47 protein-coding genes, 4 tRNA genes and 1 pseudogene (2 of these 52 running past the window's edge) are annotated in these 57671 nt (G+C 41.7%); 17 read left to right on the forward strand and 35 right to left on the reverse strand.

Annotated elements, in window-relative coordinates:
- Positions 1-546, forward strand: partial view of a hypothetical protein gene (locus NW213_RS00860; protein ID WP_007843149.1) — the 3' portion only. The gene continues 270 nt to the left of window position 1, outside the view; 546 of the gene's 816 nt are visible here — the last part of the coding sequence; its start codon lies beyond the left edge, outside the window; the stop codon is at positions 544-546.
- Here the strand turns inward: NW213_RS00860 and NW213_RS00865 are convergent.
- The 18 genes and pseudogenes from NW213_RS00865 to NW213_RS00950 all read right to left on the reverse strand — a co-directional run bounded on the left by NW213_RS00865 (position 490) and on the right by NW213_RS00950 (position 16500).
- Positions 490-1209, reverse strand: a complete 720-nt coding sequence (locus NW213_RS00865) for a TraX family protein (RefSeq protein ID WP_032948149.1) — start codon at positions 1207-1209, stop codon at positions 490-492. The genes NW213_RS00860 and NW213_RS00865 overlap by 57 nt on opposite strands.
- An 11-nt stretch (positions 1210-1220) precedes the next feature.
- The gene (locus NW213_RS00870; protein ID WP_007843144.1) at positions 1221-3530 is read right to left on the reverse strand and encodes a type IV secretory system conjugative DNA transfer family protein; all 2310 of its coding nucleotides are present in this window, start codon (positions 3528-3530) and stop codon (positions 1221-1223) included.
- Between the two features lie 20 nt (positions 3531-3550).
- The gene (locus tag NW213_RS00875; protein WP_258321525.1) at positions 3551-4024 is read right to left on the reverse strand and encodes a hypothetical protein; all 474 of its coding nucleotides are present in this window, start codon (positions 4022-4024) and stop codon (positions 3551-3553) included.
- 3 nt (positions 4025-4027) lie between these two features.
- Positions 4028-4915 carry a conjugative transposon protein TraN gene (traN, locus tag NW213_RS00880; RefSeq protein ID WP_007843140.1) on the reverse strand — a complete coding sequence of 296 codons (888 nt, stop codon included), beginning with the start codon at positions 4913-4915 and terminating at the stop codon, positions 4028-4030.
- 73 nt (positions 4916-4988) lie between these two features.
- On the reverse strand, positions 4989-6200 hold the full coding sequence (gene traM / locus NW213_RS00885; RefSeq protein ID WP_007843138.1) for a conjugative transposon protein TraM: 1212 nt from the start codon (positions 6198-6200) through the stop codon (positions 4989-4991).
- A complete protein-coding gene (locus tag NW213_RS00890) occupies positions 6197-6685 on the reverse strand; it encodes a hypothetical protein (protein ID WP_007843136.1) in 489 nt (162 codons plus the stop codon). The genes traM and NW213_RS00890 overlap by 4 nt, the downstream gene beginning before the upstream one ends.
- A gap of 12 nt (positions 6686-6697) precedes the next feature.
- Positions 6698-7294 carry a conjugative transposon protein TraK gene (gene traK, locus NW213_RS00895; protein ID WP_005649285.1) on the reverse strand — a complete coding sequence of 199 codons (597 nt, stop codon included), beginning with the start codon at positions 7292-7294 and terminating at the stop codon, positions 6698-6700.
- A gap of 19 nt (positions 7295-7313) precedes the next feature.
- Positions 7314-8441 carry a membrane protein gene (locus tag NW213_RS00900; protein ID WP_007843097.1) on the reverse strand — a complete coding sequence of 376 codons (1128 nt, stop codon included), beginning with the start codon at positions 8439-8441 and terminating at the stop codon, positions 7314-7316.
- A 60-nt stretch (positions 8442-8501) separates the two neighbouring features.
- Positions 8502-9152, reverse strand: a complete 651-nt coding sequence (locus NW213_RS00905; RefSeq protein WP_373920432.1) for a DUF5045 domain-containing protein — start codon at positions 9150-9152, stop codon at positions 8502-8504.
- Positions 9153-9177: 25 nt separating this feature from the next.
- A pseudogene (locus NW213_RS00910) lies at positions 9178-9831 on the reverse strand (hypothetical protein).
- Between the two features lie 65 nt (positions 9832-9896).
- On the reverse strand, positions 9897-10643 hold the full coding sequence (locus NW213_RS00915; protein WP_007843092.1) for a hypothetical protein: 747 nt from the start codon (positions 10641-10643) through the stop codon (positions 9897-9899).
- Positions 10637-13471 (reverse strand): TraG family conjugative transposon ATPase, encoded by a 2835-nt coding sequence (locus NW213_RS00920; RefSeq protein WP_007843090.1) that lies wholly within the window; start codon positions 13469-13471, stop codon positions 10637-10639. Before NW213_RS00920 ends, NW213_RS00915 begins: the two co-directional genes overlap by 7 nt.
- A 15-nt stretch (positions 13472-13486) precedes the next feature.
- Entirely contained in the window at positions 13487-13777 is a 291-nt protein-coding gene (locus NW213_RS00925; protein WP_005649295.1) for a hypothetical protein, read from the reverse strand.
- Positions 13778-13789: 12 nt separating this feature from the next.
- Positions 13790-14146 (reverse strand): DUF4134 domain-containing protein, encoded by a 357-nt coding sequence (locus NW213_RS00930; protein WP_007843088.1) that lies wholly within the window; start codon positions 14144-14146, stop codon positions 13790-13792.
- 66 nt (positions 14147-14212) lie between these two features.
- Complete coding sequence (locus NW213_RS00935; RefSeq protein WP_007843087.1) at positions 14213-14647, reverse strand: hypothetical protein; 435 nt, start codon at positions 14645-14647, stop codon at positions 14213-14215.
- Positions 14629-15246: a hypothetical protein gene (locus tag NW213_RS00940; RefSeq protein WP_007843086.1), complete on the reverse strand. Its 618-nt coding sequence runs from the start codon at positions 15244-15246 to the stop codon at positions 14629-14631. Before NW213_RS00940 ends, NW213_RS00935 begins: the two co-directional genes overlap by 19 nt.
- 3 nt (positions 15247-15249) lie before the next feature.
- A complete protein-coding gene (locus tag NW213_RS00945) occupies positions 15250-15648 on the reverse strand; it encodes a hypothetical protein (RefSeq protein ID WP_007843085.1) in 399 nt (132 codons plus the stop codon).
- Positions 15649-15675: 27 nt separating this feature from the next.
- Complete coding sequence (locus NW213_RS00950) at positions 15676-16500, reverse strand: ParA family protein (RefSeq protein ID WP_007843084.1); 825 nt, start codon at positions 16498-16500, stop codon at positions 15676-15678.
- A 282-nt stretch (positions 16501-16782) separates the two neighbouring features.
- Between NW213_RS00950 and NW213_RS00955 the strand changes: the two genes are divergently transcribed.
- Together NW213_RS00955 and NW213_RS00960 are read left to right on the forward strand one after the other, a co-directional pair.
- Positions 16783-19077, forward strand: coding sequence for a TIR domain-containing protein (locus NW213_RS00955; protein ID WP_007843082.1), 2295 nt, complete (start codon positions 16783-16785; stop codon positions 19075-19077).
- A 577-nt stretch (positions 19078-19654) separates the two neighbouring features.
- The gene (locus NW213_RS00960; RefSeq protein WP_007843080.1) at positions 19655-20818 is read left to right on the forward strand and encodes a hypothetical protein; all 1164 of its coding nucleotides are present in this window, start codon (positions 19655-19657) and stop codon (positions 20816-20818) included.
- A 544-nt stretch (positions 20819-21362) separates the two neighbouring features.
- Here NW213_RS00960 and NW213_RS00970 read toward each other — a convergent pair.
- From NW213_RS00970 to NW213_RS00980, 3 genes are all read right to left on the reverse strand, one after another.
- A complete protein-coding gene (locus tag NW213_RS00970; RefSeq protein WP_007843078.1) occupies positions 21363-22937 on the reverse strand; it encodes a relaxase/mobilization nuclease domain-containing protein in 1575 nt (524 codons plus the stop codon).
- 117 nt (positions 22938-23054) lie between these two features.
- Positions 23055-23441 (reverse strand): hypothetical protein, encoded by a 387-nt coding sequence (locus NW213_RS00975; RefSeq protein ID WP_007843076.1) that lies wholly within the window; start codon positions 23439-23441, stop codon positions 23055-23057.
- On the reverse strand, positions 23438-23695 hold the full coding sequence (locus NW213_RS00980; protein ID WP_258321526.1) for a hypothetical protein: 258 nt from the start codon (positions 23693-23695) through the stop codon (positions 23438-23440). The genes NW213_RS00975 and NW213_RS00980 overlap by 4 nt, the downstream gene beginning before the upstream one ends.
- A 620-nt stretch (positions 23696-24315) precedes the next feature.
- Here NW213_RS00980 and NW213_RS00985 point away from each other — a divergent pair.
- Positions 24316-24528 (forward strand): hypothetical protein, encoded by a 213-nt coding sequence (locus tag NW213_RS00985; protein WP_007843075.1) that lies wholly within the window; start codon positions 24316-24318, stop codon positions 24526-24528.
- Positions 24529-24620: 92 nt separating this feature from the next.
- Here NW213_RS00985 and NW213_RS00990 read toward each other — a convergent pair whose 3' ends face one another.
- Together NW213_RS00990 and ppdK are read right to left on the reverse strand one after the other, a co-directional pair.
- Positions 24621-26117, reverse strand: coding sequence for a site-specific integrase (locus NW213_RS00990; protein ID WP_258321527.1), 1497 nt, complete (start codon positions 26115-26117; stop codon positions 24621-24623).
- Positions 26118-26448: 331 nt separating this feature from the next.
- Positions 26449-29169, reverse strand: coding sequence for a pyruvate, phosphate dikinase (gene ppdK, locus NW213_RS00995; protein WP_258321528.1), 2721 nt, complete (start codon positions 29167-29169; stop codon positions 26449-26451).
- Between the two features lie 269 nt (positions 29170-29438).
- Here ppdK and rlmD point away from each other — a divergent pair, with 269 nt between their 5' ends.
- The 8 genes from rlmD (at position 29439) to NW213_RS01035 (ending at position 34780) form a co-directional block, all read left to right on the forward strand.
- Positions 29439-30863 (forward strand): 23S rRNA (uracil(1939)-C(5))-methyltransferase RlmD, encoded by a 1425-nt coding sequence (gene rlmD / locus NW213_RS01000; RefSeq protein ID WP_258321529.1) that lies wholly within the window; start codon positions 29439-29441, stop codon positions 30861-30863.
- Positions 30864-30886: 23 nt separating this feature from the next.
- Positions 30887-31810 (forward strand): RluA family pseudouridine synthase, encoded by a 924-nt coding sequence (locus NW213_RS01005; protein ID WP_258321530.1) that lies wholly within the window; start codon positions 30887-30889, stop codon positions 31808-31810.
- A 221-nt stretch (positions 31811-32031) separates the two neighbouring features.
- Positions 32032-32106, forward strand: a tRNA-Pro gene (locus NW213_RS01010).
- Positions 32107-32144: 38 nt separating this feature from the next.
- A tRNA-Pro gene (locus NW213_RS01015) sits at positions 32145-32219 on the forward strand.
- 43 nt (positions 32220-32262) lie between these two features.
- A tRNA-Pro gene (locus NW213_RS01020) sits at positions 32263-32337 on the forward strand.
- A 38-nt stretch (positions 32338-32375) separates the two neighbouring features.
- Positions 32376-32450: transfer RNA gene (locus NW213_RS01025), tRNA-Pro, on the forward strand.
- Between the two features lie 44 nt (positions 32451-32494).
- Positions 32495-34000, forward strand: coding sequence for a TrkH family potassium uptake protein (locus tag NW213_RS01030; RefSeq protein ID WP_154044223.1), 1506 nt, complete (start codon positions 32495-32497; stop codon positions 33998-34000).
- Between the two features lie 129 nt (positions 34001-34129).
- A complete protein-coding gene (locus tag NW213_RS01035; RefSeq protein WP_258321531.1) occupies positions 34130-34780 on the forward strand; it encodes a carbohydrate-binding family 9-like protein in 651 nt (216 codons plus the stop codon).
- 67 nt (positions 34781-34847) lie between these two features.
- Here the strand turns inward: NW213_RS01035 and NW213_RS01040 are convergent, their stop codons facing one another.
- The 4 genes from NW213_RS01040 to NW213_RS01055 all read right to left on the reverse strand — a co-directional run bounded on the left by NW213_RS01040 (position 34848) and on the right by NW213_RS01055 (position 40941).
- Positions 34848-35258, reverse strand: coding sequence for a secondary thiamine-phosphate synthase enzyme YjbQ (locus NW213_RS01040; protein WP_154044225.1), 411 nt, complete (start codon positions 35256-35258; stop codon positions 34848-34850).
- A 4-nt stretch (positions 35259-35262) separates the two neighbouring features.
- On the reverse strand, positions 35263-37368 hold the full coding sequence (locus tag NW213_RS01045) for a S9 family peptidase (protein WP_258321532.1): 2106 nt from the start codon (positions 37366-37368) through the stop codon (positions 35263-35265).
- A 96-nt stretch (positions 37369-37464) separates the two neighbouring features.
- Positions 37465-39321: a membrane protein insertase YidC gene (gene yidC, locus NW213_RS01050; protein WP_258321533.1), complete on the reverse strand. Its 1857-nt coding sequence runs from the start codon at positions 39319-39321 to the stop codon at positions 37465-37467.
- 21 nt (positions 39322-39342) lie between these two features.
- The gene (locus NW213_RS01055) at positions 39343-40941 is read right to left on the reverse strand and encodes a CTP synthase (protein ID WP_154044228.1); all 1599 of its coding nucleotides are present in this window, start codon (positions 40939-40941) and stop codon (positions 39343-39345) included.
- A gap of 307 nt (positions 40942-41248) precedes the next feature.
- On the opposite strand from NW213_RS01055, the gene NW213_RS01060 reads away from it, so the two are divergent.
- The 3 genes from NW213_RS01060 to NW213_RS01070 are packed head-to-tail and all read left to right on the forward strand — an operon-like array spanning position 41249 to position 44244.
- Positions 41249-42763, forward strand: a complete 1515-nt coding sequence (locus NW213_RS01060) for a DUF3078 domain-containing protein (RefSeq protein ID WP_258321534.1) — start codon at positions 41249-41251, stop codon at positions 42761-42763.
- Between the two features lie 22 nt (positions 42764-42785).
- Positions 42786-43418, forward strand: a complete 633-nt coding sequence (locus NW213_RS01065; RefSeq protein WP_375338092.1) for a trimeric intracellular cation channel family protein — start codon at positions 42786-42788, stop codon at positions 43416-43418.
- On the forward strand, positions 43408-44244 hold the full coding sequence (locus tag NW213_RS01070) for a DUF1460 domain-containing protein (protein WP_258321535.1): 837 nt from the start codon (positions 43408-43410) through the stop codon (positions 44242-44244). The genes NW213_RS01065 and NW213_RS01070 overlap by 11 nt, the downstream gene beginning before the upstream one ends.
- Positions 44245-44281: 37 nt before the next feature.
- On the opposite strand, the gene NW213_RS01075 is transcribed toward NW213_RS01070, so the two are convergent.
- The 6 genes from NW213_RS01075 to pyrB all read right to left on the reverse strand — a co-directional run bounded on the left by NW213_RS01075 (position 44282) and on the right by pyrB (position 49146).
- Positions 44282-44998 carry an OmpA family protein gene (locus NW213_RS01075; RefSeq protein ID WP_258321536.1) on the reverse strand — a complete coding sequence of 239 codons (717 nt, stop codon included), beginning with the start codon at positions 44996-44998 and terminating at the stop codon, positions 44282-44284.
- 93 nt (positions 44999-45091) lie between these two features.
- Positions 45092-46372, reverse strand: a complete 1281-nt coding sequence (glyA, locus tag NW213_RS01080) for a serine hydroxymethyltransferase (protein WP_204392242.1) — start codon at positions 46370-46372, stop codon at positions 45092-45094.
- A 42-nt stretch (positions 46373-46414) separates the two neighbouring features.
- Positions 46415-47143 carry a porin family protein gene (locus NW213_RS01085; RefSeq protein WP_235340824.1) on the reverse strand — a complete coding sequence of 243 codons (729 nt, stop codon included), beginning with the start codon at positions 47141-47143 and terminating at the stop codon, positions 46415-46417.
- Between the two features lie 7 nt (positions 47144-47150).
- A complete protein-coding gene (locus tag NW213_RS01090) occupies positions 47151-47717 on the reverse strand; it encodes a flavin reductase family protein (RefSeq protein ID WP_154044233.1) in 567 nt (188 codons plus the stop codon).
- A 2-nt stretch (positions 47718-47719) separates the two neighbouring features.
- Positions 47720-48178: an aspartate carbamoyltransferase regulatory subunit gene (gene pyrI, locus NW213_RS01095; protein WP_204400978.1), complete on the reverse strand. Its 459-nt coding sequence runs from the start codon at positions 48176-48178 to the stop codon at positions 47720-47722.
- Between the two features lie 26 nt (positions 48179-48204).
- Positions 48205-49146 (reverse strand): aspartate carbamoyltransferase, encoded by a 942-nt coding sequence (gene pyrB, locus NW213_RS01100; RefSeq protein ID WP_204392246.1) that lies wholly within the window; start codon positions 49144-49146, stop codon positions 48205-48207.
- Between the two features lie 169 nt (positions 49147-49315).
- On the opposite strand from pyrB, the gene NW213_RS01105 reads away from it, so the two are divergent.
- A complete protein-coding gene (locus NW213_RS01105; RefSeq protein ID WP_258321537.1) occupies positions 49316-51910 on the forward strand; it encodes a glycoside hydrolase family 78 protein in 2595 nt (864 codons plus the stop codon).
- Positions 51911-52288: 378 nt separating this feature from the next.
- Entirely contained in the window at positions 52289-54616 is a 2328-nt protein-coding gene (locus NW213_RS01110; RefSeq protein ID WP_258321538.1) for a transglycosylase domain-containing protein, read from the forward strand.
- A gap of 128 nt (positions 54617-54744) precedes the next feature.
- On the opposite strand, the gene NW213_RS01115 is transcribed toward NW213_RS01110, so the two are convergent.
- Positions 54745-56907 (reverse strand): S46 family peptidase, encoded by a 2163-nt coding sequence (locus NW213_RS01115; RefSeq protein ID WP_258321539.1) that lies wholly within the window; start codon positions 56905-56907, stop codon positions 54745-54747.
- Positions 56907-57671, reverse strand: partial view of a S46 family peptidase gene (locus tag NW213_RS01120; protein ID WP_258321540.1) — the 3' portion only. 1401 nt of this gene lie beyond the right edge of the window; the window shows 765 of its 2166 coding nt (coding positions 1402-2166); the start codon falls outside the window, past its right edge; it ends in the stop codon at positions 56907-56909. Before NW213_RS01120 ends, NW213_RS01115 begins: the two co-directional genes overlap by 1 nt.

The raw sequence follows: 57671 nt of genomic DNA on the forward strand, positions 1-57671 counted from the left end.
AACCAAGGAACTAATAAAAATAAAGATTCAAACTGGATTAATAGAATCGATTTTGGGGAAATAGAATCGTTTAAGAATGAAGGATTTTATGGATTTGTTTCGGTTAAAAGTTTATTGAATAATTATTCGCAAATACCCGCAATAAGAGGAGTATATATGGTGTTACGTATTATTACAAAAGAACCATTCTTTTTAGATAAAGGTAGCGGTGGATATTTTAAAGGAACAGATCCTAATGTAGCAATAAAAATCTTACAAGAAAAGTGGGTTTATAATACACCTGTACTTTATATCGGTAAAGCTGGAGGAGAAGGTAAAGAAGCTACATTAAGAAGTAGAATATTGCAATATCTAAAATTTGGACAAGGCAAACCTGTCGGACATAAAGGAGGACGTTATATTTGGCAGTTAAGTGATGCAGAAGAACTGTTATTTTGCTGGAAACCTTTACCAACAGATGAACCGGAAGATGTTGAATCAATGCTGATATCAGAGTTTAAACATCAATATGCCGGGAAAAGACCTTTCGCAAATCTGAATAAATAAAATGAAATGTACAGGGTAAAAAGCATAGAAACCGTATTTGGCTATGCTTCCCTGTACAAATCCTCTTGTTCCGTCATATAGATAAATAATCATGCAGGACATTACAGCACCTATCACCCCATAGTGCATCATGAAAACAAATGTGCAAAAAAATTGCATACCTCTACTATATGGGAAAGAGTGACCATATACATTAAAAAGATAAAATATAACGATAACAATAATCCCTCTCCATTCATAATCCACTCCAAGCCAGGAAGCGAATCCGGCCATACCAAGCGTCCAAAGGAATCCCAGTACCATACTACGTTGCAGAAGATTTTCAAGAACCATAAGCGTGGCCACACCCAATGCAAGCGTAAACATCACATTATGTGTCCCGTCAGCACCATTCAGTAGAAACCAGGGTATTTCACTGATTACGGCAAAGCCCAGCAGAGTAAAGAAATACCTGTACCTGCTTCTTGTATGGATAAATCCTTCCGCTATCAGGAAGGCAAACACAGGAAAAGCGATGCGCCCGATACAGCGCATCGTTTCGTATAATACGGTACCGTGCTCCATCAGATAGAGAGCAATATGGTCTATCACCATGGAAATCATGGCAATGACTTTCAGGGCACTGCCGCTAAGTCCGAATGCCGGTTTTAAGGTCATATTTATAAATTACATATTTAACTGATACCGAGAAGTTCCTTTACCATATCCTCCACTTCCTGGTTCACACGCTTGAAGTTACGGTTGAGCAGGATTTCCTTCTCTTTGTCGTTCTTGAACTCATAAATTTTGGGTAGAGCCACATAGTGTTTTTCCTCGTCCTTAATCTTTTTCATATCAAAGTGTGTCTTGCAGAAATACTTGGTGGTCTTGAACTCTTCCGACTGCTCGATGTCAAAATGGTCAAGCATACTGTCATCGGTAGCCGTAAAGTCACGTGCCGCCTGTCCGGCCAGCCAGCCTGTTGCCATATCCGCAATCTTGGCAGCAGGAACCAGAAAGTCCATCTTCTCAGAGATTGTGGTTGATACCTTGTGGTCGTTGATGGAAATGGAACGTGAAGTCTGCTTTGCCTTTCCGAACACATCATTCTGTGCCCACTCCAGCGTCTCCTTGTTACGTGCCGCACCCATGAAGATATTACCGCAGGTGGTGATAATCTTCTGCATACCGACCTTGCCATAGTCAGCTTCCAGCTGTGGAAGCTCCTGGAAACCTAAAGTTACGGCAACCTTGTTGGAACGGGCCGTACCGATAAGACGGTCTATCTTGTGAAAGTACAGTGTCGGAAGCTCATCCACGATGATGCTCACCGGAATATTACCTTTTGAGTTTACCCTTGTAATCAGACGGTTCAGAACCAAGGCATTGAGCGAGCCGATAACCTGTTCCTTTTCCGGGTCATTGGCTATTACCAGATAGCTCGGATTAGCCTTGTCAGAAATCTTCAGGTCGAAATCATCCCCGGTGAATACCCAGTAAGCTTCCGGAGAAACAAGACGTGCGGCGTTCACACGAAGCGTACCGACCATACCTTCCAGCTGGTCATTCGCCTTATTCTCGTATGCACTCTTGAAAGGAGCCATCAGCGAAGCAATCCTGTCATCCTGCATCAGGATATTGAATACCTGGTCGTATGGTCTCCCAAGAAATGAAAGCACATGCGGCATATCCGAAAACTCTCCGGTTACGGTATCCGGTTCCACCTCATTGCCATGTTCGTCCTCATACCAGCACCTCTGAATCAGAATCTTCCTGCCGGTCCTGTCCTTATAACTGTATCCGTTCAGGTCCACAAACATACGGTCCTCGTCAGTCGATACGTCATTGCCGTTCTCATCCACGAAATCAAGTACCACATTGCCGTCCTTGTCGATGGCATTGAAGTCATCCCAGTTGCGTATGACAATCTCCAGTTTCTTTCCCTCCAGTGATATGAAACGCTTCAGTTTCTTGCCGTTCCTGAATCCGACCGGATGGAAGTTTACAAAGAAATAGATGATGGCAGCCAGGAAGTTTTCCGCAGAGTTGGTGAAGAAGGCTTCCGAACCGCCCTTCTTCTCTCCACCTCCCTTGTTGAGTGAGGCCAAAAGAGTAGCCGCTGTTTCGGAAGCTGCAGCCAGATCCGGGATATATTTCCGCTGAATCGGATTGATGCGGTTGGAGTATTCCACATCAGTAAAGTTGATGGTACGGAATCCGCAGTTCTGAGGCAATTTGCCTGCCTTGCGGTTCTTGCAGTACTGATAGAAAAGCGTCTTGGCCAGTGTCGGATACTTGAAATCATATACCATCATGGCAAATCCCTTTGCTGAATGCTGCCTGATGAACGGGTCAATGATACCGAAAGACTTACCGGAACCCGGTGTACCCAGTACAATTGTGCCACGGAACGGATTGATGATATTGATCCATCCCCTGTGCATCTTTTTCTTCCAGTAGTATATCATCGGAATGTTTACCGAGTAATCGTTGCTGACCAGCGTTTCCGACTGCTGGAACGATTCGTTCTCAAAGTTGAAACGGTCCTCACCGACCTTGTAGTTGTAATATTTGGCAATCCCATCCAGTCCCTGATGTACTAGCATGCTACCCACCACCGAACACACCGCATATAGAAGACGGTTGGCCGGAAATCCCAGCCAGCTGAATCCGAAACTCATGCCATGAAATACAAAACAAAGCCCCACAAGAGTCAGGCCGGCCAGTACCGGATAGATAACCATTGTCCTTACATTGAACTTCAGGGACTTTTCAGCCTTTGTGCCGATACAGACAATACAGATGCATATCAGTTCGGCCACCTTGCATCCCGATACTGAATTGAATACCTTGAAGCGTGCCAGCAGGTCGAGTACGAACTGAGTAACCCTGTTGTCAGCCGTGACAGGCAGGTTCATGATGATTTCAATAATCAGAAATATATAGATGCAGCTCCTGAAGTAGTTGTACATCTGCTGCTGTTCCCTTGTTTCCTCAAATGCCATACACTGTAAGATTTATATTGTCAGAAAGGAATCTTTATACCCAACAGCAGACCGTTACGGAAGGTATCCCCATGCAGGAAGTTCACATTGTTCTTCTGTATGACAGAGAACTCCAGTCCGCTGCGGAACACATAGCTGTATTCAAATCCGGCCTCCAGCCCGAAGAAGAACTTCTTCTGTACCGCACCGAACTGAGGCCCCAGACGAAGGCGCATCATGCCGTTCTTGTACCGTGCCAGACGATGCTTGTAAACCATACCTCCATTCCAGAAATATCCTTTCCAGAAATTGTGACATACCGGCTTCTGCCAGTGATTCCCGACCTCACCGTATATTTCAACCGCATTTCCGTATGAAAGCGGATACTCATAACCCAAAGTGGCATTCAGCGTACTTGGAAAAAGGAATCCGGCATTGACGGAAACCTTTCCGGTCTGTGCCGATGCACCGATGAATGCAACCGAGCAAAACAGAATGAACAGAATCTTCTTCATGGCCTATCTTTTTATGGAATGATCAATATAATAGTAGGGGTAATAGTCGGCACCGTCCAGAATATCCGAGTCGAAGCCGTCTGCATTGAGAATGTCCTCATACTCGATGGTGAGTACCACCACACGTCCGCTTATCTGGTTCTCGGAAATCTCCAGACGGAGCACCTTCTCTTCAGGGAAAGTGAGCTTCGGAATCACAAGCACATTCCTGTAGTCCTTCCTGAACTTACGGGTGTTGTTCATGGAGAATACCGGAGTAAGCTCTATGGTCTGTGAGTTGGTTGCCTTTGTTTCCTTTTTGTCAGTAAGTTTTACCCTTATTTCCTCAATGTCGTATGCAATCCTGGTCCTGTTCTTCAGCGTATAGTCCAGAAAGAAATAGTCACCGATGGAATAGATATTGTTGATGTATGCCCTGATTCCGTTTTTGTTTGATACAATCTGGTTGAACTTTCTTCTGCTTCCATAGACAGCCCAGGCATATCGTGCAATCTCGGCCATAGGCATGGAAACCTCCGGATTGATATAGGACTGTGTCTCATTGTAGGATACATTGTAGATGGTAGAAGCATATTGGGGTGATTCGGTATAGAGGATGTCATACTGGGCGATATGACGTTCACCGATAATGGTGAGTGTACCCAGCAGTTTGTTTTCCTTGTAACCTTCAGATGATATAGAATCATTTTCCAGATAAGGCTTGATGCGGACGATATTGTCTGTACACTGGTTGCCAATAATTTTAGTAGTGGAAATATCCACCATTTTGATGTTCTCGGGCATGACAATGTGCGTGGTCACTTCCCTGTTGATGTATATCTTCTCGTTGGCCGACAAATCTACGGCTATGCCTGTGATAAGGCATATTATCAGAAAAATTCTGGTTTTCATATTGAGTAATCTTTATATTTTATGAATGGTACTGTTATAATCGGATATAAACGCAATATTAAGTATCGGTATCTTAGCGTGCATCCTCCGAGTTTATCAGATAAACGATGGTATTGTACTTGATTTTTGCCTTGTTCTTTCTGATATTGGAAGATATGGCAGAAGTTGCAGAGTTATACATGTTCTGCAGCGACTGGAGGGCAATGGCCTCCGTAGAAATACCGGTACCGTAACTGTCACTGGATTCAAAACTGATATTCTGCTGTACCGTATTGGAACCAGCATCCTTCATGAAATCCCTGAAAGCCGATTCAGGAACATAGAAGCCTTCCATACCGTCATTGTCAAAAACAGAAAGCTTAACCTTGATGAACCTGTCGCCGATAAGGATACTGGTTATGGAAGCCCTGACACGCTGCTGTCCGAAACCTGTTACCGTTCCATAGAGGTAAGTTCCCTTTTTCAGCCTTGTACCGCTTACCGTCACATCGTCCAGAAGCTTGAACCGCAGACGTGTGCCTTCATGCGCCTTTGTAGTCTGGTCAATCATGGCACGTATCAGCTTGTTCTCGGCAAATTCATCCGGAGCAGTAACCGTATTGAATCTGTCAGCATTGGTATCATCGGACTTGATTACCAGACTCGGACGGTTGCGTTCCCTTTCCTCCTGATGTACTCTGGCTATGGAATCAACCCTGTGCTTTCTTTCCGCTTCCTCTGCTTCCGGGTCTTTGATACCCAGTCCGCTTTCAATGGCCTTCTGCCGTTCATAACTCCTCCGCTGAATCTCTTCAAGGTCACGTGCAAACTCGTCCTGTGAGGAATAGCCCATACCTCCGTAACCCGTTTCACCGTTTCCCGAAGGACCGTTTCCGTAAGCATATGCATTGATATGCTTTCTTGATTCTGCAAGGGAACGCTCCAGTTCTTCAAGCTCCCTTTGCTGCCGCTGTCTTTCAGCTTCAGCTGCATCCAGACGGTTCAGCTCCTCCTCGCTGTAGCCGTGTTCCAGTTCCTCCTTCTTCTGTTCTTCCTCCCCGATACCGCTTACGGCTGTGAAGGCATCTTCGTCACCGAAATGTCTGGACATCTCATACATCTTGTCTCCGGCCTCCTCGGCATTGGCCTGGGGAAGTTCCATGTTGATACGATCTGTAGCTACCGTTCCGGCAGTCTCCTCACTGCCGGAGAAGGTCTGCATCACAAAGTATACCAGTGCGCACAGCGGAACGAATATGACCAGCGGAAAGATATACTTGGGCTGTTTGAAATTAATCTTAATCATGGGTTATCATTGTTTTTAATGGATTTGACTATATTTTCCAGCTGCCGGTATTTGAGGATGATCCGCAAGGAATCCTCACGGCTCTTTACAGGTATGGCAATCATGGAGTCCAGTTCATGATGCAGTAACTGTCCCTTTACCGTCATGTCCGTCAATGCACTGCGGTGAATGTCCTTGTTTGCCTGGATGGTACGGAATCCCTGAAACACCGGTTCCATACCAGCAATCGAACTGACATCCGGTTCACTCTGTTTTCCGTTGCCGGAATCTATGGCAACGGTACTGACAAGTAGCAGAAGCAGTGTCCCTGCCACACCTGCGAATGTAGCTTTCGAATGCTTTGCCGCCCATCTGTTGGCCAGTCTTATCCTTGCGGCCAGACGGTATCTTGTTCCGATGGCACCCAGCCTTGGCTGCAACCACGACCTGACAAGCAGATGCGTTTTCAGACGGCTTTCCTGTATCTTTTTTCTGAATGATTTCATATTATCAGTATATCAATAGTCCAAATCCCTGTTTTCAAGAGTCCTCCAGCCGGTAATGAGCAGACCGTGCGGATTGTTCCTTGTCCTCGGTACGGACTCGATGTAACCTGTTGTCACCATCGAGCGTCTGATGTCCCTGGTCCTGCGCTTGATAAGCTGCGTACCGTAATAAGTAAACTTCCGTTCATGTTCGTCAAACTGAATGGAGTCACACATGATGGTACAGACAGCCGAAGAGGAAATGATGTCAGAGTAGAAACCGTTCTCGTCCATGGCCTGTTTCTGTTTCAGCGCAGTCCCGTCAGCCATATACATTGCTTTCCCTACCGTCCATTTGATATAGTCGTTGTCGGGCGGCAGATTGAAGAAATACTGGTGGAACAGTTGTATGTGCGCCTTGGCCTCCATGGTGAAGTTGGCTTCCAGCCGTGCACGCTCGGCAAGAAACGGAATGTCTCCGTCAAGTACATAAATCTGCTGCCTTTCCTCGTTGACAAGTGAAATGCAGCACCAGACAGTAAAGGCACAGATGACGGTGCAGCCTCCGATTACCGCAAATACCGTCATCATGGCCAGTCTGGTTTTCTGTGCAAGGGATTCAATAAGCATATTGTAAAAAGATTTGAAGTTATTTGACTAATGACCTGACAGCCGAACCTGTTCCTCTCATGGCAGAACCTGCCGCACCTCCGGCCATGGCACCTGCAGTAGTGGTGATACCCATTGCAGCCGAACCGGCAACGGAACCCGTACCCGAGCTTACACCTCCCGGAATCAGCCATGATGCCACTTCAGGAACGAAGCGTATGATATAGGCACCCACGAGCATACCCATGGCATACATACAGTTGGAGCCTATTCCCTGCAGTCCCAGTGCGCCAATCTGTTCCCATGAGTTTACCGAGCCATGAAGCAGATGGTCGTATGCCACCAGATCCTGCTGCAGGTTATAAAGAAGGATGAAGTCTATATAATAGATACACATATAGGTCACGAATCCCCATAACGAGAGGGAAAGGAACTTGGACATCCACTGGCTCCAGGCCGAGTTCCATGGCGGTGCCAGCGAGAGGGCAAACATGATCGGACAGAATATCATCATGATGGCCATGAAAATCCTCTGTGCCACGAGCATCCCGTAATACGACATCTGGAAAATCAGTTCTCCGACAAAGCGTATTACATCGTTTATCCATTCACTGACCTTCGTCTCAGCCGCCACGGCAGCCCTCTGTGCGTAGTTGTTGATGGTCGAGCCCAGATTCTCCACATTATATATCAGCTTGTCCCACCAGGCAGCATTCTGACCGATTTCGGCCACCTGCTTTGCCGTGGCTATGGAGTCCTGCACGGTTCTCAGCCTGTCGAGATATTCACTCTGTTTCTGTGCCACCTTCAGCTCGAAGGCCGCCACTTCCTTGTTCTTTGCCTTGGCCATAGCCCATGTAGCGGATTCCAGACTCTTTCCCGGAACCTGCAGAGCCGAGCATATCCATGAAGAGGATGAAATACACAGGGAAATGCCGATGATACGCAACAGCTTCATGACATCCATACCACGCCTTCCGAGCATCATCATCCAGCATTCGTATGAACCGACACACAGGGCCAGGCACAGACCGAGAGCCTTTGCCATTGAAACGGCATCACCGAGAACGGCCACATTGGGAAATGTCTCCATGGCCGTCAGCAGCTTTTCCAGACTTTCGTCAATAGCCGGAAGGCCTATTGTCAGCGGAATAAACAGTAAATTCATGATTGACTATATTATTTGTTTAATATTATTACTTGAATTACTATCAATTATAGAGAGTGTCTAATAGTGTGTTGCAGCAACGGCACAAAGATGTGCAGTCCTGTTGACCAGTTCTGCCATCCTGGATTTGGCTTCCTCGTATGCCTTCTGCCGCTTGGCGTTCTCCAGCCCATAACCGACACCGGTTTTGTGTATATAGGCTATATCCGCACAGAGTATTTCATTCTGGCGGCTCAGCTCGTCCACCTGATAGCGGAGCTTGCCGTTACTCTTCTGCATACAGTAGAGCAGTCCGTCCGTGATACAGTCCTGCATACGGTTGAACTCGTCCTTGTAAGTGGCATACATCAGGTCAACATTTCTGTCAGCTTCCCTTGCCAGTTCTTCCTTATACAGTTCCTCGATATATTTGCGCTCACTCTCCACTTTTTTGATTTTCTGTCTCTGCGTCTCTTCGGCAGTCACACGCACCGGCATGATACGTTTTACATCAGACTTGGGTTCCTTGAAACGGACACGGAATCCGGAGTTGAACCAGTCCCATTTCCAGTACATTTCCGCACCGGAATATTTCTTATGCAGGAAAAAGTAATACCAGTCAGGAGCAAAATCCCACGGACCGTTTTCCATAGACTTCCACTGCTTCTGCTTTTCACTGTCACTGACTATGCTTTGGGCATTGGCAACAGTGACTGTACCTGAAACTGACATGCAGAACAGGCACAATAACATAATTCTAACCTGCATATCCCTGATTCCATTTGTTGATTACACGCTCAGCTATCTCATTCTTCACATTGGAGTTCAGTATCTCCCAAATATAGTCCGGCTTCTATCCGCAGTCCGTAACAAGGAAACAGTACAGATTGGCATTATCTATGATGTACCTTGCCCTGTCTATGGAAGCCTTCAGTGTCATTACCAGATTCAGCTTTTCATCCATGGAAGCCTTCATCAGGTTTATACCCGAAGCGGCCACGGATGCATACAGTCTGTAACAGTGTTGTATTTCCCTTGATATTGCCACGTTGGCATCGGCATAATACCATGCCACGAAAGGCTTCTTCGATACATGACTGAAAGTATTACCGGTAAAGTCCTTGTATTCCGTTACCAGCTGATACAGTGAGTTGGCCGTTGAAGAAATGGCACCGGCCAGTACCAGGTACGAATAGGCATTGTTCAGCCTTGTATCCAGAGTGGTCCGGACATCATTGAACTTTTCCGCACCCTTCTCAATGAGCGACTGCTCGCCATAGCTTGTGGCCACTCTTGTAAGAGCCTTGTCCTCGTCCTTCTTTATGGCCTTGTGCAGGGCAATGAGTGCTTCGATGGTCGGCAGGTCTTTGGGTATTATGAAAGCGGAAGCCTTTACAGGCAGCAACAGCATTATAATACAGGCTGATATGATACTTATATTCCTGATTCTCATGACAGACACATACATATTAAGGGTTAATAATTTGAAGCAACCAGGCCGTTCCAGTCCTGTACAAGATTTCCCACATGATTCTTCATGGTCACCACATTTGCCCATCCTTCAGGATCTATGGCAAAGAAGAGGTCGTTTGCAGTGGCATACTGTGCCATCAGAACCATCCCTTCCACCTTGTAGCGTATCCTGTTCAGGTCAGTATAGATGTTGTTGGCCAGTGTCAGCCTTTCATACCTGTCAAGCAGATTGTAGCCGTCATTCTTTTTCTCAGCAGTTGCCTGTCCCTGCAACGGATTGGGAATCCTGGCATTGTTCACGATATTGACAAAGTTGCCGACCAGCTGCTGGGTTTCCGCTACAAGATTGCCGAGTTCGTTCAGACAGAGCAGCCTGTTTGAAAATTTGGCCTTGTTTACCGTGCTGACAAGTACCGGAACATTTCGCAGAATATCCAAAGCGCACAGGCCTATTTCCTTATAATAAAGACTTTCAGTACCAAAGCCGGATATGTTCTCCATGCTCAACTTGTAGATTTCCTTCATGGTAGCCATGCTTACCGTATAGAGTTCTACCTTCTGTTTCTTGGCTGCAATGGTATCCACACGCTGGTTGTGCTGTTCCTCAATAAGTTTCTGTGAAGCGGTATTGGCCATGACAATCTTCAGGCAGTTACGGTCGAATACGATTCTCCAGGCAGCATGTGCATTAATACAGACAAATGCAGAAAGCATTATAACCGATATGATTCTTAATACTGTTCTTACCATAGTGACATAACTTTTTGATGTTGGTTGACTTTTCTTGCAAATTCCAGATACAGAAGCCCTCCATCCGCCTTGCGGTCTTCCTCAATACGGGTGATGGCCTCCTGCAGCGTACCGTACCGGGCAAGATAAATTTTCAGTGCCTCCTTTTCGGTACGTTCAGTAGTATATGCCCAGTAGCATTCAGGTGCTTCCTCCACACCATACACATCCGAGTGCTGTCCCCGGCAAATCCACACCTCCTTGAAGTAGCTTCTTCCCTCATGGTTGTTCAGCGCATTGATGGTGAAAATCTGCTGACGCTGTATGTCAGTGAGTCCCAGAATGGCTGCAATATCCTCATACCTGTCCTTGAACTTGGTCTGGTCAAGCAGAATCTTCACATCCGAGTTGTTGATGATGGCCTCCTTCACGATAGGAGAATCAATCACGTCATTAAGTTCCTGTGTGACCACACCGGCTATTCCATGGAACTTCCGGACGGTCTTATACAAATACTTTATATATTCCGCCATGGTAGGTGACGCTATTGCCTTCCATGCCTCTTCAATGATAAGAGCCTTCCGTCCCTTCTTGATACGCATCTTCTGCAGGAACACGTCCATGATAATCAGCACCACAATCGGGAAAAGCACCGGATCATCCTTTATTTTATCTATTTCAAACACAATGAAACGCTCGTCAAATAGGTTAATGTCCAGGTCGGAGTTCAGCGTCATCTCCAGCTCGCCGCCACGGTAGAACTGTTTCAGTATGGCCGCAAAATCATGTATATTGAAACTTATCTTCTCCAGTTGCGTAATCTGCGGAATGCGCTCCAGGGCAAACTCGTAATAGGAATTGAACGAGAGTTCCTGAACCTTCAGCCTGCGCTTCTGTTCCTCCATGTGGTCAATCTGCCTGTCAATCTTAATCAGCATGGAATTGTTATAAAGTTCCCTTTTATATTTTTCTATGATAGCAAGTGCACGTTCCTTTTCCGATTCTGTGGCCGCTTCATCATTGATCAGAGCAGTCAGTGAACGGCACTGTCGTATCAGCTTCAGACGGCGTACTTCGGAAGGCAGCAGCAGGGCACGGCTTTCAGCCTTCTCCTGAACCTCTTCCGTATTTATCTGCCTGTCGATGTCCTCCATGCTGTGCGTGTACTGTTCATAGTCATCCTCCATCTTGGCGGCTACCAGCAGTTTCTGCCTCAATGCCTCACGCTCACTGTCGCTGAACCTTTCAAACGGATTGAAATAGGCCTCGTAATATTCCACGATGGTCTGGTTTATCAGCATGTCCTCAATTTTTGTAGGAAATGCGTTACCCTTGAATATCAGGAATATCAGCGATTTGAGGAAGTTCTTCTTCTCCCCAAAATTAAGTTCATATTCCTCCTTCGTGACCTTGAACGGATTCATGGAAATGGGCTTCTCCTTCGAGTAGGCTATGTATGTACCCTTGTAATATCCGCATATACCTTCGTAGGAATCACCCGTATCCACCATGACCACATCCGTATTCTGTTCCAGCAGCTGACGTACCACACTGTTCATGTGGAAGGACTTGCCGGAACCTGAAGGACCGATACAGAAGAAGTTGGCATTGTCCGTCATTTTCTTCCTGCCTTCCTTGCCGGTAATGTCGATACAGACAGGCAGTCCCTGACGGTCAGTGTAGTATGTGGTCAGCGGTGTATCCTCAGACTCCTTCAGATGCTCCTTGAAGAAAAAACACAAGGCAGCATCCGAAAGCGTCAGGAACAGGTCATAGTCCGGGTTGAAGGCATAGCCGTTACCGGGAAAACTGTCCATGAAAAGCTCCAGCTGGTTGTAGGCCGTCCTTGACGGCATGATGCCGCACTCGTACAGCTTTGTCTCCAGAAAGGAGGTTACCGGAGTAACCTTGTCAGGCGGACAGCTCACCAGAATGTTGAAGTTGCAGTACACAAGCATGGTACTGTCAACGGCCAGCCTGTCCAGCACTTCCTCAATGTCAGCCCTGGCAATACGGTTGCTCGGGTCCGGCATGGAACCGTGACGCTTCGCCTTGGCCTGAAGTTTTCGCAGCAGCTTCCTCTGTCCCGGTATCTGAATGACCTGGTTAAATACCACACAGTCCGAGTAGGGGACACCGGTAAGGAAAGAAAGCAGGTCGGTTGCAATTCCGTATCCGTTGATGTTCATCTGCGTGTACGGCTTTACCATGGAAGGAAGATTAATCTCGTCAATGTCCACCAGCGGATAGGAACGGATAATCCGGTCACCTATCCTGAGATATTCGTCTGAAGCCTTGAAGTTGGTCATCGAGAACGGTCCGTGCCGGAACTGGAATGCCATGAAACGGTGGCAGTATTCGCTGACCTCCTCCTTGCCGAGCTTTCTGTGCCGGATATGCTTTTCCGTCAGAATATCATCCGTCTTTGATACCTTGGCATGGAAATCGAGCCATCTCTTCGGGTCATACTGAATGAACTGGCTTCTCTGAGCCTCCTGGGTGAGAATAAGAAAAGTCCTTATCTCTGTGAACTCCCTTCCCTCGAAGTACCTGAAATAGCTTCTTGTCAGGAATTCCGCATCATCCGGCACGTCATGGTGATATGCCTGTCTGCACAGAATATCCTGCTTCTGCAGTGCATATCCCTCACCGATGGTCTGAAGGATATTGGATAGCACGTCATGAAACAGCATGTACTGCTGCGCATCCGTACAGAGCTGTTGGACCGGATTGGTAATCTCGAAGATAACGGACGGCTCGCCTCTGGCCGAGAACAGCACGACATTGCCGTCCGTCTCCTCCAGCTGCGCATAGAGTCCGTCAAATATTCTTTTCTTTTTGTGTGCCATACTGTATAAAGTGATTTACTGTTCTTTTCTAAGGCTTCTGTAGATATAGATGCCTCTTGCCCTTTTCTTGTTGTGGAGTCCACCACGCTGTTTGATGTAGATGGTTATCAGTCCCACCAGTGCCATGACCATCATGGCTATGAACCCTGCAACCTTTCCCAAAGCGATTGAGAAACCGATGAAGCCTACGAATGATACGCCTATGGCTGCCGCTGCCAGAGTGAGGAAACGGCCGCGTATGCCCATAAACTCCAGCGGCTTCTGCAATCCCTTGAACACAGGGTATCCTTCCTGATTCATTGTCATGCCGGGAAAGGATTACTGGAAGAACAGCGGGAGAGCTTCCGAAAGTGCGATGAATGCGATACAGCCTCCGATGGTAAGCATGATGGTCTTCTTTACGTCCTGGTCTCCGTTCTGCATTTTGAAATAGACGTTGAAGGCACCGACCAGAACGATAACGGCAGCAATGGCCTTCATCAGGTTCGATACCGGAGTCTGGTAGGAACTGACTTCCTGAGTGGCCTTGGTAAAACCTGCTGCACCCTTGCTTCCTGCCATTACGTTTGATGTGGAAATAACGAGTGCAATTGCCGCCACCACACACTTCTGTCCAAAACTTGATCCGATGAAACGCTCCGTAAGATTCCGGACACTTTTCTTTATTATCTGCATTTCTGAATAATGTTAAATGATTTCATCGCCAAAGAAACAGATGTCACTAAAGGAACGGTATATATATCAGGCATTCTCACAGCTGAAGATAACGGCACCGAGATCACTGGTACCGGTCTCTGCCAGCCGGTTTATTTCCTGAATGATATTCTCAACCAGAATGCCGTCAGTCATGATGGCCTCCCGGTAAACGTGTCTGGAAGATTCTGATTGGGATGCAGATTTCTCTGTACCGTCAGAATCTGTATTTTCATTCTCAGGTTCGGGATTCTCCGTATTACTCTGTTCTGAACTTTGTTCTTTGGATTCAGGTTCATCCCGGTTTATTCTTATCGGCCTGAAGCTTCGTGCCTCTTCCGATATGTCTATGTCCTCTTCTTTATGGTTGTCCTGCTCAGCATTCTGTGCGGCCTTTGCCCTTTGGAAGTCCATGAAAATCATTGCCGCATAGTAGAATACCATTGCCACGAAGAAAAGGAATACTATCTGTCCGTACTGCATGGCTGTTGTAATATGATGTTGGAAGAAAGAGCGGAACTGTCCTCCGGAAGCGGAAGGATATGCAGTCCCAGTCTGATGCCCCGGCTTTCCAGACGTTCCCTGCGTTCCGTAGTGCCGGTATAATAAATCACGTTGTGTTCCTCACTGATGATGTATCCGTTTGACTTCATGTTTGAGCGTACCCTTACCTTTGCCCTGTTTGAAATGACACGGATATCGGTTATGGGTTCCAGTCCGAAGACGATACGCCGTCTTTCCCTCTTTACCATCTGAGTACGGATACGTGAGGAAATCAGGTGCTTTTCTTCACTGCTGCGTTTCAGTCCGATTGTAGCGGCTATGCGTCCGACACTCATCCGGGTAATGCCGAGAGCTTTCCCTATCTCAGAGAAGGAACACTCATGGAAATGGTTTCTGATATAGTCGGCACGCTCCATCCATCTGGATTTGGCCATTTTTACAAGTCCAAGCTCACGGGCTTTCAGCTTGACGGTCGATTCGCTCAGATTGAGAACGGCAGCGGTATAGGCTGTGGTCTCTACCGGATACAGTTCGACAAGAGCGGCCAGCATCCTGTCAGTCCAGTCTGTCTTTTTCATATCCTACAGATTATAACTGTTAAACAACGATTTCTTTTCCCTTCTGTATTCTGCCAGACGTGGCAGATATGACTTGAAGAATGCCCTTACGATGGCATTCACCAGGTCAGAGCGGCATCTGCCATGTATATCGCAGTCGTCCAGCGAATCCGCAAGGTCACGGTCGAGTTTGCAGACGAGCCTTTCTGTTTTGTCCGTTCCCGAACCGTCCGATTGAAGGAATTCCATGAAGTCATCCCAGCATCCTGTATCCGAAAGGGAAACAGCATTATCCTTTTCCTGTGCTTCATTATTCTTTTCCTTTTGCTCAACCTGGGTTTCTACGGAATCTTGCGTCAATATAAGTTCTGAATCATTGATACCTCTTGTCAGGTCTTCTATTTCCGGTATATCCTTACTCATAGTGCTATGGTTATTGAAGTTTACTGATTATTCTGGTTCTTTATTCTGATTTTCGTTACTGTCCTGTGAAGCTTCATCAGACGGCTGTGCCTTCTTTTTCTTCTTAGGCTTGGGATTCAGATTTTCCGTCAGCTGTATGCCTTTGAGTTCTTTTTCCCTTATCGGTTGAAGTGTATCGAAGATACTCTGATAGACCTTATCAAAGACCGGTGTAATGATAGTAGCCTGCATATCCAGTGCCGCCATGGTGCTGAACCGTTCCATGTCCGCACGTTTGGGAATCTTCGCTGTGACATATCCATAGTTGGAGAAGGTATCCCTTGCATTGTCCCAGATAAGCAGTTCGGAACGCTTGCCGATTCTTCCGTCATTCAGATTGGGAATGATGAAGAGTCTTGCTTTCATCCTTTCACCGACAGCCTTTTTCAGCCGGTCAACAAACATGAGGAAACTGGCCGTGGACGGAACGGTTACCAGGTCATAATGAAATGGAACAATAATGATATCCGAGTTGACGAACATGGGTATCAGCCCTTCCGCTTTCAGACTGCCTGGAGAGTCCATAAGCACAACGTCAATTTCAGGATCGTTGTGCAGTTTCTCCATAAGGGAAGTCATCATTGCCTTGTTATTGGCTTCGTATGCCCATACCTCGTATGGCATTTCTTGTTCGCCGTATTTTCTGATGTCAGCCTTTCGGCACTTCATGATGGAGTGCTGGAAGTCACAGTCTATGACCACAACTCTTATGCCCTTTGTTACCAGATAGTTGGCAAAGGTTACGCAAAGGGTAGTTTTTCCTACACCTCCTTTCTGATTGGCAAATGTCACTATAACCGGAGTCTGTATCATTTCAAGTATTGATTGATTTTGTGACAAAAGTATTAACCAAAGTATTCAGATAAGAAATGCGCAACACAATTGTGATCTGGGTTGTATAAACCAAACTATTATAATTAATATTATTCAGATTGCTTAGTCAACTAAGCTAATCAAGTTACACAAAGTGTTCTTTTTTATTGTAATTGTTTGTTTATCATAAATATTAGATTATCAATAAAAAATGAATTGTAAATTATTTATTGCATAAAAAATTATATCTTTGAGAAATATAATTAGTAAAAATAGGAAATTATGATAAAAGCATTTATTTCACATAGCAGTGAACAGAAGCAATTTGTCTTAGATTTAGTGGAAATATTAGGACGTGATTATTGTATTGTTGATTGTTATAATTTTAACTCAGCATATCAAACTATTAATGAGATATATGATAAAATTGATAAATCAACAGTTTTTGTACTTCTTTTATCAAAAGCATCGTTAAGTTCAGAATGGGTGAAAGAAGAAATTAGGTATGTTAGGGAAAAATTGGAACCAGGATGTCTTGAACGTTTTTGGCCATTTATTATAGATGAAAATCTCTCTATTGAAGAATGTCCAGAATGGATGAAAAAAGATAAATGTTTCAATTTAAAGAAATTTAAAAGTTGTAAAATTTTAGCTCATGATATAGAACAGAAATTCAGAAGGATTATTTGGTCAAAAAATCCTAAAAGAAAGCAATTGGAAACTTTGATGGTAGGAAGGAATAAAGATATAGATAATTTTGAAAATATTTACCAATCTGCTAGAGGAATGAATCTTAGAGCTCTTGTTATATCTGGAAGAGATGGAGTTGGTAAAGATATGTTTATATCTAAATGTCTTGATAAAATAGGTGGGTATGATGCTGAATCAACCCCATTTTATATAAACTTAGGGAATAAAGAAGGTATTGAAAATTTTATTATACAACTAAACCTCATTACAAGGACATATGACGAGACGCAATTAATGACTGTTCTAGGAGGAAATACATCTGAAAAGACCAGTTCTGCAGCAAATCTTGTCAATGAGTTACTTAATACAAATTCAGTAATATCGATTAATGATGATTTGTCATGTGTATTGCCTAATAGAAAGTTAGCTGATTGGTTAATTGATCTTGTTGAGAAATCTAATATAGCAAATAAACTAGGATTGTTTATTAAAAGTCATAAAATATTAGATTCTTTCTCAGAAATAGAGCATCCCTTTTTTGGACATATAAATTTAAGCCCTTTAGATTCAAAAGACAGGCTCAAACTTTTTTATAGTCTTTTACGTATATATAATTTGACGGATATTAGCGAAGAGGATGTCAAATGGTTTGTCGGAAAACTGCTGTTGTCTCCATCTCAACTAGTAAAAGCAGTTGAAGCATTATCATGCAAGCCTTTGGCATTTGTAAAAAAAGATATAAATACTTTGATCTCTTGGGGAGATATGCAAATCAATCCCATGGTTGAACACTTTTTTCAAGATGAAGAATCAAAGCATATTTTGATTATTCTTTCAAAATTAGATTTTGTAAGTTATGAGATTTTAGAAAATATCTTTGAAGAAAGAATTATAGAGGTTATGGAAAAAATGGATGAAATGATTGATTTTGGCATTGTTTCAGTTTTCGGGCCTCAAGAACAATTTTTCCGTCTAGATCATTACTTAAGCGACTATATCAAACGATGTCATATCAAATTACCTTATGATCTAGATAATTTACTTAATGAAGTTTTAGAAGAAAAAATCGCATCTTCTAACATTACAGAAGATGTTTCTGTATATTTATATGACAAAAAAAGGCAGATATTGTCAGGAAAAGGCAAGCCTGAAGATTTTCTGATTCCTTCGGTAGTTGTTACCTCAGTCATGGAGATTTATAATAATCAGGATTATAAACAAGTAATTAAATTATGTGATTTGGTTTTGAATGATGTTCATAATTATTTCCCCGATCAAGAGAGAGAACTAAGATATTGGCTTTGTTTAGCATTAGCAAGAACAACAAATAAACAACGTTTCTTTGAAGAAGTACAACATTTTAGAGGTACAGATTATTTTTTTCTTAGAGGATTCTATCATCGGAATGCTATGGAATATTCTCAAGCAGAAAAATGCTTCAACGAAGCGCTTGAAAAGTCTCCAAATCTTCAACGTGCTAAGAGAGAAAAGGTTACGGCTTTGTTAGCTCAAAAAAAATATGAACAAGCATTGGGCCTTGCAAAAGAAAATTATGAGAATAATCCTGAAAATTCATATCAAATACATGGATATTTTAGATGTCTTGTTCGTAAAACTCCATTAATAAAAGAAGATGTAGATATGTTGAAACATCTTATGGCTGCAATGCAAAAGAATCTCTCTGATAAGCAAGAAGAATTATATACAGCTATGGACATAGAATTTAGATATTTTGTTTCTCATGATAGTCCATCTGATATGATAAAGTTAATTAATAATGCTTTGTCTATTTTCCCAAATTCTATTAATGTGAAACGAGCTGCTCAGCCATTTAAATTACACCAATCAATAATATTTAAGGAAGAATCTTTTCCTGAAGAATGTTGATTTATAAAATTGTTTTACCTGTTATTGTCAATAACAGGTAAAACAATTTTATAAATAGCCGATTATTACTCAATGCTTTGCAAGTAATGAATCAGAAATATGGTCGTAAAGTCAAATGGTACATTCTAAAGGGTGAAGATTTAATGCTTTTATTGACTCTTAACTCATTTGGAGCGTCGATTTGCGCGGTTTCTTCTCTTTCTAATTCTATTTACTTCTGATATTCCACTCCTTTTTGGTTTATCCGTGAGTATCTCCAAGATACATAATTGCAAAAGAGTTCCCTGATAATTAAACGTACCCATAAATGACGGGGAAAATTACTTGAGAAGCGATGTAAAACAGGCGGTTATGAATTACCAGATGTTTGTCGTTGGCGTCGTGATTATCAATATGATCGATGAAAATATTCTGCTGTCATATTTGAAATAACATCCATACCCATAATAAGTTGAAAACTGCACCTCAGTGTCAGTAATTATACTTACCTTTGTAGGGATTTAACGCACAGATTGTCAGTTGCGAAATAGAATATACACATTTTACCTAGCACTTTTATTTTTAACACAATAGTCATATGAATAAATCAACTAAATTATATTGCTCAATAAAATCATTACTGACAGATGCTAATAAGATTCTCGAACCAATTAATGACATCCAAAATAAAGACTATAATGAAATGTTACGTCGGCTAAGCAACGTAATGAATCAAAATGTTCAATTGATTTCTCAAATGAAAGATGTGTCTCAAATGAATGATGATATTGCTGCCAATTTTATTTTTAATTGTAATCAGGATAACATTGACTTTGGTACTAGAAAACAGTTAGCTGTGGCTTTGATATATACAATGGGGAAAATGTGCGACGAGGTTAAGAAATCAATAAAAACGCAATATGCACCTAGATATCATAATATTGCTTTAGAATTAGTCATTGACATGACTGATTTTTTTAACGAATATTGTTATACTCATTGGGATAAATGTGATATAAGTAATTACGTACCATTTCCAAACATGGTAGGTCGGCGTTCATCTTTAGATTTAAATGACCAGCGGGAAGTGATTCGTTCAATGTTTTGGATGGAGACAATCCCCAGTATAGATAATTTATCATTTAGAGACATTCGTCCACATATCCAAATACTGATTAGGCAAGCATTAGAGATGCTATTTAAACAAATTATTGGGTATGTTGATATAGTGGATTTAAATGGTAATCGAAATAAAAAATTCACTCAAATAGGAGCGAAATTTTTGGCTAATTATCGCGACAAACGAATGTCTAGTGGTTGCGTTATTTCAGGTGATGGATGGAATATAAAACTCAATATGCCAATAAAGACTTTAGAAAGACTAAATACATGGTGCAATAATTTTACTCATGACCCATTCATAGTTTCACTCCCAATAATATATTTTGCTTACGATCAATATGAACGATTCGTATGCAAGTGCATAACAAAACCTTTTTCAGAAATCAGCGGGGTAGAAAGAATGCGTACGGAATTTACTGTATTTGTGATTAAACAGGATCCGAAAGTGCAAGTTAAGTGGCCTGATGGTATTACTATTGCAGAACAAAGTGTAAAGATGAGAAAAACTGCCATTAAAAATAACATTAAAAATATTAAACGTGCATATTGGAAGGAAAAAATAGCTTTACTTCAGTTAAGTTCCGTTTTCTTAATAAGGAAGATTTCTAATTTGATATATCATAATTGTTTAAAGTTTTGAATGGTGGAGTGACTATAGAATAATAAAATATGTTTTATCTAAGGAAGATGAAAATTCAAATTCCCATTTCCTATTTCGTCAATGGGAATAAACGTCTTTAACAGCTCTACCTTGAAGTCCTTGATGACTGCATTTTCTGGTTGCTTTCATACTGTTTTTCGTTTACTAGTTCATTTCTTCATTCCTATATATCAGAAATGGTAAACGGATGTGAACGGAAGTCAACCGCTGTCGCCTTTCTACATGGTGTGACTATTTCCGCATATCGGGGCGGTTATTGTCGTTTATCGTAAATGGTTGTAAACCCTTATCAATTACCGCACGATATGACAAAAAATAAGCGACGCAAATTCTCCACATCAGAAATATGTATCTAAAATATGTGGAAATTTGGGAAACAACAAATGGCAATCGAAAAGTGTTAAATTTTAGAATACGCTTGGTAATTAAAGATTCACGTTTGGATATTTATGATATTTTGGGGTTGTTCTATGGTTCTAAATGCATATTAAACATTTAAGTCTAGTTGGTTTTCACTATATTTTTATCTTTTGATAGATAATATGTCATTTGTATCGTCAGAATTATCTTTGAGCCCAACTTCCCACTCGCGATTTTCACTATGACTGCCACCAATTGTATCATGCAGCTTGGCCTTGCTGGAGAAATGTGAAGAATATTTTTGAGTTTGAAGTTGCTTTTGTTGTTTTATTATCTTCATTGGCTGATTCATTGGTTTCTTTAACCGTTCAAGATTGAGATTCTTTTCAGAAAGATTTATAATAATATGTTGCTTGAAATTGATTGCATAAGTTGCATCTTCCTCCTGACGGATAGTAAAGCCTTCTTCATGTAGTCTGCTCCTGACCGATGTAATATTTTCATCATTGAATATATCACGCAACCGATTCACAGCATCAGTATGGTGGTGGGTTCTTTCCAGAGATACATCCACTAAATCAGTCCGGGATACCTTGAAGATTTTGCTGAGCAAATCCCGTTCAGTCTCAGTAACTGGACTAAACGTTTCAACCATGGCTATGCGGTTGTTACGGTCTATTGCTTCTGCCATAAAAGGTTTCAACGGACGGCTTTGACCATCAAAATAGATGATGCCTTTCTTGATATAGGCGCGTTGTTTCCTGATTTTACTATATATTTCACCTTGGGTAATCTTCGGATTTAGTGTAAGTAACCGGTCAATATAGTCCTCAATCCGGTTGAACCGCTCTTCAGGAGTAGTGAAGTCCAGAAGTTCCTCTACAGCCAGTACTCTTGCACCATGAATGACGGTTTTGTTTGTATGATCAACAAGCATATATCCGTAGGGTGCATCCTTCTTGCCGAAGAACACAATGTCAATACCGAACTTCGTTTTCAGTTCCTTCTGCAGTTCCTCCTTGTTGGAACTTACGTCACGGTATTTCTTTAATATACTTCTGAGCTGACGGCAACGTGTCCTTTCCCGATAACCGCTCTTGAAAAGACTTTCTATTTCTGAAGAAGGGATTTCCTTCTGAACCTTTCCACCATGCTTGACGAGTACATTCCCATCTTTCTGATAGACTTCATATCCCATGGAAACCATTATTGCCTTGAACTGGGCAAATGAAGAGAACGTGTATAGCTTGGCCAAATTAATGTCATCTTCCGTTTTCTTCTTCCTGTCGTTACCAAGAATACGGTCTATTACCTCCTGGGAACGTCTGCGTTCATGGCTGTGCTGAATCTTTCTTCCATTAGGTGCCACTCTCGAAGTGATGATATGAAGATGGGTATTCTCCGTGTCATAATGAGAATAAACAAGCAACGGCTGACCGGATTCTCCGTATCCCATTTCTTTGAGATACTGGTGTGCAAAATCCAGCAACTCATCTTCCGACATTTCGTGTCCCTTGCATGATATGGCCAGATGAAACTGCGGTTTTCTGATTCTGCTGTTCTGTGAACTGTACTTCTGGAGATAACCGACCAGTTCACTCGGGGTAGGTTTGTGAAATGTTCCGAGTGAACCGAAATTCTGAATCTCGATAAGCCGTGCAACACCTTTCGAGACTTTATGTTCATTGTAACCGACAGCATGGAAGTTCGTGCTTCCCGGTAATATGGTTGCTATCATATTGAATCCTAATTATCATGGTTTAAGTTACTGAGTAACCGAAATACTTCAGGCTCATTAATCTACGGTTACACAATAATAATATCTGAAATGATTGAATACCGTGTAACTAATAACTCAGATTCTGACAGCTTTCTGTGTCAGAGAATCAAGGTCTTTCTTTATTCGGTTCAATATTTCCTGAGTTTCGAGGATAACAGGTAACAGAACTTCCTGAATATAGCCGGGAGCGAGTAACCCGGCTACCGCAAGCTCATTGGCACGTTTAACTGACTGATTAAGGTTTCCTCCTGCCCAGGAAAGTTCATTCTGGTATTTGCGATACAACAGACCGAGGTCATTCATCAGTTCGAGTTGCCTTTTGGTTCCGATATTTGAATACTCTGCCAGTGCCGAGCGTATATAATGACTCACAGATGAATAGGAGGCAGATTTCTCCTTAAACTGTTGCACTTCTTCCGGTGTCATCCTTACCTTGATGTACTTGGTTCTCTGATTCTTCATACTTGGATACATTGGTGGTTAGGTTTCCCGGACCATCTTTCGTCGTACGAAACAGCGGCCAGCCGCTCCGATGCGCCAGCATTCGGCAAGTTACTTTTGTGAGTACGAAACGGAGTTTTGTGGCCACAAAAGTACAACTTGCTTGGAAAACTCTGCACGGCAGAACGATGCCATCCGGGAATGATTATTACACCCAAATTTACCGGAGAAAGCTGTTGCAAACCGAAATCTGCAACACAATTCTTTGGAGGCATATTCCGGCTTACCATGTGCTGTAGCATCCGGTTGTTTTGGAATATCCATATAGCGGATTATTGTTATATAAACTTCTAAGACTTTTGAAACCAATTCCCGTGTATTCAGAAACAGATGCTACAAGTGTTATTTAATCTTTGAATTATACTAATTTCGGTAGTCAGAAAGCAATGTTTTACATTCTTCGGTTGGATAAACCAAAGTTTCAAAAACACACAAGATGTAGTTATACAGGATAAATGGATATTGTTCTCATAAAACCTATATCCAATATAATATGTAGTCCCGATACCATGATAGTATGGTAAAAGTAACCTGCTTATCTAAGTTATTGGAATCCCAATAAAAGGGAAAATATAATCTTGTAGCTGATTCAGCTGATGAAATGGCTATCGGGAAATCTTATTTTATCTGAACTGTATTGCAGAAACATTCAGACAGAACAACCTCGTTTTCAGAGTCTGGAGATACTTTGTTATCATGGTGATATAGCACTGATAATCAGTAAAAATCTATTCGAACAACAAGAAAATAGTGTTGCGTAAATTTCTGTATCTCATTGATTTTTAGTATATTTATATAATTAATAAGCTCTTTATACTCATAAATATTACACATTATGTTTGAACTGCTGTTGATTATATATTTGCTGCCGGTACTTATTATCGGTATGCTGCTCCTGAAGCTGGTATTCTGGCTTTTGAGGATTTCCATACGTCTGGCTGTATGGCTAGTAAAGAAGACTGTCATACTTATATGGAAGCTTATCGTACTTGTCTTTGCCATAGTTATAGGTCGTGAAATCATGCCCTGGAACCAACTGGACAAATAGAAAAGAACCGCACCAATATGATAAATGGTACGGTTCTGATAAAGATAAGTAGAATCCTCCCTTTGTGTTAATGGCTTGTTCAGTTTTGCCGATTACATGAAACCTTTTCCCTTGCTTCTTTCATATACAACTTCCTTCTTGGAATCACAATTCATAAGACGGAACTGAACCATACATCCGGTAGGGATATCCTTAGGTAACTGTTCAACCAGTCTGTCGATAACCTGGTCCACATTACTGAAACCAATATCTGTTATTTCACCGATTACGTCACCTTTGAAATATGCACGGCCATAGATCATCATCTTCTTTGTGATGCGGAACATCTTGTCTGCCGGTGTCTCGAAGTCACGTGCCTTGCCTTGCTTGCTCTTCTTGCTGCTGAAGAAAATGAAGTCAATCACTTTTGCATTGAGTTCCCAGGCAGGAGTGAAATCTATCTTGACATAGCCTCTTGTTATATTCAGTCCATGGCTGTGATTCATGCCGAAAGCAACTTCATACAGATTGGCATCACAGTCATTTTGGGCAATTGTAGCCCATGTATGACGGAAAGTGTAATAACAGTAGTAATCCTCCTTCTTCATTCCCATATCGGCACATATCTTTCTGATTCCAATATTAACGTTGGCATTGAAACTGTCCGGGTTACTGTAACGCTTATGGAATTTGAAAAGATATTCATCATTCTCGTCTGAAAGATATTTGTCAAATGTAGGCTGAATGAACGGTTCCACACGCATTTCAATATAGGCTTCGTCTTTTCGGCTGTGCTTTGTCTTAGCTCTTTTATATCCGATAATTCCATCCTTATAGTTTTCTTTTTTAAGCTCAAATATATCTACGGTATTTATTCCGCCCAGACACAAAGATAGGAGTGCCACATCTCTGCCCAGTTCCGGAAGAGAAGAAATCATTTTGGTTTCAGGTAGGGGACGATTGAAAAACTCCCTACATGCCTCTGCACTGATGGCTCTTTGAACTGTACTGTCAGATTTTGGAATGGATACCTTTAACCAAGGATTGTATTTGATTCGCACGATACCACGTTCTTCATCGTTCAACTCTATAAGTGCCCTTTTGAATATCTGTCTTAAACAAGTAGGGTACATTTCTTTCGCTCTGTTCGTTAACGAAAGGCTATTAATCCATCTTGTCAAAACAGAAGATGACAAGTGAGTAAACATAACTCTGGTTGTTCCCAAATATCTTTCGAGGTGGTTTACAGCCAGGCGATAGTTCTTAGCATTACGTTCATGTCCTTCAGAGGCCATACGGTTAATGAACTTTGTTGCATAGTCACTAAAACATATTTCTTCATCTGAATGAATAAGAAATTCAATTAGTTCAGCAACAGAATAATTTGAGACATCCTTACGATTTATCATATCGCTATAACGTAGGATTTCTCGTGAACAATATTCATTGACCACAATATCCTTGATTTCGCCATTCTTGGTGATTTGCTTGTCCGTAATGAGTTTATCAGTTTTAATATAACCCATTCTTGAACGGTGGACAACACGAATGTACACTGGATAAAATCCGTCAGCTCTCTTTTTTCTTACGACTACTTTAAATGTTGCCATATCAGATTGATTTATAAGTTATTAAATGGTGTATGCGTTGGTGTATGCGCCACTGTTCAAAAGTGTATGCGTGGTGTATGCAAGTACCGTTTATTTGACTCATTTTTTGCGGACAAATGCACGAACCGCCTAAAAACAACTTAGGCTGTAACGCCTGATAAACAGTTCGTTACAGCCTAAATCAAATACTATCCTATATTGCTTATGCTTCCTCAATAGCAGCCTGCGCCACTTTCATATACGATTATTCCCCAATAGGTTACATTGCCGGTGTATGTGAAGTGTATGCGCTTTAGTATGACTTTTTTCTAAAGCTGCTATATTCTTAGCATTATTCCTCTATCGCAGCTTGTGCCGCAGCCAATCTTGCAATAGGCACACGGAATGGAGAGCAAGATACATAGTTCAATCCAACCTTGTGGCAGAATTTTACTGATGAAGGTTCACCACCGTGTTCACCACAGATACCGCATTTCAAATCAGGACGTACTGAGCGACCTTTTTCTACTGCCATTTCTACCAGCTGACCTACACCATTCTGGTCAAGTACCTGGAATGGGTCAACCTTAAGAATCTTCTTTTCAAGATATACAGGCAAGAACGAGGCGATATCGTCGCGTGAATAACCGAATGTCATCTGTGTCAAGTCGTTTGTACCGAATGAGAAGTATTCAGCTTTTGATGCTATTCTGTCGGCTGTCAAAGCGGCACGAGGAATTTCAATCATTGTACCTACCTTGAATGGTATTTCCACTCCTTCTTTTTCGAACAGTTCAGCTGCGGCTTTGCGGATAACCTTTTCCTGAGCTTCGAATTCGTAAAGGATACCGGTTAGCGGAACCATGATTTCTGGATGAGGATCGTAGCCTTCTTTCTTCAATTCGATTGCTGCGCCAAGAATTGCCTGGGTCTGCATTTCTGTTATTTCAGGATATGTGTTACCCAAACGGCAACCGCGATGTCCTAACATTGGGTTGTGTTCGCAAAGGCTGTCAACTCTCTGACGAATATATTCTACTGTCACACCCATAGCCTGTGCCATTTCTTCCTGTCCCTTCAAATCGTGTGGTACGAATTCGTGCAAAGGCGGGTCGAGCAAGCGTACATTTACAGGACAGCCGTCCATAGCCTTGAATATGCCTTTGAAGTCAGCCTTCTGATATGGAAGAAGTTTTGCAAGTGCTTTCTTACGTCCTTCAACATCGTTTGCAAGAATCATTTCGCGCATTGCGATAATCTTCTGATTGTCGAAGAACATGTGTTCTGTACGGCAAAGTCCGATACCTACTGCACCGAAACCGCGTGCTACTTCTGCATCATGAGGAGTATCGGCATTTGTACGAACTTTAAGTCTTGTATATTTATCACACAAGTTCATCAGTTTAGCGAAATCGCCTGAAACTTCTGCAGCTTTTGTAGGAACTTCACCTTGATATACATCTCCGGTGCTACCGTTCAAAGAAATGTAATCACCTTCTTTCAATACAGTACCGTCTATTTCCACTGTGCGGGCCTTATAGTCAACATTGATTGCTCCGGCGCCTGAAACACAGCATTTACCCATACCGCGTGCCACTACAGCAGCGTGTGAAGTCATACCGCCACGTGCAGTGAGGATACCTTCGGCAGCTGTCATACCAGCAAGGTCTTCTGGTGAGGTTTCGATACGAACAAGAACAACTCTGTGTCCGTCTGCTCTCCACTGTGCTGCATCTTCAGCAAAGAATACTATTTGTCCGCAAGCAGCTCCCGGTGAAGCAGGAAGACCACGAGTCAGTGCCTTAGCTGCGCGTAATGCTTCCTTGTCGAATACAGGGTGGAGGAGTTCGTCTAGTTTGTTAGGTTCACATCTCTTTATAGCTGTCTTTTCGTCTATGATTCCCTGTTCAAGCATTTCCATTGCTATGCGTACCATAGCTGCACCTGTACGTTTTCCGTTACGTGTCTGCAAGAACCAAAGTTTGCCTTCCTGAACTGTGAATTCCATATCCTGCATGTCATGATAGTGGTTTTCAAGTTTTGTCTGGATGGCATCGAGTTCCTTATATATTTCAGGCATTGCTTCTTCCATAGAAGGATATTTTGCAACTCGTTCTTCTTCAGAGATTCCCTGAAGAGCTGCCCAACGCTGTGAACCGATTTTTGTAATCTGTTGTGGTGTACGGATACCTGCCACAACGTCTTCTCCCTGTGCATTGATAAGGTATTCACCGTTGAAGAGGTCTTCTCCTGTAGCGGCGTCGCGAGAGAATGCAACACCTGTTGCTGAAGTATCACCCATATTACCGAACACCATTGCCTGTACGTTTACAGCAGTACCCCATTCGGCAGGTATTCCTTCCATCTTACGGTAGAGGATAGCACGTTCGTTCATCCATGAATCGAATACGGCACAGATAGCTCCCCAAAGTTGTTCGTATGCGTTTGATGGGAAATCTTTTCCTGTCTGAGCTTTTACTGCAGCCTTGAATCTTACTACCAGTTCTTTCAGGTCTTCAACTTCAAGTTCGTTGTCCAGACGTACACCTTTAGCTTTCTTTACGTCTTCTATAATTGCTTCAAACGGGTCTATATCATCTTTGTTTGTAGGTTTCATGCCGAGAACTACGTCACCATACATCTGTACGAAGCGGCGGTATGAGTCCCAAGCGAAACGTTCGTTTCCTGTTTTACGTGTCAAACCTTCTACTACCTCATCGTTAAGTCCGAGGTTTAGAATTGTATCCATCATACCGGGCATTGAAGCGCGGGCACCTGAACGTACTGAAACAAGAAGCGGATTTTCTACATCGCCGAATTTTGATTTCATAAGTTCTTCTACGCCTTTGATGGCTTTTTCTACATCTTCTTTAAGCAGGGCTACTACTTTATCTTTGCCTTCGGCGTAATATTCGTTACATACATCTGTAGTTATGGTGAAGCCTGGAGGTACCGGAACGCCAATAAGATTCATTTCTGCAAGATTTGCACCTTTTCCCCCAAGTAAGTTTCTCATGTCTGCTTTTCCTTCGGCCTTACCGTTTCCGAAGGTATAGACTCTTTTTGTTTCCATTTTTAATGATAAGGTTTTTAAAGTTATTAGTTATTTTAAGTATTAGTTTCTATCCTTTTGTGCAGACCGTAAATAATGTAAAATACTGTCTGTTTTTCTTTAACGATGGCAAAACTATATATTATTTGTATATAAACAAACATATATATTATATTCTACAACATGTTTTTGCTATGTCTATATAGCAAAAATAACTATTTTTGAAATCATGGTGTTTTGTCAGAAAAAATGACTAAATTTGCCCCAAATTGGTTTTATTGAAAAATAACGTGGCAAGGAAGAAAAAAGAACTACCTTTATTGGAAAAGGTAACAATAACAGATGTGGCCGCAGAAGGCAAGGCCTTGGCTAAAGTGAACGATTTGGTGGTGTTCGTACCTTATGTAGTACCGGGAGATGTGGTTGACCTGCAAGTGAAACGTAAAAAGAACCATTATGCAGAGGCAGTGGCAGTGAAGTTTCACGAAAAATCTCCTATGAGGGCAGAACCTTTCTGTCAGCATTATGGTGTATGTGGAGGCTGTAAGTGGCAGTGTCTTTCGTACGAAGATCAGATAAAGTATAAGCAGAAACAGGTTTTTGATAATCTCACACGTATAGGAAAGGTAGAACTTCCGGAATTCAGACCTATACTTGGTTCGGAGAAGACCAAATTCTATAGAAACAAACTCGAATTTACATTTTCAAACAAGCGCTGGCTCACTGAGGAAGAAGTGAAACAGGATGTCAAGTATGACCAGATGAATGCCGTTGGTTTCCATATACCGGGGGCTTTTGATAAAGTTCTGGCCATAGAGAAGTGCTGGCTTCAGGACGATATTTCAAATAGGATAAGAAATGCGATACGTGATTATGCGTACGAGCATAATTTCTCTTTCTTTGACCTCCGTTCGCAGGAAGGATTACTTCGTAACATGATGGTGCGTACGTCTTCTACAGGCGAATTGATGGTATTGTTGCAATGTAAGGTTGTGACAGACGATGACCGTGCCAAGATGATGGAGATACTTCAGTTTGTGGCCGATTCATTCCCTGAAATAACATCTCTTATGTATGTTATTAATAATAAATGTAACGACACCATTGGAGATCTTGATGTAGAGGTATTCAAAGGTAACGATCATATATTCGAAGAAATGGAAGGTCTGAGATTTAAAGTAGGACCTAAATCATTCTATCAGACAAATTCCGAACAGGCATATAATCTGTATAAAGTGGCAAGAGAGTTTGCCGGACTTACAGGAAACGAACTTGTTTACGACCTTTATACAGGAACAGGAACTATTGCCAACTTTGTCTCGCGTCAGGCCAAGAAAGTAATAGGTATTGAATATGTACCTGAAGCGATAGAAGATGCAAAGGTGAACTCTGCAATAAATGGTATAGATAATACTCTGTTTTATGCAGGCGACATGAAGGATATACTTACTCAGGATTTCATCAATGAACACGGACGTCCTGACGTTATTATTACCGATCCTCCACGTGCCGGAATGCACAATGATGTGATAGATGTGATAATGTTTGCCGCTCCGGAAAGAATTGTTTACGTAAGCTGTAATCCGGCCACACAGGCACGCGATTTGCAATTGCTTGATTCTATGTATAAGGTAATGGCTGTGCAGCCTGTTGATATGTTCCCTCATACACATCATGTGGAGAATGTGGTACTCCTTGAGAAAAGGAAAGTATAAGTTCAAACTAAAAACAGAAAAAAGTGGAAGAAAGAAAAAACAGACCGGAAAGACGTCCGGTGGCACGTGCGGCTGCAAAATATACTGTATATAATGTAACGGAGCCGTCTGAGCTGATGGAATTCCTTATGAAAAAAATGTCCGGAATAAGCCGTACACGAGTTAAGGCTTTGCTTACAAATCGTGTAGTTATGGTTGATAATAATATCCAGACACATTATAACTTTCCTCTTAAACCTGGAATGAAGGTTCAGATTAGCAAGGAGAAGAACAAGCATGAATTCCATAACCCGCTTCTTAATATACTGTACGAAGACGCTTATCTGATTGTGGTGGAAAAGAAGGAGGGGCTTCTTTCTGTTGCAACCGACCGTCAGAAAGAACGTACAGCACAGCATATTCTGAATGAATATGTAAAACGTCAGCATCCAAGAAACCGAGTGTTTGTGGTGCATCGTCTTGACCGTGAAACTTCAGGTATAATGATGTATGCCAAAGATGAGAAAACACAGCATACTTTGCGTGACAATTGGCATGACATAGTGTTCGACCGCCGTTATGTATCAATAGTGATGGGGGATATGGAAAAAGATCAGGGTACCGTGAAGTCATGGCTGACAGACCGTAAACTATACGTAAGTTCATGCGATTATGATGATGGCGGCAAGCTGTCTATTACTCATTTCAAGACAATAAAGCGTGCAAATGGTTATTCTCTGGTTGAACTCAATCTTGAGACAGGACGTAAAAATCAGATACGCGTGCATATGCAGACGTTAGGACATCCGGTTGTGGGAGATCAGCGATATGGATGTGAGGCTGATCCTCTTGGCCGATTGGCGCTTCATGCATTCAAACTCTGCTTTTATCATCCTGTAACCGGTGAGATGATGCAGTTTGAAACTCCTTATCCTACACCGTTCAAGACATTGATGCTTAAGAAATAAAGTCACAGAAATATCGTCTGTATGTTCTTTATATACGGATATAATTATATAGGCTTTTGATATGCCTGAGATGTTTTATAAAAACGCTTTGTTGTTTTAAACAAAATGCTTTGTCATTCGATTTAAAACGACAAAGCATTTTTTTGAAAAAAGATTGTACAAACTATTGCTTGTTTAAAAATAAACATGTATCTTTGCACCGCATTTGAGAAAAACGCCTTCGGGGTGTAGCGCAGTCCGGTTAGCGCACCTGCTTTGGGAGCAGGGGGTCCCAGGTTCGAATCCTGGTACCCCGACAAGGTAAAAGATTTCTCAGCTAAAAATTTAACATCTTCGGGGTGTAGCGCAGTCCGGTTAGCGCACCTGCTTTGGGAGCAGGGGGTCCCAGGTTCGAATCCTGGTACCCCGACAAGATGAGAAAGAAGATGTATCTTCAAAATATCAGACACTTTCGGGGTGTAGCGCAGTCCGGTTAGCGCACCTGCTTTGGGAGCAGGGGGTCCCAGGTTCGAATCCTGGTACCCCGACAAGGTAAAAGATTTCTCAGCTAAAAATTTAACATCTTCGGGGTGTAGCGCAGTCCGGTTAGCGCACCTGCTTTGGGAGCAGGGGGTCCCAGGTTCGAATCCTGGTACCCCGACGGATAGAAGAGGCTTATGGCCTCTTTTTTAATTTATAAACGATATGGAAGACTTCATCAGTACACAAATGCATGTCGAAGACGGTCGTGGTCATAGCCTGTTGAACCGTAAAATGATATTCAGAATCTTGGGCATACTTCTTTATCTTGAGGGGATGATGTTTTTGGTGTGCACTTTGGTTTCTCTTTTCTATAATGAAAGTGACTATATATATTTTGTATATTCCATGCTAATAAATTTTGGTGTTGGGAGTATATTGTTTTTCTTTGGTAAGAATGCCGATAAAAGACTTTCACGTAGAGACGGATATTGTATCGTTGCTTTTACATGGCTCTTTTTTACACTCTTTGGTATGCTGCCGTTCTATATAAGTGGCAGTATCCCTTCTGTAACTGACGCGTTTTTTGAAACCATGTCAGGATTTACCACTACAGGTGCGTCAATACTTGATAATATAGAGTCTTTGTCTCATGGAATGTTGTTTTGGCGAAGTTTTACTCAATGGATCGGAGGACTTGGTATAGTATTTTTCACGATAGCAATATTGCCTATATTCGGAGTGGGAAACCAGGTACTTTTCTCTGCCGAAGCTACTGGGGTAAATCATGATAAAATCCATCCTAAGATAAGTAAGATGGCAAAGGGATTGTGGATGGTTTATCTGGTTCTTACTGCGGTAGAGGCCATTCTTTTGTGGTTTGGTGGTATGGGAGTATTTGACGCCGTATGCCATTCGTTTACATCTACTGCTACAGGAGGATTTTCTACTAAACAGAGTAGTGTTGCCTATTGGAATTCTCCTTTTATAGAATATGTGATAACCATATTTACAATGCTGGCTGCAATAAACTATTCTCTTTATTTCCTCATTCTGAAAGGAAAAACTTTCAGGTGGTTTAAGGATGCAGAAACCAGATTTTTCCTTATATCTGTAGGTGTTGTCACAGCAATAATAACTTTTGCATTGTATTTCATAAAAGGATATGGTCTTGAACTGGCATTCCGTCGTGCTTTTTTCCAGGTTGTAACAATCCATACTTCATGTGGATATGCCACAGATGATTATTCTACATGGCCTCATTTTACGCTTATACTTATAGTGTATATAATGTTTGCAGGAGGTTGTACTGGTTCTACGGCTGGAGGAATGAAATCAATGCGTCTGCTTATTATTCTTCAGAATGTGAAGAATGAATTCAACAGGCTTATGCACCCACGTGCCGTGCTTCCAGTTAAGGTTAACGGTCAGTCTGTTTCCACTTCTACTATATCGACGGTAACAACATTTGCAATGCTTTACTTAATATGTACATTTGTAGGTTGGTTTATCTTTATGGTAATAGGTCTTGAAATGACTGAGGCCATGGGAATTGCTGTATCCAGTATAGGTAATGTTGGGCCGGGTTTTGGAAGTTTTGGACCAGCATTTTCATGGAGTGCTCTTCCTGATGCGGCAAAATGGGTTTCTTCTTTTTTAATGTTGATCGGCCGTCTTGAGCTTTTCGGTATATTGTTGATGTTTGCTCCTAGTTTTTGGGAGAAAAGATAAAATCAAGATAAGTAAGGAAATATATTTATAATATTAAAGCTTAAATCTTAAATTATTGAAGAATAGGTGCGGTAGTTGCGAAAATATTGCTATATTTGCAAAGTACCATATGTCTAAACTTTATTAATAATGAAAGAAATTACAGTTAAGAAGGTTGCCGGTGGCGTAGAAAGCGCTAAACAGGTAGGTAAACTGATGAATGATTTGTCGGTAAACTTCAATTCTATTGATGTTGTTAATTGGTCTGATTTCCCTTATTCTCCTGATGTAAAATTCAGAGTTTTACATACCGGTAATGCTATTCTGCTAAATTTTGTAGTTTCAGAGGCAAGTGTGAGAGCTGTTGCTTCTGCCGATTTAGGTAGAGTTTGGGAAGATTCATGTTGTGAGTTTTTTGTAAACTTTGAAGGAGAGGAAGAATATTATAACTTTGAATGTAACTGTGCATGCAAACTGCTTGTTAATTACGGAAAGAAAGGTGACAGACACCATGCTCCTCAGAATGTTCTTGAAAATGTGAAAAGATGGTCTTCATTGGGAAACGATCCGTTTGAAGAGCGTATAGGTGATTGCAGCTGGGAACTTTCGCTGATTATTCCTGCATCATCACTTTTCAAGCATGACGTAAAAGATTTGTCAGGAATGACTCTTCGTGGTAATTTCTATAAGTGTGGCGACCTGCTTCAGACTCCGCATTTCCTTTCATGGAGTCCGATAAACTTGCCTCAACCTTGTTTCCACTGTCCTAAGTTTTTCGGAAAACTTGTTTTTGAAAAATAAAATTTGTTCGTAAATAAAAGCCAAGAGACCATTCCAAGTTTATTTTGAGACGGTCTCTTGGCTTTTATTATGATATTATCGTCGCTACGATTTTACGTGCTCCTCCGGAATATCTGAATTCGCAAAGATATATACCTTGCCAGGTTCCCAGATTTAGCCGTCCGTTTGTAATCGGGATGGTTATTGAGACTCCTGTCAAGCTCGATTTTGCATGGCTTGGCATGTCGTCTTCACCTTCGTCTGTATGACTATAGTAAGGCTCGTTAGTCTTTACAAGGCGATTATAAATCTGTTCCATATCTGAGCGTACGCTTGGATCGTAATTTTCGTTTATACTCAGTGCGCAGCTTGTATGTTTTACGAAGAGGTTCAGTATTCCCTGTTCAGGCAGTACAGGGAGGTTTTTCATTATCTCCTGTGTCACCAGATGAAATCCTTTCCTCTTCGGACTGAGTGAAAATTCAACTTGCTGTACCATGATATTACTTCTTTAACCATTTGTCCAACCATGCGAAGAATGTGCGTTGCCACAATACTCCATTCTGTGGTTTCAGTACCCAGTGGTTTTCATCAGGGAAAACAAGTAGCTGTGCAGGAACTCCTCTCAGTTTGGCAGCATTGAAGGCTGCCATTCCCTGTGAAGCAAGAATACGGTAGTCTTTTTCGCCATGTATGCATAGGATAGGAGTATCCCATTTCTCGACAAAGAGGTGAGGAGAGTTGGCATAGCTGCGTTTAACTGCAGGGTTTTCAGTTTCCCAGTAAGCACCTCCCAGATCCCAGTTAGTGAACCAGAGTTCTTCTGTTTCAAGATACTGCTGCTCCATGTTGAAGAAACCATCGTGTGCAATAAATGCCTTGAAACGTTTGTTGTGGTGTCCGGCAAGCCAGTAAACCGAATAACCTCCGAAACTTGCACCAACGCAGCCTAAACGGTCTTTGTCAACATATGGTTCTTTTGCTATATCATCTATTGCACTCAAATAATCGTCCATACAGTGGCCGCCGTAGTTAGTGCTAATATCTTCAAGCCATTCCATACCGAAACCCGGAAGTCCGCGGCGGTTAGGGGCGATGATTATATAGTCGTTGGCTGCCATAATCTGGAAGTTCCATCTGTAGCTCCAGAACTGGCTGACAGGGCTTTGAGGACCTCCCTGACAGAACAGAAGGGTAGGGTATTTCTTGTTCGGATCGAAATCGGCAGGATAGATAACCCATGAGAGCATCTGTTTGCCGTCAACTGTCTTAGTCCATCTCGGCTCAACTTTACCTGTTTTGAGCTGGCTGAAGATATGGTCGTTTTCTTTTGTTATACGGCTTACTGAGTTATTATCGTTCAGTGATACAGTATAAAGCTCATCAGCCTCGCTTATAGAGTGACGTTTTGTCAACAGCTGTCCGTCATTAAGTAATGCTACTGAAGCATAGTCGTACATACCGTCAGTCAGTTTGTTTACTTCACCATTAATGTTAGTGTTGTAAATCATGCTTGTTCCGTGCCAAACACCAGTGAAGTATAGTGTCTTGCTATCATTTGCCCAGCAGTATGAATCAACACTCGATTCGAATGATTCTGTGACGTATGTTTTTTTGCCACTGGCCAGTTCCATTACGCAAAGGCGGTTGCGGTCACTTTCATATCCGTCGCGTTCCATACTTTGCCATGCAATCATTGTTCCGTCTGGTGAGAACAGAGGATTTGTGTCGTACCCCATGTTCTTGTCATTTGCATCTTCTTTGCAAAGGTTTCTTGTTTCCTTGCTTTCGATGTTGTAAAGATAGATGTCAGAATCTGTAGAAACAGAATATTCCAAGCCTGTCTTCTTGCGGCATGTGTATGCAATCTGCTTTGAATCGTTACTCCAAGTCAGCTGCTCGATACCTCCGAAAGGTTTCATTGGCGATTCATATGGTTCACCTTCCATTATATCTGTAGCTGTACCAACTTTGTTTCCGTCAAAATCGGCTATGAAAGGATGTGGAACAGTCTGTACCCATTCATCCCAATGCTTGTACATCAGATCGTCAATCACCATACCTGTAGCTTTGTCCAGGTCAGGATATTTGTCAACTGTACGTTCTCCATATTTTACTTGTGAGATAAACAATACCTTGTTTCCGTCAGGTGAAAAACTGAAACCGTCTATTCCTCCTTCATAATCGGAAAGCTGTTTGCGTTCAGTACCGTCAGAATTCATCTCCCATATCTGACCATTTGAAAGGAATGCGAGTTTTTTTCCATTCTTTATCCAAGCAGGTTCATATTCACTTGCAGCAGTAGTAGTGAGGAGCTTGTTTTCGCTTCCGTCTGCATTCATTATATAAATGACTGTATGGCTTTTGTTCTCTTTTACGCTATAGTATGAAACTGTATATGCTATTTTCTTTCCGTCAGGCGAAACAGTTGAACTTCCTATACGTCCCATAGCCCAAAGAACTTCCGGAGTCAGACGCCCGTCTTCAATTTTTATTTCCTGTTTGCCTATTATGGTCGCTTCATTTTCGGCAGACTGTTCGGTGCTTACGCATCCTGATGTGGCTAACATTAATGTAGCAGCAGTCATTGTGATTAGGTTTTTATTCATTGTTGTATTTTTTATGTGTTTTACAATAAAAAAATATTGTCATCCAGAGAGAACATCTTATCTCTGAATGACAATATTATTATCGGTGTCAGAATGTTATTTCTTGTTCATTCTCTCCTGGCGTTCTTTCTGAAGGCGTTCCTGCTCTTTCTGCAAAGCCTCAAGTCTTGACAACAAGCTGCTCTGTTTCATCTGAGACGGATTTTTCTTGTTTGCTTCAAGTTGTGCAAGGAGTTTCTTTTCGTCAGTAACCTTGTACATGATCCATGTAGTGAGGATACCAATCAAACTTGATATGAAGTAGTAATAACTCAATCCTGATGCATATTCGTTGAATATGAAGAAGAACATCACAGGCATGATGTACATCATCCATTTCATTGCCGCCATCTGAGGATTATCACCCATATTCTGCTGTTTCATCATAACCAGCTGGTTGATAATTGTTGTAACACTGAACAACAAGCAGAACAGACTCAAGTGATTACCCAAGAGAGGAATTGAAGTACTCCAGCTAATCAAGTCATCGTAAGCAGAAAGGTCGTCTGCCCAAAGGAAACTTTGCTGGCGCAATTCTATCGCGTTCGGAACAAAGAAGAACAATGCCATGAACACCGGTGTCTGAAGCAGCATAGGCAGACATCCTCCCATCGGGCTTACTCCGTACTGACTGTAAAGTGCCATTGTTTCCTGTTGTTTCTTCAGTGCATCTTCCTGTTTCGGATATTTCTGGTTAATCTTTTCTACGTATGGTTTCAATGCTCTCATCTTAGCTGATGAAATGAATGATTTCCATGTTGTAGGAAGAACCAGAACCTTAACGATGATAGTCATAAGCAGGATAACCATACCCATGCTCAGTCCCCAGCTTGACAGCCAGTCGAACAGGTTGATTGTGAACCAGCGGTTTATCCAGCGGATAATAGGCCATCCCAGATAAACCAGGTCTTCAAGTTCCTGATCTTTGTCTGCAAAACTCAAATCGTTGCTTGCAAGGAGAGTCTTGAAGTGGTTAGGTCCGAAATAGAACTGGAAGTTGCTTGGCTGCGCACCTGTAGGGTCGAAAGCAGTCTGCATGTCTGCATGATAGTTCTTCATGTAGCCGCTGCCTTTCTGTTCCATTTTCGATTCCAATGTAGCGTTCTCAAAATTTTTCTCAGCCATGAACACGCATGAGAAGTATTGGTTTTTGAAAGCTACCCAGTCAAGAACTTCTTTGATGGATTCTTTTTCATCCTTAGCCTTGTCAAGATTGTCGAAGCTGTCATCTACAGGCTTGTATGTCAAAGAAGTGTACTGCTGTTCGAAAGTATAACCCTTCTCCATTTGGCGTGCTCTCTGCTTCCAGTCAATAGTCATGGTCTTGACAGAAGGCGAGAAGAAATTCTGCATTCCTGTAGCCTGTACTGTAAAGTTCACCATGTATGAATTAGGAATAAGCTTGTAGCAGAAGTCCAGATGACCGCCGTTTGCAGCGTTCAGTCTCATTGTGACTGTACTGTCTGTTACGTTTGTTGCATCGAAATACATCTGGCTACTCATGATATTTTCATTTTTGCCTTCAAATCCGATATTTAACGAAGCGTCGGTACCGTCGAACAGTACAAGCGGTTCTTTCTTCTGGTCTTTATATTCCTTTAATACAGCTTTACTGACACGTCCTCCCTTATTTGATATTGTCAAATCAATAAGATCATTACTCAAAGTAATGAATTGTTCAGTTCCTTTTGTAGCATTAAAGAAGATAGAAGTAGAGTCAACCATCATAGCCTTTTGTTCGGCTGCGGCTTCCTGTTTCTGCATCAGCTCTTCTTTCTGCTTGATTACTTGCTGTATAGAATCCTGATAATGTTGCGCACGAGCTCTTTCTTCCTGATTAGGAGTGTTATATATACCAAAACCAATTATAACAGCTCCAATCAAGACGAAGCCTACTAACGTGTTTTTATCCATTTTTTCTTAGTAGTTTATTAATTACTTTTCAATAGCTGCTTTAATGAATGACAAGAACAATGGATGTGGTTTCAGAACAGTACTGCTGTATTCAGGGTGGAACTGAACACCTACAAACCATTTCAGAGCAGGTATTTCTACGATTTCAACCAAATCTGATTCAGGGTTGATACCTGTACACTTCATTCCTGCCTTAATATATTCTTCCTTGTAGTCATTGTTGAACTCATAGCGGTGACGGTGACGTTCCTGAATGTGTTCGCTCTGGTAAGCTTCATATGCTTTTGAATCTTTGTCGAGTACACATTCATAAGCTCCAAGACGCATTGTTCCACCCATGTTAGTAACAGATTTCTGTTCTTCCATGATGTCAATAACATTGTGAGGAGTCTTTTCGTCCATTTCACGGCTGTTTGCATCTTCGTAGCCAAGTACGTTTCTTGCAAATTCGATAGCCATACACTGCATACCAAGGCAAATACCGAATGTAGGAACATTGTGTGTACGGCAATATTTGATTGCAACAAATTTACCTTCGATACCGCGCTGTCCGAATCCCGGGCAGATGATAACACCGTCCATGTCTTTCAGAGCTTCGGCAATATTGTCATCAGTAAGCTTTTCACTGTTCACGAAATGAATGTCTGCCTTGTGGTCGTTGTAAGTAGCAGCCTGTGACAATGCTTCAAGAATAGATTTGTAAGCATCCTGCAAATCGTATTTGCCGACCAATGCAATTCTTACCTTTTCTGTAGCGTTGTATCTGCGGTTCAGGAAGTCTTTCCAAGGACCAAGGCTAGGTGTTTCGCCTACAGGCAATCCCATCTTTTCAAGAATTGTAACATCAAGTTTCTGTTCCTGCATGCGGAGAGGAACTTCGTAGATTGTAGGCATATCCTTTGACTGGATTACAGCATTCTCGTCAACATTGCAGAACAATGCTACTTTCTTTCTCAATCCAAGGCTCAGTTCATGTTCTGTACGTAATACGAGAATATCAGGCTGGATACCTACAGACTGAAGTTCTTTTACAGAGTGCTGTGTCGGTTTTGTTTTCAATTCGCCGGCAGCAGCAAGATAAGGAACGTATGTCAGGTGAACACACAAGGCGTTTCTGCCAAGTTCCCACTTCAACTGACGGATACTTTCAAGGTATGGCAATGATTCGATATCACCTACAGTACCACCAATTTCTGTTATAACGAAATCAAACTGGTTTTTGTTACCAAGTAATTTAACATTACGTTTAATTTCATCAGTGATATGAGGGATAATCTGTATAGTCTTTCCCAAATAGTCACCGCGACGTTCTTTGTCAATTACGCTTTTGTAAATACGTCCTGTGGTAATGTTGTTGGCCTTAGTAGTCTGGATACCAAGGAAACGTTCATAATGTCCAAGGTCAAGATCGGCTTCATGTCCGTCAACTGTAACGTAGCATTCTCCGTGCTCGTACGGATTCAGAGTACCCGGGTCAATGTTTATGTACGGGTCGAACTTTTGGATAGTTACGCTGTAGCCTCTTGCTTGCAGCAATTTACCTATTGAAGATGAAATGATACCTTTACCTAATGAAGAGGCAACACCACCTGTTACGAAAATGTACTTTGTTTCTGCCACAATAATGTATGTTTAAAAATTTGATTCAATAAGAAATATTTCTACAAGTGTGCAAATTTATAAAAAAAAGCCGAAAGTCAAGGAGTAAAAAGGCAAAACATTATTAATTGTGCAAGAAGTTTCATTCTTGTTACATATTTCCATGATATATAATATAGTATAAAAGAAATATTTGTATTTTTGCGATAAGTTTAAACACAAAAATATAACGATGAAATCATTAACTGTTTTATTATTATTGGCATCTCTATTTGTTAATAGTTTTTTATTTGATTATTCTTTTGCTTCAGATTTAAAAGGATATTCTATGGTGCAGGATTCAATCATTACTCTTTCTCCTGATTCTGTAATTGATATTGATTTATTGTTGAATGATACAACCATATTTAAGGAAGTAAAAGATAGTATAAACAATGATACATTGGCGATTGATTCAATAAAGGTTGATTCTTTGTTGAAGTCAAATGTTGACACTGTTTTGGTTAAGAAATCAGATACAATCGCCAAGAAAGTCGTTCCGCAAAAGCCTGTTGTGGTTATTCCAAAGTCGGTTATAGAACTCAATAAAATATATTCTGACTACAGAAAATATTCGGAATGGGCACAAGAAAGATGGGATGATATTTATCTCTCGTTGTCGGAGATAGATATGAAGTCTGATTATTATAAATTCGTAGTGCCTCTTACATATTATTCCAAGTCATTTGATCAGGCTTCAAGCATTGATTCGTGGTTCCCGCGAGATATACTTGTGAATGACTCTTTGCGTAAGGCGTCAATGTTGGAAATCGGTATGCCTCATATGCAGATATCATCCGAGGTAGATAGACGTATCAATAGACAGTTGCTTGATTTTTATGTGCAATATCCGCAATTGGTAAAAAAGAACGAAACTAGCTTGAGAGGACTTGATTTTATGTCTTCCGAAGACATGACTTCAGCGCATCGTGAAGATAATATCATAAGTCTGATACAGAACAATGCCGGTTTTGATCAAATGTCTGATTCTGAATTATTGGTGTTGAAGCCTAATTTCTGGTCATATGGAGGAAACGGATATCTTCAGTTCTCACAAAACTATATTTCTGAAAACTGGTATAAAGGTGGTGAAAGTACTAAATCACTTGTTTCCGGATTTACATGGCAGGTAAAATACGATGATAAGCAGAAAACACAGTTTGAAACAAAATTAGAATGGAAGCTCGGATTTATTACAGCGCCATCCGATACGGTACATACATATAAAGCCAACAACGACTTGCTGCGTCTTACATCTAAGCTGGGATATAAGGCGATACAGAATTGGTATTATACACTCTCTGGTGAGTTCCAGACACAGTTCTTCTCAAACTACGCTACTAATTCGGACGATCTGGTATCTGCTTTACTTTCACCGGCTACTCTTAACATCGGTCTCGGTATGGACTATAAGTTTGTAAAAGATGGAAAAGTAGATTTGTCTGTACTGCTTAACCCTATAAACTACACTTTGTATAGTGTAAGGAGTGATAAGGTAGATCCTACGAAATTTAATATCGAAGAAGGTCATAAGCGTGAAAATGTATTAGGTTCGCGTATTAATGCCACTTTGACATGGAAAATTATCCCGTCATTATTGTGGGAATCGAAATTCTCTTATACAACCAATTACGAGAAGGTGTTCAGTGAATGGGAAAATACTTTCACGTTTGTAGTGAATAAGTACTTATCTACAAAACTGTTTGTTCACGCAAGATATGACGATGGGGTAACCAAAGAGCCTGATGAAAGTTATTTCCAGCTGCAGGAACTGTTTAGTTTTGGTTTGAATTATACATGGTGATTTTTATAATTTGTAATTATATATGTTTGAAATTCCATCTTTTGTTGAGATACTTGATTTTATAGGAACTTTTGCTTTTGCAATAAGTGGTATCAGATTGGCTTCTGCAAAAAGTTTTGACTGGTTTGGCGCTTATGTGGTTGGTCTTGCAACGGCTATTGGCGGTGGTACATTACGTGACTTGCTTCTAGATGTAACCCCTGCCTGGATGATCGATCCTATGTATCTTATCTGTACGGCTTTGGCAATGTTTTTTGTCATACTGTTTCGTCAATATCTTATACATCTTAATAATACATTTTTTATATTCGACAGTATAGGTTTGGCATTGTTTACAGTGGTAGGTGCTACAAAAAGTCTTGATTTAGGATATTCGTTTTGGGTAGCGATAATCATGGGAAGCATTACAGGTGCTGCCGGTGGAGTCATTCGTGATGTTTTCATCAATGAAATTCCGCTTATATTCCGAAAGGAAATATATGCCATGGCATGCGTGGTAGGTGGAATCGTTTTATGGTTATGTTCTATTGTAGGTTTTGAAAGCTATATTTCGCAAATAGCTTGCGGAGCTACAGTCTTTATTGTTCGTATAATAGCAGTCAAGTATAAAATCACATTACCTATTTTGAAAGGGGAACCTGTAGATGATAAATAAACAGCTTTTTATTTTCATTGTAATATCATTGTTTACTAATCCGGCTTTCTCTATAAGTCACGATTCATTATTTGTTGACAGTATAATAGAGAACAGTGCAAAGGCCGATTTAAAGTCAGATGCAGATAGAATAATGTTCTTTGCAAGGAGTATGATTGGGGTACCTTATTGTGGAGGGACATTGGATGTCAATGAAAATGAAAGTCTGGTTGTGCGGACTGATTCGGTAGATTGCACTACATATGTAGAAACCGTACTGGCAATGTATCTGGCTTCAAAGATAGAGCATGGCGGATATGATGATTTTAAAAAAGCGCTCACCAAAATCAGATATCGTGATGGAGTGATAAAAGGATATTCGTCAAGACTGCATTATTTTTCAGACTGGGTGGCTGATAATGAAAAAAAAGGAATTTTGTATGAGGTTACATCTCGTAGTAATCACTCGCAAAGACATTTCTCTATAAATTATATGACAAAGCATCCCTTGTTGTACCGTCATTTGAAAGGAGATTCATTATCGGTAAGTGAAATGTTGCGTATAGAGGAAAAATGGAGAAATTATGATATGCCTTACATCCCAAAGGATTACCTGAAGACATATAATAATATTGATATATGTAATGGTGATATACTTGCTCTAACCACTAATATAGACGGTCTTGACGTATTGCATTTGGGATTTGCAATTTGGGTTGATGGTAATATCCATCTTCTTCATGCCTCATCTTTGTATGCTAGGGTTGTTATTGACCGTATGTCACTTTATGAGTATCTGAAAGACAGGAAAAAACATACCGGGGTAAGGGTGATAAGAGTAAAATAAAAAAAGTTGTTCAGGTTATCCTGAACAACTTTTTTTATTATTGAAGTGTACCGTTTTCGGCTTGTTTGATCATTTCTTCACTGGCATACATATAAATTTCAACACGTCTGTTTTCCTGACGTCCAGCTTCTGTATTGTTGCTGGCTACAGGATTTTCTTCGCCGAGTCCTTCTACGGTTTTAATCTGGTTTCCTGATACGCCACAAGCCAGAAGATAGCCTGAAACACTTGCTGCGCGTTGTTTTGAGAGTTCAATGTTTTTCTGTACGCTTTCAGCAGCTGTAGAGTTTTTCCATCCAGTGTTGTCTGTGTACCCATAGATTACCACGTCCATGTTAGGGTTCTGTTTGAGTACATTGTTTGCAAAATCAGTTAAGGAACTTTTTGCAGATGCACTTAATGTTGAGCTGCTGGTACTGAATAATATTCCGGAAGCAAAAGTAACTTTTACAGCTTGCAGGCCATTGTTGTCTGTCACCTGTTCCACTTGTGCGTTTTCTATTTTAGCTGCTTCTTCAGCCGCCTTGTCCATCTTCTTTCCAATCAGGACTCCGGCTCCTGTACCAACGGCAGCACCTACAGCAGCGCCGATTGCTGCACCTTTTCCATTTCCTGCCAATCCGCCGATTAAGGCTCCTAAAGCGGCTCCACTGCCACCGCCAATCATACCACCTTTAGCAGTATTGCTCATACCGCAGCTGCCCATCAAAATTCCGGCAGATAGAATTAAAGCTACATGTTTGTAATTTGTCATTGTAATTTAAATTGATTGTTTAGTTATATCCATATATACAAATGTCCGATATAATTTGTTTACATCGGACATTGATTTTTTTATTGATTTCTTTTAATAAGCGAAAATAGGGTAGTTTTTCATCTTTTCGTTTACTCTTGCTCTTACAGATGCTATCACTTCTTCGTTGTCAACATTTGAAAGAACTGTTTCTATCATTTCGGCTATTTCGTACATCAAATCTTCCTTTGCACCGCGTGTAGTGATTGCTGGTGTACCAAGACGGATTCCTGAAGTCTGGAAAGCAGAACGTGTATCAAATGGGACCATATTCTTGTTAACTGTGATATCAGCCGATACCAAAGCCTTTTCAGCTACTTTACCTGTAAGGTCTGGATATTTTGTTCTCAGATCGACAAGCATTGAGTGGTTGTCAGTACCACCTGATACGATAGTGAATCCTCTGTCCATAAGAGCCTGTGCCAGTGCAGCAGCATTCTTCTTAACCTGCATCTGATATTCCTTATATTCAGGCTGCAGACATTCGCCGAATGCAACAGCTTTGGCTGCTATTACATGTTCCAGCGGACCACCCTGAATACCTGGGAATACAGCTGAATCCAATAATTGTGACATCATCTTGATTTCACCCTTCGGAGTTTTCTTTCCCCATGGGTTAGGGAAGTCCTTACCCATCATGATGACACCACCACGAGGACCACGTAATGTTTTGTGAGTAGTAGAAGTCACGATATGAGCATATTTCACTGGGTTGTCAAGCAAGCCGGCAGCGATAAGTCCTGCAGGATGAGCCATGTCAATCATAAGCAATGCGCCTACCTTGTCGGCAATGTCTCTCATTCTCTTGTAGTCCCATTCTCTTGAATATGCGGAGCCTCCACCTACGATGAGTTTCGGTCTTTCTCTCAGAGCGATTTCTTCCATCTGGTCGTAGTCAACTCTTCCTGTTTCCTTGTTCAGGTTGTATTCGCATGGAGTATAAAGTATTCCTGATGTGTTTACGGCTGAACCATGTGACAGATGCCCTCCGTGCGCCAGGTTAAGTCCCATAAACTTGTCGCCAGGGTTCAATACAGCCAGAAATACCGCAGCGTTTGCCTGTGCTCCTGAGTGTGGCTGTACGTTTGCCCATTCAGCTCCGAAAATCTGTTTTAGTCTGTCAATAGCTATCTGTTCACTCTGGTCAACAACTTCACAACCTCCGTAATATCTTTTTCCTGGATATCCTTCAGCATATTTGTTAGTAAGGCATGATCCCATAGCTTCCATTACCTGGTCGCTGACGAAATTTTCCGATGCAATCAGTTCTATACCTTTAAGCTGACGCTGGTGTTCTTTTTCTATAATTCCGAAAATTAAATCATCTCTTTTCATAGTTGTGAATAATTTATTTGTTTGTAAATGGTTTTTCCCGTATTAAAATATTGCACCTACAGAGAAACTCAGAATGTTTTTACGTCTTTTAAGCGTAATTTCCTTTTCGTTATATGGTTCCGGAGTAGATGCGTGATCATATGAAACAGACTTGGTGATATTGTTGCATCCTATTTCATATCTGAAGTCAAAGAATATATTTGATATATTGACTCCTATGCCAAGTACTGCGCTGTAGTTTATAGGTTTTATATGTTCAACGATATTTTTCTGGTAGAAACCAGAGTACTCGCTGTAACTTTGTTTTTTTATTGTCCATGCTATTTTAGGCCCAAGAAAGAACGACATTCCGTATGGATATGAATCAATAAATTTATATCCGTACAGAATTGGTACCTCCAATGACGATATTTTTGTTTTAATCAGGGCATTGTCTTCAAGTATGGTTGCATTTTCGCGCAGATTGCTCATGCTTATACTTCCATGTGAAACGGCATACGAAATTTCCGGTTGTATGAAGTGCTTTTTTATCAGATTTATTCGTGTGAAAAGAGTGGCAATATATCCCACCTTGTAGTTGTTCTGTATGTCTGTAATGTCTTGGTCTCCATATGATATTTCGTCTGTAAATGTCATAGTAGAGTTAAATCCCCCTTTAATACCTATACTTACTCTCTGCTTTTTCTCATGTCGCATGATATCTTGTGCATACAGCTGTGAACTGCATGCAATCATTACAACAGAAAATATATATATAAGTATATGTCTCATTGTCGGCTTATTTCTTCTTTTCGACCGACCATCCGAATTTACCTATTTTTTCTCCCAATGAGTAATATCCGCCATGCACATACACCAATAAGTTGGATTGTGCAAGTTCGAATTTACCTGTTTCCGAATTTAGGTATTTCTCGTCGGCTTTAACGTTTACCACATCGGCTATGAACATATCGTGCGATCCCAGTGATATCACTTCTTTTACCCTGCATTCTATACAGAGTGGTGATTCTTCTATAATGGGAGCATTGACCACAGATGCTTTTCCCGGTGTTAGTTTCATTTCGCTGAACTTGTTGAAGTTCTTGCCCGATCTCACTCCGCACCAGTCTGTGGCATATGCCATATCTTTAGTGGTAAGGTTTATCACAAATTCCATATTCTTTTTCAGAATAGGATAGGAGTGCCTTTCCGGCCTTACCGATATGTAACACATAGGTGGGTTGGTACATATAGTACCTACCCACGCTACAGTAATTATATTATATTCTTCTTCACAACTGCCGCAACTCACCATTACGGCAGGAAGCGGATAAACCATTGTTCCGGGTTTCCAGTCCTGCTTCATTATCAGATAAGTTTAATATTGTCCTTCTGCTGTTCTTTTTCGCAGTAATGACATTTCAACAGTCCTTTTTCCTTGTCAGTCACGTGGAACCAAGTCTGCATAGGTTCGTTGTTTGTGATACATTTAGGATTGTTGCATTTCACTATACCTTTCAGTTCGTCAGGCATGATTGCTTCTTTCTTTTCCACAACCGCATAATTTCTGATTACATTCAGTTTGATGTTTGATGCAACTACAGAAATACGGTTGATTTCTTCGTCTGTGAAAAATTTGTCAGCTATTTTTATAATACCCTTTTTGCCTAGTTTCTTGCTCTCAAGGTTATATCCTATAGTGATATTGCTGTCCATGTCCTTGAGGTTCAACAGTGAAACTACAGTGAAAAGTTTGTCTGACGGTATATGGTCTATTACAGTGCCGTTTTCCAGAGCGGCTACCTGCAGTTCTTTTTTTTCGTTCATGGTCAAAATGTATTTATATCCTGTTATTATTTTTCTGTATCGGCTTTTACTTCGTCAAGAGTAATACCCAATACGTCACAAAGAATAGCCTGACGGGCATACAGTCCGTTTTGAGCCTGCTGGAAGTAGTATGCTTTTGGATTGTCATCTACATCGTAAGCAATTTCGTTGACTCTAGGCAGTGGATGCAGGATACGCAGGTTAGGGCGTGTTTTCTCCAGCATTTTGTTGTTCAGAATATATACATCTTTTACTCTCTCATATTCCATCAAGTCGGTGAAGCGTTCTCTCTGCACACGTGTCATGTAAAGAATATCTGCATCAGCAATTATATCTTCGTTGAATTCAGTGTGTTCCACATATTTTATATTATGTTCTTTGCAGTAGATTTTGTATTCTTCCGGCATTTTGAGTTCGTCCGGTGCAATGAAGTGGAATGTAGGATTGAAATGGCGCATAGCCATCAATAGAGAGTGTACTGTACGTCCGTATTTCAGGTCGCCCACCATGTAGATGTTCAGGTTTTCCAGAGTTCCCTGTGTTTTGTATATGGAATACAAGTCCAGCATAGTTTGTGAAGGGTGTTGGTTTGCACCGTCGCCGGCATTTACTATAGGCACCTTTGTCACTTCACTGGCATATCTTGCAGCTCCTTCCAGATAGTGTCTCATTACGATAATGTCAGCATAGTTGCTCACCATCATAATGGTATCCTTCAGAGTTTCGCCTTTTGATGAGCTTGTTACCTTAGGGTCTGTAAAACCTATTACTTTTGCACCCAGACGGTTAGCTGCTGTTTCAAAACTAAGGCGAGTACGAGTTGATGGCTCAAAAAACAATGTTGCCACAATTCTTCCTGCCAGAAGGCTACGGTTCGGCTTCTTCTCAAATTCTCTTGCCATTTCCAACAGATAAAGTATTTTCTCCTTGGAATGTCCGGCAATAGTAACTAAACTTCTATTTTCCATATTAGCAGTTTTATGTTTATTTTTTAATACCGAAGCCCAAAGGTACATAAAATATTTCAAAGTTCCGCCCAATAATGGATATTTATGAGAAGTTTCTGGAAATAGATTGCTATTACAAAGGTTTTCCGTAATTTTGCTTTATAACTTAAAGATCTATACATTCCTTTTTATGAAAACGAAACTATTGAAAAATGTCTTTTCGAGTGCAATTATTACGGGGATTATTGCATTCTCTGTATCATGTACAGTTAAGCAGGAAAATGATGTTTGCCGCGTTGCTGCGTTAAATGATTCTATATGGAAGTGTTCATCATGGATATCTGTCTCGGATGCGCCGGTGGTGACCGGAAAGGTCATCGACGGAACACGTTCGGCTGATGGTGCCAGCTGGTTTGTTACTACTGTTACTAACAGTAAGGACGTCAGGCAGGCCCTATGGATGACAACAGGTCTGGGGGTATATGATATATATGTAAACGGCACATTGGCTGGTGATGAAATATTGAAACCAGGTTTTACCCATTATCAGAAAACCAGACTGTCTTTTACTTATGATATAACTAATGTATATAATTCAGACAAAGGAGAAGAAAACATTTTGTCGGCACAGGTAACTCCCGGATGGTGGGCAGATAAAATAATAACACCTTATAATAATGCAGGTATGATAGGTAAGAAATGTGCATTCCGCTCTGTCCTTGAATTGACATATACCGATGGAACCAAGGAATATGTCGGTACTGATACCGAAAAGTGGAAAGCCGGTATTGCCGGACCTGTTACACATGCCGCTATCTTTGATGGGGAAGACTATGATGCGCGTATATTACCGGGATATGAAACTCCGGAAAAACTTTACAAGCCTGAATTGAATACCGAATTTAAAGGTGAAATAATTCCGTCTGTTGGAGCTGATGTGTATTTCCGCAAAGATCTCGCCCTGCCACCTGCAGAGGTATATATTTGGAAAGGTGTAACCGGAGAAAGTGATGATGAGTATGGTAAGGTCAATATTCTCAGGAAATACAGTCCTGAAGAAACCATTACAGTTTCATCGGGTGAAAATCTTGTTGTTGATTTCGGTCAGAACTGTGCTGCTGTACCTTCATTCGTTTTTCAGGCCGAGGAAGGTACTGTATTGGAGTGTTTCCCGTCAGAACTTCTTAATGACGGCAATGGCGCTAAAAGCCGTGGTATGGACGGACAGGAAGGAAGTGTACACCGTCTGAATCTGAGAATACCTGATGACGGTATGAGGCTTAAATATATATTCCCGTCATGTGAGTCGTATGTGGAGTTCTGTCCTCGTAATACGTTTTTCGGCTATCGTTTTGTTACAATACGTACTTCAGGTGATGTCAGTATCAAAAGCATAAGATCCGTTCCTGTCACTTCTATAAAAAAGGAAATGGAAACCGGAAAAATTACAACCGGCAATGAAATGGTGAATAAACTTATATCAAATACAGTGTGGGGCATGCGCTCGAATTATCTGTCGGTACCTACAGATTGTCCGCAGCGTAATGAAAGGCTTGGTTGGACTGCTGATACTCAGGTCTTTGCCGAAACCGGTACATTCTTTGCAAATACATTGTCATTCTTTCATAAATGGATGAGAGATATGATGGATACACAAAGCGAAACAGGCGGCTTCCCCGGTGTAGCTCCTTTGGCACAATATGGTGGTGAGATGATGAGAGTGGGATGGGCAGATGCAGGAATAATTGTTCCATGGACAATGTGGAAACAGTATGGCGATGCCGGTATAATAGAACAGTGCTGGGAGTCTATGGAGAAATATATCAATCACGTAAACGATACAAAATATGACCATAATGTATTGAAGGAAGAAAACATGAATTACCAGTGGGCCGACTGGCTTAGTTATGAGCCGCTTGAAAGTTGTGGCGGTGGAGCTTTCGGTAAAAACAGAAAAGGAAATCCGGGCCCTCTTCCGGATGCCGTTGATTACTGGAATTATCTGAGTGCATCATATTGGATAATTGATGCCGGCATGATGCGTGATATGGCTTTGGCTACCGGTAGGGATGCTTCACGTTATGAGAATATGGTTGCTGAGGCAAAAGCATATGTCAAGGGTAAATTCTTGACAGCCGACGGAAAATTCAAGACTGATGTTCTTAATACTATGCAGACTCCTGCGCTTTTTGCACTTAAAAACGGATTGGTGGAAGGTGAAGCAAAAACTTCTTTAATTTCACGTTTGAGGAATAATTTTGCGGAACACGGCAATTGTCTGCAGACCGGTTTCTTGGGAACTTCGATACTAATGCCTGTACTGACAGAAAATGGAATGTCGGACATTGCATGGGAATTGCTTCTCCAAAGAAAAAATCCGAGTTGGTTATATTCCATCGACAATGGTGCAACCACAATATGGGAAAGATGGAACAGCTACATGATAGAGTCCGGTATGGGACCCAAAGGCATGAACAGTTTCAATCACTATGCTTACGGAGTGGTGTGTGAATGGATTTGGGAGAGCGTTGCCGGTATTGCATCCGATCCTGCATGTCCCGGTTTCAGGCATATAATAATGAAACCGGTGCCTGACAAGAGGATAGGATTTGTAGATGCCGTATATGATTCAGCATCAGGGCGTATAAAGAGTTCGTGGAAATACGAGGGCGATACATGGATTTGGGAGTTTACCGTTCCTGAAGGTTGTACCGCATCGGTAACTCTTCCTTGTGAGGAAGTGGCAAAAGAATATGGTGCTGGAGATTACAGAATTGAAAGATAATAATATGAGTGAGCCTTTAAAAGAAATATATCTTTATCGCAGCAACAGTCAATCACCATTCTAGGGTAGAGTAGCGTTTCTCCTTCTTTATGGAGATTTCTCATTTCCTGCATTACGTATTTTGCCATAGTCCGTAAAATTTTATTAGGTTAGTATAAAAGTCTTTTCTCCCGTTAGTAAAGTTTATTTTATGCTTTTATAATCTATAAATATAAGTTGTGTTTATATAAATCACAGTTTGAAATACGATTCTGTCATGACTAAATTTGAAAACTTCATTTTTCATTTGTTTTTGCGCTCACCTTTTGCTAATTTTGTGCCGATTTGTTCCCTTTTTGGAGAATTAGGGAACTGATATGTAACAAATAAGCTATTTCAATGAGAAAAACTTTTATCATCGTACTTTGGGCGTTGCTGCTGATAGGAATATTGGCAACGTATATAATATTTTCTGCTATCTCGGATGGCAAGATAGGCTATGTGCCACCTATCGAGGAACTGGAAAATCCTAATATAAAGTTTGCCACACAGGTTATTTCTGACGACGGAAAGGTGTTGGGAACGTGGTCGCTCAGCAAGGAAAACCGTCTGTATGTAGGTTACGAGGACTTGTCGCCAAATCTGGTGCATGCTCTTGTAGCTACCGAAGATGTGCGTTTCAGCGAACATTCCGGCATAGATGCGCGAGCATTCATGCGTGCCCTAATCAAGCGTGGTGTGTTCATGCAGAAGAATGCTGGTGGTGGTAGTACTATTACCCAGCAGTTGGCAAAGCAGTTCTATTCGCCTACAGCCGACAATGTGATGGAACGTCTGCTGCAGAAACCTATCGAATGGGTGATTGCCGTTAAGTTGGAACGTTATTACACCAAAGAGGAAATCCTTACGATGTATCTCAATAAGTTCGACTTCTTAAACAATGCCGTTGGTATAAAGACAGCTGCAGGCACTTATTTCTCAAAAGAGCCTAAGGATCTGAGCATTGAAGAGGCTGCCACACTTATCGGTATGTGTAAGAATCCTTCGCTGTATAATCCGCGCCGTTTCAACGAACGTACTCGTGGACGTCGAAATGTAGTGCTCGACCAGATGCGTAAGGCTGGTTATCTGACTGAGGCTGAACGTGACTCACTTCAGGCATTGCCATTGGTATTGAGATACAGACCGGTTGACCATAATGACGGTCTGGCTACATACTTCAGGGAATATCTCCGAGGTGTGCTGAATGCCAAGAAACCGGTGAAGAAGAATTACCGTGGCTGGCAGATGCAGAAGTTCTACGAAGATTCCCTTGCATGGGAAACAAATCCTCTGTACGGATGGTGTGCCAAGAACAAGAAAAAGGATGGTTCAAACTATAATCTTTATACAGACGGTCTGAAGATTTATACCACTATAAATTCGCGTATGCAGCAGTATGCCGAAGAGGCGGTACAGGAGCATGTGGCTGAATACCTGCAGCCTCGTTTCTTCAAGGAAAAGAAAGGCAGAAAGACAGCTCCATATACAAATCAGCTCTCTAATGAGGAGGTTGAGGCTATCTTGAACCGTTCTATAAGACAGAGTGAGCGTCGCCGTGTGATGAAGGCTGCAGGGTATTCGGATGATGAAATCATGAAGGCTTTCAATACTCCGCGTGAGATGACAGTGTTTACATATCAGGGTGAGAAGGACACTATCATGACTCCTCTTGACTCTATTAAATACTACAAGCATTTCCTTCGTGCCGGATTTATGTCGATGGACCCAATTACAGGATATGTGAAAGCATATGTGGGCGGACCTAACTATGACAACTTCAAGTATGATATGGCTATGGTGGGACGCCGTCAGGTTGGATCTACCATCAAACCGTACCTGTATTCGCTTGCAATGGAAAACGGTTTCTCTCCATGCGACGAGACAAGAAACGTTGAGGGAACTTATTTCGATGAGAATGGTATTGCATGGACTCCGAGAAACAGTTCGAAGAAACATTACGGAGAGATTGTTACCCTGAAATGGGGTCTTGCAAATTCAAACAACTGGATTTCGGCTTATCTGATGAGCAAGCTTAATCCTTATGAGTTAGTTAGATTGATTCATTCGTTCGGTGTTCTTAATAAGGAGATACAGCCTACGATATCATTGTGCCTCGGACCTTGCGAAATTTCGGTTGGCGAAATGGTAAGCGCATACACGGCTTTCGTGAACAAGGGAATACGTACGGCACCGTTGTTCGTCACACGTATAGAGGACAACGATGGTAACGTTTTGGCAACATTCTCTCCACAGGTCAACGAGGTGATAAGCGAAAGCAGTGCCTACAAGATGCTTGTAATGCTTCGTGCGGTAATCAATGAAGGTACCGGTGGACGTGTAAGACGACTGTATCACATCACTGCTGATATGGGCGGTAAGACAGGTACTACGAATAATAACTCCGACGGTTGGTTTATGGGCTTCACTCCAAGTCTGGTGTCCGGATGTTGGGTAGGAGGCGAGGAACGTGACATTCACTTCGACCGTATGGCTGACGGACAGGGTGCTTCAATGGCTCTTCCTATTTGGGGTATATATATGAATAAGGTTTATGCCGACAAGACTTTGGGATATTCGCAGGAAGAGAAATTCGATATTCCTGATGAGTTCGATCCATGTAAGGATAAGGTTTCTGAACTGGAAGAAGAGAATACAAGTCATCTTGATGACTTGTTCTTCCAATGATGATAAGATTTAAGCGGCATTTAAATTCCGTTTAGATCATAACAAATAAAATCGCGCTTTGACGTTTCCTGTAGGACAGGGGAGTCAAAGCGCGATTTTTATTTATTCACTGTTGTTTGGAAATAGGCTTATTTGATGATTGTCATTTCATCAATCAGATGTCCTGCACCTGCAAACTTGTCGATGATAAACAGTGTGTATCTGATGTCAACACATGCGGCACGCTGCAACTGTGGGTTGTAGGCAATGTCGCCTGTAAGTCCTTCGTAGTTACGGTCGAAACCTGTTCCTATCAGCTCACCTTTGCTGTTGAATACAGGAGAACCGGAGTTACCTCCTGTGTTGTCTGTTCCTGTGGCAAAGCATATAGGCATGCGTCCGTCAGGCATTGCGTATGGGCCGAAATCTTTCTTTTCATACAGTTCCTTAAGTTTTGCAGGAACAACGAATTCAGGGTTGTTAGGATCTTCTTTCTCCATAACACCTTTCAGTGTTGTGTAGTACAGATACTCCATTCCGTCTGCCGGTTCGTAAGAACCAATCTTGCCGTAAGTAAGTCTCAGTGTAGAGTTGGCATCAGGATAAACCGGTGTACCGTTCTTGGCTTTCAGTTCAAGCATTCCTGCTACCCATGTCTTGTGTGCAAGATTATATGCGTCTGTTTCGGCTTTCATTGCATTTGATGTAGCGTTGTATCCGTCCTTTACAGACTTGGAATATTGTACCATCAGGTCTTCACGAAGAGTCTTGATGTCAGGATTCTGAAGGAAAGCGTCGAGTGCAGCCTGACTTCTGAAGACAGACTTGTCGAAACATGCATCAACAAAAGCATCTGTGTTTCCGCCGAAGTTTTCGTTTATCTGCTTGAAGATGCTTATTCGCTGTTCTGCCGGAATTAATTTTGCATAAAGAGCAATAAGCTGTTTTGAAACTTTGCGGTCAACTTCCGGATTGTAGTCCTTGTTGTAGAACTTCTTGTAAGCTTCTTTCAGGTTTTCTGTCTCTTCCTTTATGGCTTTCTTGTCGTTAGCTTCTATAGCGTTACGGAGTGCGTCTGTGTCAGGAACCTTGTAGAACTCTGTTCCCAGCATTAGCGCTTCGTAGATAGCCTGCTGATGATAAACGGCATTTCTGCGTTTTGCCACTATTGAGCGGATAGCATCGAAAGCTTCCTTGTAACTGTTGTTACCTGTTTCACGGCCATATTCCAGAAGGTGTTCCTGCTGTTCTTTCTTCTTGTCGAGAACTTTCAGTTTGACTAATCCTTCGTTCATTCCTATTGCGTTCTTCCAGTAGTTGGCAGACGATGCGTATTTGGCTGCATACTGTATGCGTGTCTTTGCATCTTTTGCCATTTCTTCGCCAAGCACTCTGAGACGTACGCCGCGGATAGTGTCGCGCATGAAGTTTGTGGTCTGCATGCGTTCTTCCACTTCGTCGCTTATCATGTATCTCCAGTTTCTTCCCGGAAATCCCATAACGAATGTAAAGTCACCTTCTTTCACTCCTTTCAGGTTGATTGCGATATGTTTCTTCACTTTCAGAGGAACGTTGGTTGCACTGTAGTTGGCTGGCTTTCCGTTCTTGTCGGCATAGATGCGGAACATTGAGAAGTCGCCGCAGTGGCGAGGCCACATCCAGTTGTCTGTATCGGCTCCGAACTTTCCTATTGATGAAGGAGGCGCGCCCACCATACGGATATCCTTATATACTGTCTTTACGAAAAGATAGTATTTGTTGGCTCCATAGAAAGGCTTGAGCTCCAGAACTGTGAATTCGTCTGTCTTGATTTTCTCTTTCTTGGCAAATCTTGCAGCCACTTTCGAAAGATATGACGGTGACAGGTAGTTCAGCCCTTCCGGGTCTTCATCTTTCTTAAGTTGTTCCTTGACGTAAGTTGTGACATCAAGTATCTTGTCGATGAAAGTGATTGTAAGTCCTTCGCAAGGCAATTCCTGTTCGCGTGTCATTGCCCAAAAGCCGTCTGTCAGATAGTCGTGCTCTACAGAACTGTGCTGCTGTATGTAGCCGTATCCGCAATGATGGTTTGTAAGAACAAGACCTTCGGCTGAGATAACTTCGCCTGTGCATCCGCCACCGAAGTGAACCACAGCATCTTTCAGCGATATGTTGTCGGGCGAATAAACATCGTCTATGCTGATGTCAAGCCCCATATCGTACATTACTGCCGCATTCTGTTTTTTCAGGTCGGTCAGCATCCACATTCCCTCGTCGGCATGTCCGGCGAGGGTGAATGTGGTGAGTAGTGATAGTATTATCGTTTTTTTCATTATTCTACGATTGTCATTTCGTCAATAAGATTCTTGCATCCTCCAAGTTTTTCTACAATGAAGAGAACGTAACGGATATCCACTGCAATACAACGCTGAAGGTTGTTGTCGAAGTTGATGTCGCCGCTCAGTGATTCCCAGTTACCGTCGAATGCACAACCGATAAGCTCTCCGTTGCCGTTCATTACAGGTGAACCAGAGTTACCGCCAGTGATGTCGTTAGTAGTAAGGAAGCATGTAGGCATTTCACCGTTTGCCATAGCATAACGTCCGAAGTTCTTTGTAGAGTATAGTTCTTTAAGTTTTGCAGGAACCACGAACTCAGGATTCTGTGGGTCTTCTTTTTCCATTACACCTTTCAGAGTAGTGTAGTATTTGTAGTGTACACCATCTTTAGGATCGTATGGCTTGACATTTCCGTAAGTCAGACGGATAGTGAAGTTTGCATCCGGTGCTTTTGGTTCCGGTGCATACATTTCGCAAAGTCCTCTTACGTATGCCTTGTGCAGCAGGTTGATACCTTCGCTTGCAGCTTTAAGCTTTTCAGAAAGTTTCTTACTCATTTCAGCTTTTGCTTCAGAGTACTGTACCATAAGGTCGTTTTCAATGTCTTCTACTGTAGGGTTGCTGATGAACTTGTTGAAGTTTTCTTCGTTAGCGAAAATAGAGTTGTTATAGCAAGCGTCAATGTATGCGTTGTAGTCGCCGTTGAATTTTGCCTTGATAGTTTCGTAGAATTTAGGAAGAGCGTCTGCTGGAACTTT

The sequence above is a fragment of the Bacteroides sp. ET336 genome, from assembly GCF_024733815.1.
GTDB classification, from domain to species: domain Bacteria; phylum Bacteroidota; class Bacteroidia; order Bacteroidales; family Bacteroidaceae; genus Phocaeicola; species Phocaeicola cellulolyticus.

Excerpts from the sequence above, each read along its gene's own strand:
- NW213_RS01105 (WP_258321537.1), top strand. The coding sequence starts at position 49,316 with ATGAAAACGAAACTATTGAAAAATGTCTTTTCGAGTGCAATTATTACG.
- NW213_RS01045 (WP_258321532.1), bottom strand. The coding sequence starts at position 37,368 with ATGAATAAAAACCTAATCACAATGACTGCTGCTACATTAATGTTAGCC.
- NW213_RS01085 (WP_235340824.1), bottom strand. The coding sequence starts at position 47,143 with ATGAGACATATACTTATATATATATTTTCTGTTGTAATGATTGCATGC.
- NW213_RS01115 (WP_258321539.1), bottom strand. The coding sequence starts at position 56,907 with ATGAAAAAAACGATAATACTATCACTACTCACCACATTCACCCTCGCC.
- traN (WP_007843140.1), bottom strand. The coding sequence starts at position 4,915 with ATGAAAACCAGAATTTTTCTGATAATATGCCTTATCACAGGCATAGCC.
- NW213_RS01030 (WP_154044223.1), top strand. The coding sequence starts at position 32,495 with ATGGAAGACTTCATCAGTACACAAATGCATGTCGAAGACGGTCGTGGT.
- NW213_RS01060 (WP_258321534.1), top strand. The coding sequence starts at position 41,249 with ATGGTGCAGGATTCAATCATTACTCTTTCTCCTGATTCTGTAATTGAT.
- NW213_RS00890 (WP_007843136.1), bottom strand. The coding sequence starts at position 6,685 with ATGAAATCATTCAGAAAAAAGATACAGGAAAGCCGTCTGAAAACGCAT.
- glyA (WP_204392242.1), bottom strand. The coding sequence starts at position 46,372 with ATGAAAAGAGATGATTTAATTTTCGGAATTATAGAAAAAGAACACCAG.
- NW213_RS01090 (WP_154044233.1), bottom strand. The coding sequence starts at position 47,717 with ATGAAGCAGGACTGGAAACCCGGAACAATGGTTTATCCGCTTCCTGCC.
- NW213_RS01035 (WP_258321531.1), top strand. The coding sequence starts at position 34,130 with ATGAAAGAAATTACAGTTAAGAAGGTTGCCGGTGGCGTAGAAAGCGCT.
- NW213_RS00900 (WP_007843097.1), bottom strand. The coding sequence starts at position 8,441 with ATGAATTTACTGTTTATTCCGCTGACAATAGGCCTTCCGGCTATTGAC.
- NW213_RS00920 (WP_007843090.1), bottom strand. The coding sequence starts at position 13,471 with ATGGCACACAAAAAGAAAAGAATATTTGACGGACTCTATGCGCAGCTG.
- NW213_RS00930 (WP_007843088.1), bottom strand. The coding sequence starts at position 14,146 with ATGCAGATAATAAAGAAAAGTGTCCGGAATCTTACGGAGCGTTTCATC.
- NW213_RS00915 (WP_007843092.1), bottom strand. The coding sequence starts at position 10,643 with ATGGTAAGAACAGTATTAAGAATCATATCGGTTATAATGCTTTCTGCA.
- NW213_RS01040 (WP_154044225.1), bottom strand. The coding sequence starts at position 35,258 with ATGGTACAGCAAGTTGAATTTTCACTCAGTCCGAAGAGGAAAGGATTT.
- NW213_RS00925 (WP_005649295.1), bottom strand. The coding sequence starts at position 13,777 with ATGACAATGAATCAGGAAGGATACCCTGTGTTCAAGGGATTGCAGAAG.
- NW213_RS00940 (WP_007843086.1), bottom strand. The coding sequence starts at position 15,246 with ATGAAAAAGACAGACTGGACTGACAGGATGCTGGCCGCTCTTGTCGAA.
- NW213_RS00955 (WP_007843082.1), top strand. The coding sequence starts at position 16,783 with ATGATAAAAGCATTTATTTCACATAGCAGTGAACAGAAGCAATTTGTC.
- NW213_RS00870 (WP_007843144.1), bottom strand. The coding sequence starts at position 3,530 with ATGGCATTTGAGGAAACAAGGGAACAGCAGCAGATGTACAACTACTTC.
- NW213_RS00990 (WP_258321527.1), bottom strand. The coding sequence starts at position 26,117 with ATGGCAACATTTAAAGTAGTCGTAAGAAAAAAGAGAGCTGACGGATTT.
- NW213_RS00985 (WP_007843075.1), top strand. The coding sequence starts at position 24,316 with ATGTTTGAACTGCTGTTGATTATATATTTGCTGCCGGTACTTATTATC.
- pyrB (WP_204392246.1), bottom strand. The coding sequence starts at position 49,146 with ATGGAAAATAGAAGTTTAGTTACTATTGCCGGACATTCCAAGGAGAAA.
- traK (WP_005649285.1), bottom strand. The coding sequence starts at position 7,294 with ATGCTTATTGAATCCCTTGCACAGAAAACCAGACTGGCCATGATGACG.
- NW213_RS00935 (WP_007843087.1), bottom strand. The coding sequence starts at position 14,647 with ATGCAGTACGGACAGATAGTATTCCTTTTCTTCGTGGCAATGGTATTC.
- NW213_RS00950 (WP_007843084.1), bottom strand. The coding sequence starts at position 16,500 with ATGATACAGACTCCGGTTATAGTGACATTTGCCAATCAGAAAGGAGGT.
- NW213_RS00960 (WP_007843080.1), top strand. The coding sequence starts at position 19,655 with ATGAATAAATCAACTAAATTATATTGCTCAATAAAATCATTACTGACA.
- NW213_RS00875 (WP_258321525.1), bottom strand. The coding sequence starts at position 4,024 with ATGAAGAAGATTCTGTTCATTCTGTTTTGCTCGGTTGCATTCATCGGT.
- ppdK (WP_258321528.1), bottom strand. The coding sequence starts at position 29,169 with ATGGAAACAAAAAGAGTCTATACCTTCGGAAACGGTAAGGCCGAAGGA.
- pyrI (WP_204400978.1), bottom strand. The coding sequence starts at position 48,178 with ATGAACGAAAAAAAAGAACTGCAGGTAGCCGCTCTGGAAAACGGCACT.
- NW213_RS01110 (WP_258321538.1), top strand. The coding sequence starts at position 52,289 with ATGAGAAAAACTTTTATCATCGTACTTTGGGCGTTGCTGCTGATAGGA.
- NW213_RS01070 (WP_258321535.1), top strand. The coding sequence starts at position 43,408 with ATGATAAATAAACAGCTTTTTATTTTCATTGTAATATCATTGTTTACT.
- NW213_RS00970 (WP_007843078.1), bottom strand. The coding sequence starts at position 22,937 with ATGATAGCAACCATATTACCGGGAAGCACGAACTTCCATGCTGTCGGT.
- NW213_RS01065 (WP_375338092.1), top strand. The coding sequence starts at position 42,786 with ATGTTTGAAATTCCATCTTTTGTTGAGATACTTGATTTTATAGGAACT.
- NW213_RS01075 (WP_258321536.1), bottom strand. The coding sequence starts at position 44,998 with ATGACAAATTACAAACATGTAGCTTTAATTCTATCTGCCGGAATTTTG.
- NW213_RS00975 (WP_007843076.1), bottom strand. The coding sequence starts at position 23,441 with ATGAAGAATCAGAGAACCAAGTACATCAAGGTAAGGATGACACCGGAA.
- NW213_RS00980 (WP_258321526.1), bottom strand. The coding sequence starts at position 23,695 with ATGCCTCCAAAGAATTGTGTTGCAGATTTCGGTTTGCAACAGCTTTCT.
- yidC (WP_258321533.1), bottom strand. The coding sequence starts at position 39,321 with ATGGATAAAAACACGTTAGTAGGCTTCGTCTTGATTGGAGCTGTTATA.
- traM (WP_007843138.1), bottom strand. The coding sequence starts at position 6,200 with ATGATTAAGATTAATTTCAAACAGCCCAAGTATATCTTTCCGCTGGTC.
- NW213_RS00905 (WP_373920432.1), bottom strand. The coding sequence starts at position 9,152 with ATGTCAGTTTCAGGTACAGTCACTGTTGCCAATGCCCAAAGCATAGTC.
- NW213_RS00945 (WP_007843085.1), bottom strand. The coding sequence starts at position 15,648 with ATGAGTAAGGATATACCGGAAATAGAAGACCTGACAAGAGGTATCAAT.